The following is a 57,671-nucleotide window of genomic DNA, read 5'->3' as shown; positions in this document are numbered from 1 at the left end:
GTACAACACTTTCACTTTGCACGGTTCCGACAATTGTTCCTCGGTCTTCATGCTTCAATTCAGAAATCGTTTTTGGTCGATAATCTTCATAACGAAATGGAAAATATTCAAGCAAATCTTTTATTGTATATATACCAAGGTCCTGCAAATCTTTCGCTTTCTCTTCTCCAATTCCTTTTACCATTGTAGTTGGATTATTTAACATATTATTTTTGGCTAAACCCAAAGATTTTCGCTTCTAGCGCTCTCCCTGTTGGAGTAGCCGCTAAACCTCCCCCGGCAGTTTCTTTTAAATCACTTGACATCGATTGACCGATTTTATACATCGCATCAATTACTTCATCACATGGAATTCTGCTTTCAATACCGGCTAGAGCCATATCTGCAGCTACAATTGCATTAGAAGCTCCCATTGCATTTCGCTTCACACAAGGTACTTCCACAAGCCCTGCAACTGGATCACAAACCAACCCTAGAACATTTTTTAATGCAATAGCCATCGCATGAGCGGATTGCTTTGGAGTACCTCCCATCAATTCAACAATTGCTGCTGCTGCCATTCCGGTAGCAGAACCCACTTCAGCTTGACAGCCACCAGCTGCTCCAGAAATTGAAGCATTATTTGCAACTACAAGACCAAACGCCCCGCTAGTAAACAAGTATCGAACCATCTGTTCTCTAGTTGGATTTACTTTGTTTTTTAATGCAAAGAGTGTCCCAGGTACAACCCCAGCAGAACCAGCAGTTGGCGTTGCACAAATTGTTCCCATTGCTGCATTCACCTCATTAGTAGCAACTGCTTTACTTACAGCATCAAGTAAAAACTCACCTGCTAATGACTTTCCAGTTTTCAAGTAATTTTGCAACAACACCGCGTCTCCACCAGTTAATCCGGAAACAGACCTTACTCCTTCTCTAATCCCTCTTTCAATTGCTTCTTCCATAACGACTAAATTTTGGTCCATTTGCGCAAATATTTCATCAAAACTTCTTTCTGTAACTTCCATTTCCTGTCTTATCATAATATCAGAGATTTTGATGTTTTCCTTCTCTGCTAATTCTACTAACTCTGCAACATTCCGAAACATTTTATGACCTCCGTTTTGTCATGTAGAATGCAAAATGTATAGTGTAGAATGGTTTGTTGTGCATTCTTTCTGTAGTATTACAAATTTACTCTACACCAGATGTAAGACTGCATTCAATTGATGTTATACTATCCATGCGTTACTCACATTAAATCAACATTCGCATTCAACATGTTACATTTTTAATCGTGAATTTTGGTTACTTTAACGATATTTGGTAAGGATGCTATCTCTTCTAAGAGCTGGTCAGCAACATTTTGGTCGACTTCAATAACCATTAGCGCCTCTTTCCCTTTTTCTTTTCGAGAAACCTCCATATGTCCAATGTTTATTTCATGTTTCGCCAAGACATTGGAAACGGCTGCAATTACCCCGAATCGGTCATCATGAACAACTAAAATTGCTGGGTGGTTTCCAGATAACTTCAACTGAAAACTATTAAGCTCGACGATTTCTATTTTGCCCCCACCAATGGAAATACCCACAAGCTCGAGTGCATCTTGTTCACTTGTCCCAAGCCTTATTTTTGCCGTATTCGGGTGGTCAGTTACCGCTTCTTCAACAGCTAGCTTTATCTCGATACCTAAATCTTTAGCAATTTGTAAAGAGCTTTTAATACGCTGATCAAAAGTATCAAAATCTAATATTCCACCGACAATTGCCACATCTGTCCCATGACCTTTGTAGGTTTTTGCAAATGAACCGTAAAAGGAAATTTCTGCAAACGTAGGTTGTCTACCTAACAAAGTTCTTGCAACCCTGCCAATTCTTGCTGCACCTGCCGTGTGTGAACTTGAAGGACCAATCATAATCGGACCAATAATATCAAAAACCGTTCTAAACTTCATCGTAAAAACCCCCAACAGCATTTTATTTCTAACATTTCTATAGGTAATTTTATTATAATCGAATATTTCCTTTTTGTTATCAAAAAGATATTTTTATGTAATACTACTTCTCTTAAATATTGTTATTTAATTGAATGAGAAGCTAAACAATGATCCGTTTTTTTACTAACTTAATTAAAAAGCAACAATCAAAAATAAAAGCGCTATCCTTCCAATAGACAACAACTTACATTTGTTGTACTTAGTGAATGGATAGCGCCTTTAATTTTATTCCTTAGCTTGAGAAACTGAAATAGCAATAGTTCCAGGACCAACATGAGCACCAATGACAGGACCGATATCGGTAATGATTTCTGTGCTAACATTAAAACGGCTTTTCAGCTCTGTCATTATTTCTAGAGCATTTTCATGGGCATTCGCTTGAGAAATACCAATATGAATTGCTTGTGTTCCAAAATCTCTCTCAATAAATTCATAAATTTTAGCTAAAGCTTTCTTCTGCCCGCGGACCTTGTCGTAAGGATAAACCTCTCCATCTTCGTTTAAAGAAAGGATTGGTTTAATTTTAATAACGAACCAAATAGAGCGGATGCTTTGCCAATACGACCATTTCTTTGTAAAAATTCTAACGTATCTACCATAAAGTAAATAACTGATGTACTCAATAATTCATTTAACCTAGTTAAACATTGCTCCTTGGTCGCCCCCGCTTTCGCTAATTTGGCAACTTCGACTACGATTTGACCGATTGCAATAGAAGCTCGTTTAGAGTCAATAACAGTAACATCTATTTGGTCTTTAACTACATCTCTAGCAATATAAGCCGATTGATATGTCCCACTTAACTTCGAAGATAAGTGGATAGAAATGATTTGGGTGTCTTCTTCTCTGGCAGCTTCTTGATAAACCTCTTCAAATTGATATGGTGTTGGTTGAGAAGTTGTTGGACTGACTGGAGATGACGCTAACTTTTCATAGAATTCTGACGCGGTAATGTCAATACCGTCCTCAAAAGTGTCTTCACCGAATAAAACTTTTAAAGGAACAACTGTTATGTCTAATTCTTCAGCAATCGTTTTGGGAATATCAGCAGTACTATCAGTAATAATTTTTACTTTGGCCATATGCATCCTCCTTAGTCTTATTCAACAGAAAAAATGTAGGAATACAGTGGTTGATTGCCTTCATAAACCTCAACCTCTACATCCGCATAATGCGTTTCAACAAAAGCGACAAGTTGTTCTACTTCATCTTCTGTTGTATCTTCACCACGGATGATTGTTAAAATCTCCGAGTCCTCATCAAGTAAATTGTTTAATAATTCTTCGGTAACAGTTTGGCGATCTGGGCCAGAAGAGACAATTTTCTTTTCTGCAATTCCCATAAAATCATCTTTTTTAATCTCAACACCGTCTAAACTAGTATCGCGGACAGCAAATGTTACTTGTCCAGTTTTGACAGCTGCTAGCGCTTCTCTCATATCTTCTGCATTCGTTTCAAGATCAGATCCTGGATTAAATGCCAACAGTGCAGCAAGTCCTTGTGGAACTGTTTTCGAATGAATAACAACAACTTCTTCTGCAACAACTGAAGCTGCCTGCTCTGCCGCCATAATAATATTACTATTATTCGGTAAGATGATAATCTTCTTGGCATGAACATCAGAAATGGCTTTTACAAAGTCTTCAGTACTTGGATTCATGGTTTGTCCACCTTCAATGACAACTCCAGCCCCCAAGCTCTTAAACATTTTTGCAATACCGTCCCCCATAGCCACGGTGATGATACCAAATTCAGCAAGTACCTTCTTCGGTTCTGGTTTCTCCTCGTAAACGGCTTTTGTTTCTTCTAACAGATGAGTATGTTGTTCACGCATGTTTTCAATCTTGACATTAATTAAACTACCGTATTTTTGGGCATGAGTAATTACGTCACCAGGTTGTTCAGCATGAATATGTATCTTTAATAAGTCCTCATCTGACACCACTAGAAGTGAATCACCATGGTTATCGAGTAAATTTCGGAAAGCTTGCTCATCAAAAGGATTTTGTTCAAGCTTGTCTTGCTCAAATTTAACCATTACTTCTGTACAATACCCGAATTCGATATCTTCAGTGGCCATATGACTTTGAGCATTGTGATGTTGTACTTTTACTAGATCATCCATTGAAGCTGTTTCTTGGACCAGATTAATGATCTTTTCACCTTTCATTATTGCTAAAAAGCCTTCATAAATAATTACTAGGCCTTTACCTCCAGAATCAACAACACCTACTTCTTTTAATACTGGTAATAGATCTGGTGTGCGTTCTAACGAAGCTCTTGCTTCCTGAAGGGTAGCTTCCATGATTGTAATAAGATCATCAGAACGTTTGGCAGCATCCTGCGCTTTTCTTGCTGCATCTTTTGCAACAGTTAAGATCGTTCCTTCCACAGGTTTCATAACTGCTTTATAGGCCATATCAACACCAGCTCCAAAAGCATCAGCAAATTGCTTTCCATTTAACGTAGCTTTGCCTTCAACAGACTTGGAAAACCCTCTAAAAAGCTGAGATAAAATTACACCTGAATTACCTCTTGCTCCCATCAGTAGACCCTTCGCAAAAGCGCCTGCTACTTTGCCAACGTGTTCTGGAACTTGTTTTTGTACTTCCTTTACGCCAGATGTAATCGATAAATTCATGTTCGTCCCTGTATCACCATCTGGAACTGGGAAAACATTTAACGAATCAACAAGCTTTACATTCTTCGTTAAATTATTTGCACCTTCTATAAACATTTGGGCTAATTTTTCAGCCTCTAAACTCTTCAGTGTCACTCATGTTCCTCCTTAACATATACTAGTAGAGGACGCTCAAAAGTTCGGTAACGTAGCTCTAGATTTTTTTCTAGCCTTTCGTTGTCCTCATTTTGAACATGCCCTATAGGTTTGTAACCTTAACTCCTTGAACGAAAATGTTAACTGAATCTACAGTTAAACCTAGCATTTGCTCCAACTGATATTTCACTTTTGTTTGAACCATATGCGCTACTTCAGAGATTTTTGTTCCATAGCTAACGATAATATACATATCAATATGGATTTCATCCTCTTCTTCACGAATAACTACACCTCTAGTAAAGTTTTCTTTACCTAAAAGCTCGTTAAGTCCATCTTTCAGTTGTTTCTGTGAGGCCATACCTACTATTCCATAACAGTCAATTGCAGCACCACCAGCAATAACGGCTACAACCTCTTTTGCAACATCAATTACACCTAATTGTGTTTTCATTTTAATTGACACGATCGATATCCCCCTTTATTTAGAGTGTACTTCATGGCTAATCACATTTTACTATAATTACCCACAATTTAAAAGAAAACTGTTATTAAAATGCGTATTTGTCATCTGCTACTTTTTCCACGTTGACATTTTTGTCCTATTCTAAGGTTTTCCTATTCCTAATAAATCATTTACTTTTATGAGTATATCTTTTTCGATATAGCTGTCAAGTATCTTCCCTTGATATTTATTTTAAAACCCCTTGCAATCTTTTTTTTACTATGCTAATATTATCAAGTATTTATAAGATGAATTTGAGTGTCATCTCATGGTTTACAAGGAGGTGCAATCATGGCACGTAAATGTGTAATTACTGGAAGACAAGCTCGTACAGGAAACAAACGTTCTCACGCATTGAACAAAACAAAGCGTAAGTGGGGCGTAAACGTACAAAAAGTACGTATTATGGTAGATGGAAAGCCAAAGCGTGTATACGTTTCTGCTAGAGCTTTAAAATCTGGCAAAGTTGAACGCGTATAATTTGAAAAACGGCTTGTAGTCAATTTTATTGGCGAAGGCCTTCGTTTTTCTTATACTTAAAACTTAAATTTTACCCGGGTAAAATTTATTATTTCCATAGCGCAAACAAAAAAGCACCTACGTGGTGCTTTTTTGTTAACCTTTTTTAAATGAATTCAAAATCACCCTTACAAATCCACCCAAAAATTTAGGTAGCTTAATCGTATAAAATTTCATAAATTTCCCTCCTCGACATGAGTTTGTCGTCTACGGCACTACAAATGAATAAAGTATTAAAAGTCCTCAGTTATTAATAAGTATATTCAGCATTTCTGAAATAGTACCTATTTTTTTACTAAGTTGAGTGAATTTCATAATTACCTTAACTGAGCTATATCAACTAGATAGCGAAAATATTGAATTATGAAATTCATAAAGTTACAAGTACTTCTAAATTTATTCATTCCTCACTTCTCGCTAGACTTAAGCCTATTTTTATACAATTCATTTTATAACCTTGATAGTTTGTCTAATCGCAACTTTCTACCACTATTAATATGCCTGAGGAAAACGAATAAGTACCGATATCCAAAATTAATTCATTACTAATACATAGACTTGAACCACATTCTAATGTTGCAAGAGTTAAAGGGTATTTAAACCCTTGTAAGGTTAATCCTTCAATTTTTTCAAAAAACGAAAGAAATGACACGTACTTGTATTCACTTTTATTTATCGAGTACATACCTGGTTTTTTTAAAGTGATTTTATTTTTATTATCGATCATAAATACTGTAGTGGAACGATCAATGCTTCTTAATAACAACTGCAAATTAACTAGTCCATGGTCTAATCTACCACCAGTTGCACCAAAAACATTAATAATATCCGGCTTCTCCTTTAATGCATAGGATATAGCTAGCTCAAGGTCTGTTTCATCCTTTTGGGCAGGAAATTGTTTAAAACGTTGTTGTCTTATCTTATTCATTAATTTAGGTGACACCGAATCAAAATCACCTAGGACATAATCAGGTTCGATGTCGTAGCGCAATAGATGTTCTAATCCACGATCAACAGCTATCCAAATTTCATTTGAGTCGAGACGTAAAACAGGGAGACTTGAAAAAGGTCCCCCTGCCACAATGTTAATGTTCTTCATTATTTTTGATTTCCTTGAAGTAGTCTTGGTTCTGTATTAGACAACAGAACTAAAACAGCGGCACATAGTAAAAATGCAGGTAGCATATATGATGTATTATATATGATGGAATACCAGACAACGTTCATTCCTTCTGGAGCAAAACTACCAAACCAAACTACACCTGAGATAAAATGAACAATAAAACGAAGGAAAGAACCTAGGAAAACTCCTCCAACAATGACGAAAATACGTTTTGTTGACGACATCGTCGATGAAAAGCTGAATATTCCTGCAAAACCAACAACAGTATAAGCAAGCGCATAGTCTAAAAATATTTGCACTGGATGGAAGTAATATCCATAAAACATTTGGATAGCCCCAACTATAAAACCGGTAACTAAACCTGCCGATAATCCACGACGATATGCCATGAGTAATATTGGTACCATCGCTAGTGAGACAGAGCCACCATAACCCCAAAATCCTTTAATTGAAGCAAAATCTAAAATAATTGCTAATGCTGCCATCATGGCAATTTCAGTAAGATGTAAAACTGGCCTTTTCATATAACACCTCTTCTTTGAATGTAATTAATACCAAGTAGTTTTTTTCTTAATAAAAATTGAAACTCTATCATCATTCATTCTACTACTAGCTCAAACTATTGATCAAAAAAATAACTCAAGTAATAAGTGCTCCCCTTACTGGTCTAAAATCCCACGGCAAATTACGATTAGTTTCAACGTATTGGTAGGATTGTATACTTTTGAGGAAATACACTCTTTACTTGAGTTAACTTATATAACCTCCACTCCCTACGCAAGCACTAACTTACAGGTTCAATGGGTCAGAACGGCACTACGTTCCCTCTCAGTCCTTCTTAAGACTCCCCTTGTGGTTAAACTTTATTATTACCCTCTAATTGCTCTTATTGCTGCTGCTCGGTCCACTTCATTGTAAATAGCAGAACCAGCAACTAATACATTGGCCCCAGCCTCAACGCAAAGCTTTGCTGTCTCAACATTGACTCCACCATCTACCTCAATATCTATTGATAATCCTTTTGACTTAGCCATTTCACTGACCGCATAAATTTTCGGAAGTACTTGCTTGATAAACTTCTGTCCTCCAAAACCTGGATTCACTGTCATTAGCAACACCATATCCACATCATCAATAATATGTTGAAGGGTATCAACTGGAGTAGCTGGATTAAGAACAACGCCAGCTTTTACTCCCTGTTCTTTGATTAATTGAACTGTCCGATGCAAATGTGTACATGCCTCTACATGAACCGTAATAATATCCGCCCCTGCTTTCGCGAATTGTGGAATATATAAATCAGGGTTTTCAATCATTAAGTGAACGTCTAATGGCAATGTTGTTATTGGCCGAATCGCCTCGACAATCAGTGGACCAATGGTTATGTTTGGGACAAAGTGGCCATCCATGACATCAACATGAATATAATCCGCTCCTCCTCTTTCAACATCTTTGATTTCCTCTCCCAGTTTTGCAAAATCTGCAGATAGGATTGACGGTGCAATCTTAATCATCTTAGTACCTCCGTTTTTGTTGTTTTATCTCATCTAAAAAGCTTAAATAATCCTGGTATCGATAGGTGGTAATTTCCCCTGCTTCAACAGCTTGACGGACTTCACATTTAGGCTCGGATGAATGGGTACAGCCTCGAAACTTACAAAACTGCGCTCTTTCCCTCATCTCCGGAAAACAGTCAGACAGTTCTTCTGCTTCAATATCAGCAAATTCTAAAGAGCTAAAACCAGGTGTATCGGCAACTAAACCCGTACCAATTTGGATCAGTTCGACATGCCTTGTCGTATGCTTACCTCTTCCTAAGTGGGAAGAAATTTCATTTGTTTCAATTTCCAACTCAGGTTTCAACGAATTTAGTAAAGAAGATTTACCGACACCTGATTGCCCTGCAAAAACGCTCGTCTTACCATCTAGCCATGGTCTAACTTCTTCAATTAGCTCTTCCATGTATATTGACGTTGTAATACAGTGTAACCTAGGTTTTTGTAGTCGGTAATAAATTGATTTATTTCATCACGATGTTCAGGCTTCAATAAATCAATTTTGCTGACACAAATGATGGCTTCAATATTATTTGATTCTATATGAACCAAAAAGCGATTTAATAAAAGAGTACTAAACTTTGGTTCCATGGCTGAAAAAACTAAAATTGCCTGTTCTACATTCGCAATAGGGGGACGGATTAATTCATTGAACCGATCCTTTAACCCTAAAATATAACCGTCTGTTTTATTTTCAGCCTCAAAATTAACTATATCCCCCACTAAAGGAGTCAGCTTTTTTTTGCGAAAATTTCCTCTCGCACGACATTGATATATTTCTCCATGACTTTCCACATAATAAAATCCACTCAGCGCTTTAATTATCTTTCCTTCAGGCATTGCATCCTCCTTAATTACTTTCATGAATCGAAACGAAAACAGGCGACTTTATCCTTATTGATTTGCTAAAGCCTCTTCATAGGTTAGGATAATCGGATCACCGTATTGCTCACCAGCAATATACCTGATTACTTCAGCTTTATCTCCGGGGTTAATGGTCACAGGAACACGAAATTCTGTTAGTTTGCTGATGTTTCTTTCGACAAAAAGAGTATGCTCGCTTACATTAGAATCCCGATAGGTAATAATAACTGGGTATTCTATTCCAGCCATTTCATCTTCTGGAGATAATGGCACCGGAGCTACAATTACTGTATTTATAGGCTCTGGTGGCGGTTCAGGTTCTGGCCCAAGTGACACAATCACTGTCACAGTCGTTCCTTTTTGTACAATAGTTTCTCTAGCTGGCTTCTGATCAATGACATGATCTTCCGGAATTCGATCCGAGTACTCTTCTTTAACATCGATGTTTAATCCTAGGTTATTTAAACGTTCAATTGCTTCTAGACGAGTGAGACCATGTAAATTTTCCAAGCTGAATTTCATAGGAATACTATAGGTTAAGATGACAACCGTTTCCTCTGGAACAATTTTTTCTCCAGGTAATGGTAGTTGTTCGATAATTAAATTTTCTATGGAATCTGACTCTTTAGGGACTTCCTCAATATTTTCTTCTTTAAACCCAAGTCTAATTAACGTTCTACGAGCTTGTTCCTTATCTGTTTCTGTAACTTCTACCATTTCTATTTTTTCTTTACCTTCACTTACGTATACTGTGATGATTGAGTTAACTTTTACAGTACGCCCCCCTTCAGGATTCGTCCTAACAACATGGTCCTCCGGGATTTCTTCGTGGAGCATTGTTTCTTTTTCAACAGTTAGACCTAGTGCAGTTAATGCTTCATACACTTCGCTGTACTCCATACCTGCTAAGTCCTCAGGAATGAGAACTTCATCAACGTGAAGGAGTTTTGGAACAATCACAAAAGCTGCACCGATTGATATTAGTAAAAGAAAAAATGTAAGGAACATTGCAAAGACCCACTTTTTCTTTTTCTTCTTTGGTGGTTCTTTTTCTAGTGGGGGACTACTCGTACCACTAGGTTTGATTACTTTCGTTTGCTCTAAGTCACTATCGACTGGATGGTTTTCTTAATAATTGGTATTGCTTTAGTTACATCTTCGTTATCATGTGGGACTAAATATTTCTCTTCGTGCATCCTATTAGGGTTTAAAGCCGTATGTAAGTCATCTTCTAGTTCCCTAACATTCGCATACCGGTAAAAAGGGTCTTTCGCTGTAGCTTTTAAAATAATATTTTCAATACTTTGCGGCAATGTCGGATTAAACTTTCTTGGTGAAGGAACTTCTGTTTGTAAATGCTTAATTGCAATAGAAACAGCTGTATCTCCTGAAAATGGGACTTTACCAGTCACCATCTCATATAAGACAATTCCTAAGGAATATATATCAGACTTTTCATTTACCAACCCACCACGAGCTTGCTCGGGAGACAGGTAATGAACAGAACCCATGACTGAATTCGTGTGTGTAATTGTAGCAGATGTCATTGCTCTTGCAATTCCAAAGTCAGTTACTTTCGCTTCACCATTCTCACTTATTAAGATGTTGTGAGGCTTAATGTCACGATGGACAATATGATTTTCGTGGGCATGAGCAATAGCAGACGAAATCTGCATTATGATATTAACGGTTTCTTGAATCGGCAATGAGCCTCTTTGTTGGATTAATTGTTTTAAGGTTAAACCAGCCACATATTCCATAACGATATAATAAATATCTGCTTCTTCGCCAACATCATAAATACTAACTACATTTGGGTGTGATAGGCTAGTTGCTGCTTGAGCTTCTCTCCTAAATCTACGAATAAACTCATCATCATCTGAAAATTGTGGACGTAGTACTTTTACAGCTACATGGCGGTTCAATATAGCATCATGTGCTTTATACACATTTGCCATTCCACCCCCACCAATTGTTTCTAATATCTGATAGCGACCACTTATTCTTTTACCTATCATCGCCATCACCACGATTTTCTTGGTCACTATTAAAAACAAGTGCTACCGAGATATTGTCCTCGCCACCTCGTTCATTTGCATCATTTATTAGATCTACCACCTTTTCTTCAAGGCTTGTATCTTTTTTTAAGACTTCGAACATTTCTTCATCTTTTATTTTATTTGATAGCCCATCAGAACAAAGCAAAATAAAGCTTCCTTCGTCCCACTCAATTGTCTTAATATCAACTTTTATAGTTCTTTCTGTTCCTAGTGCACGTAAGATCACATTGCGTCGTGGGTGATTCTCAGCCTCTAATAGAGTTATTTGTCCTGATCGAACCAATTCGTTTACCAAGGTGTGATCCTCGGTCTTTTGTTCAAAGACGTTTCCATTAAGTAAATATGCCCGACTATCCCCTATATGAGCATATGTAACAAATTGGCTAGTACAAACTACTGCAACTAATGTCGTCCCCATACCTTGACATTGCGGGTGTTTTAAGGAATGTTCAAACAAATGGGCATTTATTTCAGTTATGGATTGTTCCAACCATAATTCAATACTCGTTGGAGTCGTAACTCCTTTTGCTTCTTGCCATTTTGACGATAATAATTCAATCGTCATTTTACTTGCTACGTCACCTGCCTGGTGCCCCCCCATACCATCAGCAACGACCGCTAATAAGATGCCATCTTTATTATGAGTAAAGCCTCCGTTATCTTCATTATGAGACCTAACTTGTCCTACATCCGATTTAAATGCCACTTTCATCGATTATCCCCTCGTTTCTTCTTTACGTTCCTTCGCTCTTAATTGGCCGCAGGCTGCGTCAATATCATGTCCCTGTTCACGGCGAATCGTAACATTAACTCCATGTGCTTTTAATATTTTTTCAAACTTAAAAATTTGCTCTCTTGGCGTTCGTACGAAATTTCTTTCAACAACATCATTTACAGGAATTAAATTCACATGACACTTTATCCCTTTAAGTAATTTTGCTAACATTTCTGCATGCTCAGCTTGATCATTGACTCCACCAAATAGCCCATATTCAAATGTCACTCTTCGTCCAGTTTTGTCTATATAGTAACGAACAGCATCCATCAGTTTCTCCAATGAATAGGCTTTATTTATTGGCATAAGCCCCGTTCTAATTTCGGTTGTTGGTGCATGGAGTGAGATCGCAAAATTGATTTGCAGCTTTTCATTGGCAAAATCATAAATCTTTGGAATAATTCCACTTGTCGAAACCGTGATGTGCCTTGCTCCAATATTCAAGCCTTTTTCATTGTTAATTGTTTTCAAAAAACTAACCAAAGCATCATAATTGTCAAATGGTTCACCAATCCCCATTACAACGACAGAACTTACTCGTTCATCAACTTCATCTAGAGACCGCTGCGATTGAAGTACTTGCGCAACGATTTCTCCCGCTTCTAAATTTCGTTTTAAGCCACCTAGTGTAGAGGCACAAAAGGTACAGCCAATCCGACAACCTACTTGTGTCGTAACACAAACGCTATTGCCATAGTCATGACGCATCACAACAGTTTCAATTGAATAGCCATCCTGAAGCTCAAACAAAAATTTTATCGTACCATCTTTTGACTCCTGTTTCGTCAAAGTTTTTAACGTTGTTAAATTAAAATCATTCGCCAACTTATCTCGTAAATCCTTTGATAAATTTGTCATTTCTTCAAAAGATGTCACTCTTTTTTTATAAAGCCAATCAAAAATTTGCCCTGCACGGAATTTTGGCTCTTTATTGTCTTTTAACCATGATTCTAAAGTTTCAAATTCCAAGCTAAAAATTGATGGTTTTATACGCTCTATTTCAATCATCCTTATTTTACACACCTTTTTTTAGAGGCGTTCAACAAACTGAACTTCCTCGATTATTGTTTTTTTATCATACTAGAAATAAAGAAGCCATCTGTATCAAAATCAGATGGTAGCAGTTGTACCATTCCACTATGACAGTATGATTTTACATTTTCTGGTAATCGTTCTTTTAACGTCTCGTCTGCTTGAAAATTACTATGCTTAGCCAAAAAATCTTTGACAACTTGTTCATTTTCAAGCGCATCAATCGTACATGTACTGTAGACCAGTCTACCACCTTTTTTTAAGAGAGGAGCAACCGAAGCTAAAATATCCTTTTGAATTGTCGTTATTTTCTCGATATCGTCACTTTTCTTTTGCCATTTGATATCAGGTTTCCGACGAATGACTCCAAGTCCAGTACAGGGAGCATCTACTAAAATATAATCAAAGCTCTCTCGTTCAAACTCGTCGCCTGCTTTTCGACTATCAGTTGCTTTTGTCTTAATAATTGACAGTTTTAGCCTACTGGCTTGTTCATCAATTAACTTTACTTTATGCTCATGAAGATCCAAAGCGTAGATTTCGCCCTCATTATTCATAAGTTCTGCCATATGTGTCGTTTTCCCACCTGGTGCAGCACAGCTATCTAACACTCTCATGCCTGGTTTTGGGCTTAATGCTCTTGCGACGAGCATTGAACTTTCATCTTGAATCGTTAGGAAGCCTTTTTTAAATAATTTCGTATTTGGTAATGTTCCTTTTACTACTTTTACTGCGTCTACTGACAAGTCTCCTAATTCAGCTTCGATTCCTTCTTCTGCTAGCAAGTTGATCAGTTCATTTCGATCCTTCACTAATACTTGATTGACCCTGGCTGAGACGGAAGGTGGTTGTAAATTTATTTTACACATAGCCTCTGTTTTCTCCAAACCAAATTGTTCGATCCACCTATCTACAAGCCATCTAGGGTGGCTCCATTGTAAGGCAAATTTTTCATGAGGTTCACTTATACCATCAAGAGAAGGAATTCCTTCTCTCAAGAATGAACGTAACGTCCCATTGACCATCGCTGATATACCTTTGTGACCTTTTTTCTTGGCAATTTCAACTGCTTCGTGGACAACTGCTCGCTCAGGGACCCGATCTAAAAAGACAATTTGGTATAAAGAAAGACGAAGCAGAACAAGAACCCATTGATCAAGCTTCTTAAGGCCACCTTTTACAAACGATTGTAAATAGTAGTCCAAGGTGTTTTTTCTTTGAAGCGTTCCATATACAATCTCGGTAAGCAATCCTACATCTTTGTCATTTAAGTTTTCTCGTTTAATTGACTGATTTAATAGAAGGTTTGAATACGCTTGGCTTTTTTCAATCTGAAGTAAAATATCTAATGCTACCTCGCGAACATTTTTTTTAGACATGATTATTCTCCTAACCTAATCCCTACTGTTAAATCTCCTCCAGCTCCTCTTAGAAACTGTTCAGCAGTCATCCGTTTTTTTCCTGAAGGCTGAAGATCAGTGATTTTAATAGATGTTTCATCTCCGGTACTAACAATAAATCCATCTTTTTCTATAGAGACAATTGTACCTGGTAGACCATCAGTTTGTTTCACTACTTTCTCAGCCCACCAAATCTTTAATGGCTGTTCTTGAAACAAAGTATAAGCGACTGGCCATGGGTGAAGACCACGAATTTGGTTATAGATCGATACGCCACCATTGTTCCAATTGATTTTTTCTTTTTCACGACTAATATTCGGAGCGAAAGTAACCTTCTCATCATCTTGTTTTATTGGTGTAATTTTTCCAGCAACAAGATTTGGAATTGTATGTGATAATAATTCTGCGCCAATTACACTTAATTTATTATGTAATGTACCAACATGGTCCTCTTCTACTATATCTACCTTAGCTTGTGTTAAAATATCTCCTGCATCTAATTTTTCGACCATGTACATAATCGTAATTCCTGTTTCTGCTTTTCCGTCAATGATCGCTTGGTGAATTGGAGCCCCACCACGATATTCCGGCAATAATGAAGCATGTACATTAATACATCCGTATTTTGGAGTATCTAAAAGTTGTTTCGGTAGAATTTGACCAAATGCAGCCGTAACTACAAGGTCTGGCTGTAAATCTAACACTTGCTGAAGATCTTCCGTACGTTTTAGCTTTTCTGGCTGGATGATTTCAAGCCCATGTTTTAATGCTTCTACTTTGACAGGGGGTGGTGTTAATTCTTTTTTTCTCCCTTTAGGACGGTCTGGTTGTGTGACGACACCAACAATCTCATAGCCATCTTCAATTAAACGCTTCAAAACAGGAACTGAAAAATCAGGAGTTCCCATAAATACAACTCGCATCAAAAAACACCTCATTAATTTAGTTTAGAGTTTTGAGTAAGGAGTTTTGAGTTAGTTAAGTCAATGCTTCGAAGGATTACAAACATTAACTCTACACTCAAAACTCAAACCTACATTAGGACAAAAGGATTCATATCAATGGAAACTTGTAAGGGTCCCCGGTTCATCTCTTGTTTATAATTTTCGAGTACTTCTTTTAGAATAGAAACCAAGCTAGGTTCATTTTTGTATTTTATCATGCATTGATATCGATATCTATCTTTGATCCTCGGTATCGAACAGGCAACAGGGCCTAATACAATGGACTTTTCCGATAAGGATCTCTTTACAAATGCAGCAATTTTGTCGGTAATCTCGATGACCTTTGTGATTTCAGGATGTGACACTTGAATAACTGTGATAAAGTAATATGGAGGATAACTTTGAAGCTTCCTGATGCCCATCTCTCTTTCAAAGAACGCAATAAAATCATGATTTTTTACAAGGTCAATACTATAATGTTCGGGAGTATAGGTTTGAATAACGACCTCTCCAGGAAGTTGATGACGTCCAGCTCGACCACTAACTTGAGTTAAAAGCTGAAATGTTCGTTCACTTGCTCGAAAATCAGGAAGGTGAAGCATAGAGTCTGCAGCTAGAACACCCACTAACGTAATATTAGGAAAGTCTAGTCCCTTTGCGATCATTTGTGTCCCTAAAAGAATGTCTGCTTTACCTTCGCCAAACTGGGTTAGCAGTCTCTCGTGGGCACCTTTTTTCCTTGTCGTATCTACGTCCATTCTTATTACCCTAGCACCTGGAAATACTTTTGCTATTTCCTCTTCTACCTTTTGGGTACCAGAACCAAAAAAACGTATATGCTCACTATTACAGCTTCCACAGGTTTTAGGCATTATTTCTTGATGACCACAGTAATGACATTTTAATGAACGACTTGTTTGGTGATAAGTCAAAGATATATCACAATGAGGACACTCGGCCACATACCCACAGTCTCGACACATTATAAACGTTGAATACCCACGCCTATTTAAAAATAATACACTTTGCTCCCCTCGGCTAAGCCGCTCTGAAAGCTTTTCGTAAAGCCTATTAGAAAACATGGAACGATTGCCCGCTTTTAATTCTTCACGCATATCAATAATATCTACAGTTGGCAATTTAACCTCATTTACCCGTTCTAACATTTCCAATAAATGGTAAACGTTCTTTTTTGCTCTAGCATATGTTTCAAGTGATGGAGTGGCACTTCCTAATAGTAAAGGGCAGTTGTAGAAGCTTGCACGTTGTATGGCTACATCTCTGGCATGATAGCGGGGGTTTTCTTCCTGTTTATATGTTGCTTCATGTTCCTCATCAATGATAATAATGCCGATATTCTTAAAGGGAGCAAATATGGCTGACCTCGCGCCAACAACAACCTTTACTTGATCATTATGAATTTTTCGCCATTCATCATATTTTTCACCAGTAGAGAGCCCACTATGAAGAACAGCAACAAGTGAGCCAAACCGCTCCTTAAACCGTTGCACCATTTGCGGTGTTAGGGAAATTTCGGGTACTAGTACTATTGCTTCCTTGCCTTGTTCTAGAACCTTAGCAATCGATTGTAGGTAAACTTCCGTCTTACCGCTCCCTGTTACACCATGAATTAAAAACGTCTTGTGCTGTTGATCGGCTATTGTTTTGTAGATAGGTTCAATAACTGATTGTTGAGTTTTCGTTAATTGCATAGGGACGGTTTTCTTGAAGGTCCGATTAGCATAAGGATCCCGTGATACTTCTACTTCTCTTTCAGATAAAATAACCTTATCTACTAAAGATTTGATCGTGCTTCTCGTTGTGCCCGTTCGCTCAATAAGTTCTGTTATTGTAATTGAATTGGGCTGCTTCAAAAAAAACTCAATGACTTGTTTTTGCTTTTGGGCTCGATTATCCAATTCCTCAAGGTTCTGTTCCAAACTCTCATATGAGACGGGGGAAACAACTTTCATTATCTTTTGTGTTACTTTATCATTCACTTGATAAATAATTTCCAAATAACCAGCCTTAACCGCCGTTTTAATTGAAGAAAGTAATTGCTTGTCACCAGTTGCTAGGAATTCTTCCCATATGACAACTTCTCGATATTCAAACCACTTTCTCAAATCGGAAGGAAGTTGAGGCAATAAATTCGAATCACTAATCCTCACTTCTTTTTTATATTTAGCTTTTAAAGCTGCAGGCAGCATCGCTTGAAATGCAGTAATTTTAAAACATAGGGCACTTGTAGTCAGCCAATCGCCTAAAGCAAGGAGCTCTGGTGTTAAAACCGGCGTAACATCAAGTACTTCTTCAATTTCCTTTAGCTTAGCAACATTGGTTTCATTTCCAATTGAAATGACGAATCCCTGAACCTTTCTAGGTCCAAAAGGAATAACTACTCTCATACCACTTTCAATAATTTCTTCTAAATGGGGAGGTACTTTATAGTCGAATAGACGATCAGTTCCACCAGTGGGAACATCAACGACAACTTTTACAATCATTTCTCATTTTCCTTTAACAAACTTTCTACTTCATTCATTATCTTACTTGCAACTTCCTTTTTACTCATTAATGGAAGCGAAACGTTTGAACCGTCTTTTTTGATGAGTGTCACAATATTAGTGTCACCTTGAAAACCCGCCCCTTCTTGAACAATACTATTTGCAACAATCATATCTAAATTTTTTCGTGTTAATTTGTCTTTAGCATAAAGCTCAAGTTGTTCACTTTCTGCTGCAAATCCTATAAGAAGTTGATGAGCTTTTTGTTCTCCTAACGTATTTAATATATCAATTGTTCGTTCCATTTCAACGGCCCAGTCATTTGGCTGTTTTTTTATTTTTTGTCCTGACACTTGTTTTGGACGGTAATCTGCAACGGCAGCGGATTTAATAACTATATCAACCTCTTTATAGTAGAACATTACTTTATCAAACATTTCTTGAGCACTTGTGACAGAAATGAATTGTACATTTGGAGGAGGTTGTATGTTCGTCGGTCCAGAAACTAAGATAACGTTGGCCCCACGTTTTGCGGCTTCTTCCGCAATCGCGTATCCCATTTTTCCTGATGATCGGTTCGTGAAGTAACGGACCGGATCAAGTTTTTCTTGTGTAGGCCCAGCAGTTACTAATATTGCTTTTCGAGCCAATAATGATGTTTTGGTTTCAAAGTACGTTTCAAGATACGTTAAAATCGCCTCGGGTTCCATCAGTCTTCCCTTACCTACATAACCACAAGCTAGATACCCTTCACTTGGCTCTAAAAATTGATAACCAAAAGATTTTAGCTTATGAATGTTTGCTTTTACCGCCGGATGATCATACATATGTACATTCATTGCAGGTGCTATTAGAACAGGTGCAGTTGTCGCAAGTATCATCGTCGAGATAAGGTCATCTGCTATCCCATTAGCAATTTTCCCAATTATATTTGCTGTCGCAGGCGCTATTAAAACAACATCTGCCCAATCCGCTACATCTATGTGAGTAATTTTTGTTGGATCTTGTTCTTCAAATGTATCGACATAAACCGGTTCCCTAGAAAGTGCTTGAAAAGTAAGTGGGGTTACAAACTTTGTCGCTCCTTCAGTCATAACAACTTTTACAGTGGCACCTGCTTGCGTGAGCTTACTAGTGAGAGCACAAGCTTTATAAACAGCTATGCCACCAGACACACATAATAAAACCTTTTTCCCCTTTAACATAAGATCTCCTCCATAAGCATCGATAAGTTAATTTTAATTTTTATAAACTTAAATAGTCCGACATTTACGTATTTAAAATAGTAACTGAGAATATATGTACATACTTTACTAAAACCATAATAAAAAGAGGTGACCCTTAGTTATGGTTTAACCACTCCCTATTATATATTATTTAGTGAAAAACCTTTAATAAAAAGGTACATTCTCTAAGTAATATTATAGGGGGGCTGTTACCCTTTTGAGTCATCCCCTTTTGCTATTTATTCTTCTTCTCTACGTTTAAAAGATAATTGTCCTGAAGAAATTTCCTCAAGTGCTTTGCCGACTTGTTTATATGACTTAGGTTTCACTACCATTAAGTCTCTCTCATTGGACTCTTTTAGGTAGCGTGCTCGTTTTGACGAAACTGTTACCAACGTATACTTTGAGTCTAGTTTCGTTAATAGATTATCGATTGATGGATATAACATTTACTCAGCCTCCACTAATTGTTGATATTTTTGTATTAACCGATCTTTGCGGCAATGCTCAGCTATAACGATAGCTTTAATTCTTTCGACTGCAAGATGAACTTCATCATTTTCAACAACATAGTCGTATTTGTCCATCATCTCTATTTCATCTTTAGCTACTGTCATACGGTTGTTAATCAGATCTTCGGTTTCAGTACCACGGTTAACAATCCGATTTCGTAATTCAGCAAGGCTAGGCGGCATTAAAAATATAAACACGCCTTCGGCAAATTTTTCCCGAACTTTTAGTGCACCTTGCACCTCAATTTCAAGAATAATATCTTTGCCTTCGCTTAATGTTTTTTCTACGTAATCAACAGGGGTCCCGTAGAAGTTGCCAACATACTCCGCCCATTCTAAAAGCTGATCATGTTTAATCATTTCTTCAAACTGTTCTCGCGTTTTAAAGAAATAGTTCACCCCATCAATTTCCCCTTCTCGAGGAGTACGGGTTGTTGCCGAAACAGAGTATAAAATATCAGTGTCTTGTTTTCGAAGGGCTCCACAAACTGTACCCTTCCCTACACCAGACGGACCAGAAAGAACTATTAGTAAACCTCTTTCTTTTTTCATCATTACCTCCAAATCCATTTCTACAAGAAAAGCGCAAGCGCTCTAGGAAAAAGTGTAGTGGCTTTTTCCCTACCTAGCCACCAAAAGTAAATGCTCTGACAGAAAAACTTTTAAACAATTTCCTGCAGATCATTTTCCAGATGAATCGTGCTGAAGCTAGACATTTTTCCAAGTTTTGAAAAATTTTACTTTTTTAGTGTTTTACGATTTATCCAAGAAGATACCTCTATTTGTATAATGACACTCATTTTGAATAGTATTATAAAACTCCAGCTAATGAAGCATTAGCGGGAATAGAAGTTGTTACCTCATTCAGTTTAGTCTTCAGAAACATCGTCTTTATTAGATAGTCGTTGTGCTACTGTTTCCGGTTGAACAGCAGATAAAATGACATGATCACTATCAGCAATAATCACAGCTCTCGTTCTTCTTCCATATGTAGCATCGATTAACATGTTTCGTTCTCTAGCTTCTTGGATAATACGTTAATTGGTGCTGATTTCTGGACTTACAATAGAAATGATTTCGATTTGCTGAAACAATATTGCCAAAGCCAATATTAATAAGTTTAATATTCATTGTTTTCCCCTGCCCATCTTTATATTATAACCAGATTTCTAACCACTTTAACACCTTTTTTATCTTAAGAATTTCATAAATCTTATTTTTTATCACTAGGATACTATATTTAGTCGAGAAAAATCATTCTCAACTAAATGTTGTTTATTTGTATGAATCATGAAATTCAATCAGACACAGCTCTATAAAATGATTATTATTCAACATTTTGAACCTGTTCTTTTTATTTTCTCTAATTCTGCTTTTAACTCTACTACTTGTTTGTTGATATGTATATCATTTGATTTTGAACCAATGGTATTTACTTCCCTATTCATTTCTTGTACTAGAAAATCAAGTTTTCTGCCGACCGGAAGATTAGACGCACTTTTTGATAATACCTAAAAATTGCTCAAAGTGACTATTTAACCTCGTCAATTCCTCATCAATATTCGCTTTTATCTGCAAAAATTGCTACCTCGGTGAGCAATCGACCTTCTTCGATTTCTATTTTACCATCCAAAAATTCAACCACTCGTTTCACTAACCGATTGTGGTAGGCCTCTACTACTTTAGGTGCTTGTTGTGAAATATCCAAAGCTAAAGACCTTACCTTACTCAATCTTTGTTTAAAATCAAGCGCAAGAGCAGATCCTTCTTTTTGACGCATCTGTAGCAATTCAATTGCTGCCTTTTCAGTAGTTGCTAATATATCTGTGGCAAGATTTTCGGATTGAATTTCTTTTTCTAATATTGTAGCCACATCGGGATGAAGGAGCAACCTATCTAAAGAAAGTGGTTGAGTAACTTGAAGCCGCTTTTGAGCTTCAGCATGCCTCTGATAAAATTCCTCTAATAAGGTCCAATCAACCTGCAGAGTTCTTTGTACTAATCCTTCCCCCTCTACAGTTAAAAAGATATCAACCTTGCCACGCTGTATGTAACGGCTCACTTGTTTTTTGAGTTTATCTTCTAAAAATAAAAATTGACGAGGCATTCGAATCGTAATTTCTGAAATCGATGATTAATGGATTTAATCTCAACATTAATTTTGAAGTTTTCATTTTCTATTACCCGCTTGACCATATCCAGTCATACTAACTAACATAACATCACATCCACATATCTATTCTAACCAATTTTACCATTATCAACAAGTAGAGGAAATAGAAACACCGTATGCATTTAAATTTTAACTAATTTATAAATCTAACAGATAACATACCTAGATGCAAACAAATGAAAAGCTAACATGGGTATGCCCTCTAAATGAAGGATCCAAGTTAGCTTTTCGTTTTGTTATGATCTTTTAAATATGTGAAAGCCTGCAAGGGCAATTGTTGGAATAGAAGCCATACCAAGGACTAATAACCATTCACGGAGATTTAAACCTACCGTATGGAACACAGGTTGTAACGGTGGGAAATACATAACAACTAGCATTAATGCAGTTGAAGAAAGTACTGCTAATACTAAGTAGATATTTTGAAATGGATTTCGATGGAATACTGAATGTTCACTACGACAATCAAATACATGAATAAGCTGTGCCATAACTAATGTTGCAAAAGCAACGGATTGTGCTCTCATTAAATCATCTGGATGTTGAGAGAGAGTTAACCAAAAGGCTATTAAAGTAACTACCCCTATCATAAAACCACGACTAACTATTTTCCAAGCTAGCCCCCTAGCAAATACACTTTCCTGAGGGTGTCGTGGATTTCGCCTCATAACATCACTTTCAGCCTGGTCAAGGCCAAGCGCCATCGCTGGTAAGCCGTCTGTTACGAGATTAATCCATAGGATTTGAATAGCAACTAGTGGGAGGGGCATGCCAAGCATCATTGCAAATAACATGACTAGTATCTCACCAACGTTTGAAGCGAGCATATATCGAATAAACTTACGGATATTGTCGTAAATGTTTCTTCCTTCCTTAATAGCAGCTTTAATGGTCGCAAAGTTATCATCACTCAAAACAAGTGACGAGGCTTCTTTAGCTACATCTGTACCGGTAATCCCCATGGCGACCCCGATGTTAGCGGCTTTAATGGCTGGTGCGTCATTTACTCCATCCCCAGTCATAGCTACAATATGTCCCTTTGCCTGTAGAGCCTTAACAATTTTTAACTTATGCTCAGGTGAAACACGTGCATAAACATAAATATCATCGACAACTGCCTCTAAGTCTGAAACACTCATTTTCGCTAACGTATTACCATCCATTATTTTTCCGTGGATTGGTAGGATGTTTAACTGTTTGGCAATTGCTTGAGCAGTGATAATATGATCTCCGGTAATCATAATTGTTTTAATACCGGCTTCGCTACATTCAAGTATCGAGGCTTTCACTTCAGGTCTTGGTGGATCGATCATTCCTTGCAGACCAATAAATGTTAAGTTATTTTCTACCGAAGCTTCAGAAGAAATATTGGCATCTCGATTAATCTCCTTGAATGCAATCGCAATTGTTCGTAGCGCTTGAGAAGCAAGGTTCTCAATAGAAGATATAACAGCAGATTCTCTTTGAGGCGATAACGGCTGAAGCCGATCTTCCCACAATATTTGACTACTTCTACTCAACAAGACATCAGGTGCCCCTTTCGTAACAACGAAGCGCTTCCCATCTTTTTTTCGTTCTACGATCACACTCATCATTTTTCTTGTTGATTCAAATGGAAATTCTTCAACAAGAATGTAGTCACTTTGCAAATCTTGCCTAGAAATACCTGCTTTAGCAGCTGAAACAATTAAAGCTCCTTCTGTAGGATCTCCATCAATTGAATATTCTGCCTTTGATTTTCCAAAAATGCCTTCTTTAACATCATTCGAAATTATTTTTGCGTTGTTACATAGGGCTCCAAAAGTTAAGAGTTGTTGTAAACTTTTTTCTAAATGTAAACTAACTTTTTTTCCATTTGTATAAAAATCACCGTTTGGCGTATAACCAGTTCCTGAGACTTCCCATGTGTTTCCCCCAGACCAAAGATTGGTGACTGTCATTTTATTTTGAGTCAACGTTCCCGTTTTATCTGAGCAAATAACAGATGCGCAGCCTAACGTTTCTACTGCTGGTAACTTTCTTACGATTGCCTTTCGCTTAATCATTCTTTGAACACCTAGTGCTAAGGCTACTGTTACAATTGCCGGTAAGCCTTCAGGTATAGCAGCAACTGCTAATGAAACCCCTGCTAAAAACATGATATAGGCATCATGACCTTGATAAACACCAATTAAAACAACTAGTGCTGTAAGAAACAGTGCAACCATGATCAAAATTTTCCCTAATTGTTCAAGTTTGTGTTGCAAAGGGGTTATCATTGTTTCTGCTGACTGTAGCAGATGAGCAATTTTCCCCATTTCGGTCTTCATTCCGGTAGCAACGATAACACCAATTCCGCTTCCTTGGGTAACCATTGTCCCCATAAAGGCCATATTTTCTTGGTCGCCAATTGAAAGATCTTCACCTGACAAGACAGCTTCTGTTTTTTGAACTGGTACTGATTCTCCCGTTAGCGCACTTTCTTCTATTCTCAGACCTTTTGATTCAATGATACGAATATCCGCTCCGACTCGATCTCCACTTGTAAATTTTACAATATCGCCGACAACTACTTCGCTTGATGGTACCTTTATCCACTCACCAGCTCGAAGGACGGTCATTTGCGGTGCTGACAATTCCTTTAAAGCAGCTAATGATTTTTCCGCCTTACGTTCTTGAATAAAACCTAAAATTCCATTTAATAAAATAATGAGCATAATCGTGATTGCATCAATATATTCGCCTAACAAACCAGAAATTAACGTTGCCACTAATAATACAATGACCATAAAGTCTTTAAATTGTGCTATAAATAAGAAAAATGCAGAAACCGTTTCTCCCTCATCTAATTTGTTGTAACCAAACTGTTTTAATCTTTTACTAGCCTCTTCATCAGTTAATCCATTAGAAAAATGCGAACGTGTTATTTCTTCAACATCTTTTATCTCTCGTTCATACCATTTCATTTCTACACCCCACATCTGTATCATTTAGAGTCCTGCCTTGTCCTTTACAAACTATCTTTATTCAGGCAAGTCCAAAAAAATGCTATACTGTTTAGTGAAATAGAAAATCTTGAGAAAAAATATTTTTCTTGAAGAGTGTCTTTCATCATTACCTTAATTGGCTATAGCAAACTACATATAGTCCATATTAGCGGAAATAATGAATGATGAAATTCATTGAAAGAAAACTATATAATCATTAGCATACTAACTTCCTAATGGTAACCAAAAGTAATGGAGTGAAAAAAATGTCCTTTGACGGTACAGTTTTAAAAGCAGTGGTGACGGAACTTAAGCAGACGCTACTTTCTGGAAGAATCACAAAAATATACCAACCTTATAAAACAGAACTTATCTTTACAGTTCGAGCAAACGGAATGAATCATCAACTTCTTCTATCAGCAAATCCTAGCTTTGCAAGATTACATTTAACAGATGAAAAAATAGGAAATCCTTCTGAACCGCCAATGTTTTGTATGCTTCTGAGGAAACATCTTGAGGGAGGAATCATTGAGGAAATCGAACAATTAGAATTAGAACGGATCGTTACCATACTTATTAAAGGGAGAAACGAACTAGGTGATGTTAGCTATAAAAATTAATGGTTGAAATTATGGGACGTCATAGTAATATCGTTTTACTCGACAAGAAAGACGACAAAATTCTAGATAGTATTAAACACCTGTCACCTGGGATCAATAGCTACCGAACTATCTTGCCAGGACAAACGTATAAGCTGCCACCTGAACAAGAAAAACTAAACCCTTTAACAATCGATGAAACTACATTTATAAAAAAAATCGATTTTAATTCCGGTAAACTTGATAGTCAAATCGTCAACCAATTTTCTGGGCTATCCCCACAACTTGCAAAGGAAATTCTTTATCGGGCAAAGCTCCCAAACCGTGATACATTAACAACAGCCTTTTTTGAAGTGGTTGAACAAGTCAAAAGGTTGAGTTTTGACCCACAATTACAGTCACAGATAAAAAAGAATATTTTTCTGTTATCTCACTAAATCATTTAAAAGGAACTGCTCAAACCTTTTTGTCTGCTAGCGAAATGCTCACTCGTTTTTATTTCGGAAAAGCAGAAAGGGATCGTGTTCATCAACAAGCAAGTGACTTAGAAAAGTTCTTAAAGAATGAACACCAAAAAATAAAACAAAAGTCAAAAAGCTCGAGCAGACCCTAATAGATGCAGAAGCCTCAGCAAAGTATCGGAAGCTTGGTGAGCTAATTACAGCTTATTTACACCAAATTAAAAAAGGACAAAAAGAGATTGAAGTAATTGACTTCTATGATGAACAAGGTCGTTCAATTGTTATCTCACTTGATCCAATGAAATCACCTTCTGAAAACGCTCAAAGTTATTTCAAAAAGTATAACAAGGCAAAAAATTCATTAGAAATCGTCAAAGAGCAACTTGAAAAAACAAAACTAGAACTTCATTATTTAGAAGGAATCCTCGGACAAATGGAATCAGCTGCTCCTAAAGACATTGCTGAAATTAGAGAAGAATTAATGGAAGGCGGTTATATTCGAACTCGTAACAAAAAACAGACCAAAAAGAAAAAGGAAACAAAGCCAATTCTAGAAGAGTATATGTCTTCTACAGGCCTTGAAATTTTGATTGGGAAAAACAATAAGCAAAATGAGTATTTAACTAATCGCCTGGCTAGACAGTATGAAACATGGCTACATACCAAAGATATACCAGGCTCACATGTAGTCATTAAAAGTACAGACGTTGATGAAACTACCTTAAAAGAAGCAGCAACATTAGCTGCATACTTTAGTAAAGCTAGACAATCAAGCTCTGTACCTGTTGATTACACCCTAATTAAGCATGTCAAAAAACCAAGCGGGGCAAAACCTGGCTACGTGATTTACGACAACCAAACAACCCTCTATGTAACACCGGATGAGGAACTTGTGAGGAAGCTTAAGAAGTAGTTTTGAGTTTTGAGGTTTGAGGTTTGAGGTTTGAGGTTTGAGGTTTGAGGTTTGAGGTTTGAGTTTTGAGTTTTGAGGTTTGAGTTTTGAGTTTTGAGTTTTGAGTAACAAAAAAGGAGTGGCTTATGCCATTCCTTTTTTGCTACTTTATTGTTTCTCTACGAAGCTTCACTAAAAATAACTCTTAACTCAAAACTCTCAACTCTAACCTGCATTCAACACCTTAAACTGGGCTTTAACAAGGTTATAGTATTCTCCTTGTTGAGCCATTAACTCGTCGTGGTTTCCGGTTTCAAGAATGTTTCCATGTTCTAGAACGATAATATTGTCAGCTTCACGAATGGTTGAAAGACGATGTGCGATCATGATTGATGTGCGATCTTTTAGTAGCGTTCGCAATGCTTCTTGGATCACTTGTTCGGTTTCCGTATCAATACTCGCGGTCGCTTCGTCTAAAATTAAGATTTGCGGGTCAGCAAGTAATGCTCGTGCAAATGATAATAACTGGCGTTCTCCAACTGAAAGTATATTTCCACGTTCTTCTACTTCGGTATGGTAGCCCTTCTTTAATTGTTCAATAAAACGATGTGCCCCTACAGTTTCACAGGCTTTTATTACCTCAGCATCAGATGCCTCAGGCTTACCGAAACGGACATTATCCATAATCGTTCCCGAGAAAATAAATGTTTCCTGTAAAACTGTGCTGACACGCTGCCTTAAACTATCAAGCTTGATTTCTTTTAAATCGTGACCGTCGACTTTAACAGTTCCACTTGAGGGATCGTAAAATCTAGCAATCAAGTTTACAATTGTTGTTTTCCCTGAACCTGTATGCCCAACTAAGGCAACGGTTTGACCTGCTTCAACTTCAAAATTAATTTTATTTAAAGCTTTTCGTTTATCGTCATAAGAGAATTCAACGTCTTCAAATTGGATTTGACCTTTCATCTCTGGTAAGGAAATTGCAGTCTTACTTTCTTTTACGGCAGGTTTTTCATCTAAGAACTCGAAAATACGTTCAGATGATGCCATACCTACTAAAAGTTGATTATATACTTGACCAAGGCGAGAAATTGGCTCCCAGAACATCCCTAAATAAAATGCAAACGATACAAATGTACCAATATCAATCGTATTTCCTTGGATAAGTGAGACACCATACCAAATTAGTATTGCAGTACCAATTGCGTTAGACATTTCGACAAACGGACGAAACATCGCATTTTTTTGGGTTGCATCTCGCCAAGCTTGATAGTTTTCTTCATTCATATTTTCAAAGAAACTGATATTCTCTTTTTCTTGAGTATACGATTGAGTGACACGAATGCCTTGAATGCTTTCATTTAAATGGGAGTTAATTTGTGATTGCTTTAACCGAACTAACTGCCATGAACGTCTGATTTTTCTTCGTAACCCTGTTGAGATGAAAAACATTAAAGGTAAAATAACCATTACTGCTAATGTCAATTGTGGACTTAAGAAAAATAAAATAACAATAATTCCACCTAGCATTAACAAGTCCATTAAGAGATTGATAACTCCATTGGTAAATAAATCTTGTAGGGAATTTACATCATTTGTTATCCTTACTAAAATTGATCCTGCTGATCTTTTATCGAAGAACTTATGTGATAAGCGTTGAATGTGTTTAAATAAACTTTGTCGTAAATCAAAGATGACATATTGGCCTAGCTTATTCATCCAACGAATTCTCCAGGTATTCGCAAGCCAAGAGATGATATAAAGTACAGTTATCAAAATTACAACATTTCGTAATGCTTCTCCATCACGGTTGTAGATAACATTATTTAGCGCTACAACACCGATTAATATTGGGGTGATTAAGCGTATCGCTGTTGACACAATCATTGCTACGATCGCTAAAGGCAGTAAATTCTTAGAATATGGCTTCATATAGTTAAACAATCTGAGCATTTGCTTCCAATTAAATGGTTTTTCAATTACTGAGTCAATGGCATAATGAAACCGATTTTTCCCATGTTGCTGCTTTTTAATCATATACTCACCTTCTTACTTTCAGCTTCGGCAATTGTCTGGTGATCTTTAAATTGAATATTGTAAATCCGACGATAAATTCCTAATTCATTAGCTAGTAATTCTTCATGCTTTCCTCGCTCTCGAACTTCCCCATCTTCTAAAACAAGGATTTCATCAGCATGCATTAACGAGGAAATTCGATGGGCAATAATAAATGTTGTTCTTCCTTTCATTACTTCCTGGAAGGCTGCTTGAATTTTTGCTTCTGTTTCCATATCTACTGCACTAGTGGCATCGTCGAAAATGAGAATACTAGGATCAATGAGGATTGATCTCGCAATTGCAATCCGTTGCTTCTGACCACCAGAAAGACCCATGCCACGTTCACCAAGAACGGTATCATAGCCATCAGGAAGTTCCATAATAAATTCATGGGCATCGGCACGTTAGCAGCGTCTTGAATTTGTTCAAGTGTTGCCTCTGGTGCACCGTATGAGATGTTATCCCTAATAGAACATGAGAATAAGAACGATTCTTGTAAAACGACGCCAATATTTTTTCGTAATGATTGGATGGAATATTCATTTATGTTTTTTCCATCAATTAATATTTCGCCTTGATCTGCCTCATAAAAACGTGAAATTAGTTGGGTAATCGTGGTCTTTCCAGCACCTGTAGCTCCGATTAAACCAATAACCTTTCCAACAGGAGCATCAAAACTAACATTCTTTAGTACCATTCCTTCTTCGTCATTATAGCTATGGTATACTTCCTTGAATTGGACATGGCCTTCTAAACGTTCAATTTGAATAGCTCTATCCGCATCTTTAATATCTTCTTGTTCATCAAGAACCTCTACAAGACGCTCACCAGAAGCCTTAGATTGCGAGAACGTATTAATGATAAATCCTAAATTCATTAGTGGGCCAATAATGTACCAAACTAAACTAAAAAAAGCGACTAACTCTCCTGGTTGGAGTTGGTTATTAATAACCATAAAACCACCAAAACCTAAAAGCATAACAACGCAAATTTGCCCGATTAGTTCCATGAGTGGGAAGTATTTTGCCCATATGTTTGATGTTTGGATGTATTGATCTTTATAATCCCCGTTATTATCAACAAATTTATTAATCTCATAATCTTCTCTTGAAAGAGATTTAACTGTATTCATCCCACTGATATTTTCCTGAACCTTCGTTGTTAGTCTTGCAAAGGATTTTCGAATTCCTTTAAAAGCAGGATGAACTTCTTTATCAAAACGGTAAACTACCACAATTAAAAATGGCATTGCTGCTAGTGTTAGTAATGCTAATGGAACACTAAAATAAAGCATGATAGCTAAACTTAACCCCACTAGTAAAAGTAGGTTTAAAGCTTGTGCAAAGCCAAAAGATAAAAAGAAACGGAAACCCTCCACATCAGCAGTTAATCGTGACATGAGATCCCCCGTTTTGGCATTATCGTAATAACGAAATGGTAAGTATTGTAGTTTCTTATAAAGGGCGTTTCTCAGTTCATAAACGGTCTTAATACCAAATAAATCGCCAAAAAACTGATGATAGTAAGTTGCAATTCCCTTAATTATCATAATTCCAATAAACCCAAGTGCCACATAAGGAACAAGATGATAGTTGCCACTTAGGACGACATCATCAATCGTGAATTTTAAAATGATCGGATAAACAACAGTGATAGCAGTGACAAAGAATAAAAATAAAATTGATCCTAAAAAATACTTTTGATAAGGCCAATAAAACTGTTTAAGCCTAAGAAATGTTTTCATGATAAACCTCCAATGTAGAATGAACCTCTAAGAATTGTAAGAAAATTTACGAAAGTGAAAAAATCTAATGGGTAATCTATAATATATCGGTTTCCGAAACATTTTTCTACTCTTATATTTTCTTATTTATTGCCTTAACAACGTGAATACCGTGGAATTTCTAACTTTATCTCTCGAATAGTAATGATTCCTCACTTTTTAGCTCAAATGAAAAAATAACTAGCTCCCTCTCTTGGAACTAGTTACAGTGAATCGTTTAAAATTTTGCAATCGTAATAATTGCTAACCCATCTAACACTTTAAGATTATCTACTTCCCTAGCACCTTTCCCCTTTAAGAAGTCAATTAACTGTTGTGTTGAAAACGTATGTCTCGAGGTTGAGATTTTTGACCATTGCATGAGTGTTCTTTCTTCAAAACCTGTAAGCCCTTTGAGTTTACAGTATTGAGCAGCTTTTGCTTGATTCATTTTTAAGGACGGATTTAACATCGCAATTGTTCCATTTTTATTTATAACCCTAATCATTTCATCCATAGCAATTTCAGGCTCGGGAAGTAAAAATAAAACACATGTTGAAACGGCAATATCGAATTCACGATCCTCAAATGGCAAATGATAAGCATCTCCAACGACAAAGGTTGCTTTGTCAGCTAGATCTTGGTCTAGGAATATTTGATTACTTGCTTTTATCATTTCTGACGACAAATCGATTCCAGTAACATGATTTGCTTCGTTGGCTCCCCTTAACAAAAAGCGCCCCGTTCCACAACCAACATCTAAGACTCTCTTTTCTTTCCAACCTCCAGTAGCCTCTTTTAACTGTTCGTGGACAGAACTTAGCCAATTTGTTGTAGCCATTCCATCGAAAAAACGAACAAGGTGGTCAAAGTCTTCGCCTTCCATCTTTTTCATCTTTTTTACCTCCTATAGGGAACCACAATTTTTAGGCGTATTCCCTACAAAAGACTTGGTAAATTATGAAAGCCAGTCTAATGAAGCTGGGTTATCACGCCATTTTTTCAATTTAGCTAAATCTTCTTGATTAATTAGCTGTTTTTCTTTTGCTACATCAATCAGCGTTAAGTAATCAGTAATTGTATAATAGCTTAAACCTGCATCACTCAGCTGTTTTGTTCCTTTTTCTAAGCCATAAGTAAAAATGGCAACAACTCCAAGAACATTAGCACCAGCTTCTTCTAACGCTTCGGCTGTTGTAATGACACTTCCACCTGTTGAGATTAAATCTTCGACAATGACAACGTTTTGTCCTGCTTTAATTAAACCTTCAATTTGATTTCCTTTGCCATGTTCTTTTGCTTTTCCACGGACATAAACCATCGGTAAATTTAAGTTATCACTTACCCATGCTGCATGGGGAATTCCAGCAGTAGCCGTTCCGGCAATTACGTCAACTTCCGGATAGTATGTTTGTATTAATTCTTCTAACCCAATTGCAATTTTTCGACGAACTAAAGGAAATGAAAGGGTTAAGCGGTTATCGCAGTAGATCGGTGATTTAATTCCAGACGTCCAAGTAAATGGATCGTTGGGCTTCAAGTGAACTGCTCCAATTTCTAATAAATGATTGGCTAATTGTTGTTTCATACGCCTTCACTCCATTCAGTTATTATCGTTTGTAATGCTTGCTTTGGATTTGAACTCGCTGTAATACTTCTACCAACAACGATAAAATCACTACCGAGGCTATGTGCTTGTTTTGGTGTTGTAATTCGTTGTTGATCATCTTTCGCATCACCTAATAATCTGATCCCAGGTGTCACCGTGAGAAAAGATGCTCCACAAGCTTCCTTTACTAATGGAACTTCTAATGGAGAAGAAACAACGCCATCAAGACCACTGTCTTTGGCAAGCTTTGCATAATGAACAACAACCTCCTCAATTTTGCCGGTAATTCTTAGCTGTTCTTGCATGACTTGTTCACTAGTACTCGTTAATTGGGTAACAGCGATACATTTAGGTCTATCTTTGCCAACGGCTGTTCCTTTGTCTAACCCCTCTAAAGCACGTTCCATCATCAACTTTCCACCTGCAGCATGTACGTTAATAATGTCGACATCAAGACGAGCTAGTGACTGCATGGCACGCCCCACTGTATTAGGGATATCGTGTAGTTTTAAATCTAGGAAAATATGATGTCCTTTATCTTTCAATTTGCTTAAAAGCGCATTTCCACAGCTATAATAAAGTTCCATTCCTACTTTTACAAATAACTTTTCATGACCAAATTGATTTAATAAATCCCAGACCGGAGCTTCTTCTGAATAGTCTAGGGCTATAATGATTGGACTCACACTCATTTCCAGCTACCCCCTATTAATTCAGAAATGTGGTCAACTCCTAGTTCGTCAAGGACACGTGGGAGATCTTCAATAATTGTTGGGCAAACAAATGGATCTACAAAGTTTGCTGTTCCTACTGCTACACAACTAGCGCCAGCTAAGAAAAATTCAATCACATCCTCGGCTGTACTAACCCCACCCATGCCGATAATTGGAATTGATACTGCTTGACTTACTTGATGGATCATTCTGATGGCAACAGGCTTTATTGCTGGGCCTGACAATCCACCGAAACCATTGGCTAAAACTGGTCTTCGTTTTTTTATGTCAATTCGCATCCCAAGTAGCGTATTAATCATCGATAAGCCGTCTGCTCCAGCTTCTTCAACTGCGACAGCCATTTCAACAATATCCGTTACATTAGGTGAGAGCTTTACATAAACAGGAACACTCGATACTTCTTTTACTAATCTCGTTAGATCACGAGCAATTTTAGGATTTGTCCCAAACGTAATTCCACCTTCTTTGACATTAGGACAAGATATATTCAATTCAATGGCATGAACATTCTTTGCCTTTGAGATTTTTTCGGCAACCTCTATATAATCCTCTGTTTTTGTACCGGCAATATTGGCGATAATTGGCACTTCATACTGCTCAAGCCAGACAAGTTCATTTTCAAGAATGCTTTCTAATCCTGGGTTTTGTAACCCGATCGCATTAAGCATTCCACTTGAGGTCTCAGCAACTCGCGGTGTTGGATTTCCAAATCTCGTCTCAACAGTTGCTGCTTTAATCGCAATGGCACCTAGTTTTTCTAAATCGTAAAACTTTGCATATTCTTTTCCGAAGCCAAAGCAGCCTGATGCTGGCATGATCGGATTTCTCATTGAGAGTCCTGGTAACTCCATGTTTAATCTGCTCATAGTTCCACCTCTCCAATCGCAAATACCGGTCCATCTGTGCATATTTTCTTATAAGCTGTTTTCGTTGGGTCATCTTTCACATGACAAACACAAGCAAAACAAGCACCAATTCCACAACCCATCCGCTCTTCTAAGGAAAGGAAACCTTTTTTATCTTGAAATGCTGTTTCAATTGCCTTTAACATAGGTGTCGGTCCACATGAATAAATCGTATCAAAAAGGAGTTGTTTGTTATGAATAATATCGATGACGGTTCCTTTTTCCCCATGGGAGCCGTCCATAGTGGCAACATACGTTTCCCCAAGTTCCATAAACTTTTCTTCATAAAACACATCGCTACTTCCAGCAAAGCCAAGGACATGAACGACCTTTACACCACGTTTAACAAGTTGAAGCGATAGTTCATATAGTGGGGGAACACCGATCCCACCCCCAATTAATAAGGCTACTGCTCCCTTACTAGTTTCCTCTAAAGAAAATCCATTTCCTAATGGTCCTAAAACAGACACCACTTCACCTTTTTGCTTTAGTGCTAACATGTTTGTGCCTCGGCCACCTGCTCGATAGATAACTGTAAGTTCACCCTTGTCTTGATCAATTTTCGCAATACTGATCGGACGGCGAAGTAGAGGATCAGTTCCTTCACTCACTTTTACATGTAGAAATTGACCTTGGCTAGCAAGGTTTACGAGCTCTTGTCCTTTAAGGACAAGCTCGTAAACATTACTTGCAATTTGGTGTTGCTGACAAATCTCCATATTTTGTAGGATCATTTAGCTGTCACCACCACTTTTTCTTCCTTGAACGAAGGCATTGGTTCAGAAGCAAATGTAATTAATTCTAAAACTCGTAACAAGGCTTCTGCTGTATCCATACTCGTTAAACAAACGACTCCATTTTCAACTGACTCACGTCGAATTCTAAAGCCATCTCTGGCAGGCTGTTTCCCTTTTGAGAATGTGTTTATGACAAATTGAGCATGTCCTTGACGAATAACATCTAACATATTAGGTTTTTCGTCACCTATTTTATTCACGACAGTTACAGGAATATTTTCCTCTTTAACTTGTTTTGCAGTTCCTTCTGTCGCTAAAATATGGTAGCCAATACGGTGGAAGCGACGAATTAATTCAAGAGCTTCTTCTTTATCTTTGTCAGCGATTGTAAATAATACTGAACCGTGAGTAGGGATTTTCATTCCTGACGCTACTAAACCTTTATAGAGGGCTTTGGCTAATGAATAATCGCGACCCATTACTTCACCCGTTGATTTCATCTCTGGCCCTAACGTAATATCTACATCACGTAATTTCGCAAAAGAGAATACTGGTACTTTAACTGAAACTTCCTTGCCTTCCTTCACATATCCTGTTTCGTAGCCAAGTGTATTTAGTTTAATACCAAGAATTGCTTTTGTTGCTAAGTTAGCCATTGGTACTCCCGTAATCTTACTTAAAAACGGCACTGTACGACTTGAACGTGGATTTACTTCTAGAACATAAACTTCATCTTCATGAAGAACAAACTGAATATTTAACAAGCCAACAATATTTAAACCTCTTGCTAACTTAATTGTGCGCTCGATAATTTTTTCTTTTGTTTCTTCTGTTAAGCTTTGAGGTGGATAGACTGCAATCGAGTCACCAGAGTGAACTCCAGCTCTTTCAATATGCTCCATAATTCCAGGAATAACTACTGTCTCACCGTCACAGATTGCATCGACTTCAATTTCTTTACCGATTAGATAGCGGTCAATTAAAACCGGGTGCTTTGGGTTAACTCTTGCTGCATTTTCCATATATCTTAATAACTCTTCTTCAAAATAAACAATCTCCATCGCACGTCCACCTAATACATAAGAAGGACGAACTAACACTGGATAACCAATTTTGCTAGCAATTTCTACCGCTTGGGCAACACTAGTTGCAGTTCTTCCAAGTGGTTGTGGGACTTGAAGCTGTTGTAATTTCTGTTCGAATTTATCACGATTTTCTGCTTGATCCATTGCTTCTAGCGATGTTCCTAAAATCTTAACTCCTCTTGCTTCTAACTCGTCAGCTAAGTTTATCGCTGTTTGCCCACCAAATTGAACAATAACACCAAGAGGCTGTTCGTGATTAACGATATGCATGACATCTTCAACTGCTAATGGCTCAAAATATAATTTATCCGAAATACTGAAATCAGTGGATACTGTTTCAGGGTTGTTATTAACAATAATCGCTTCATACCCTGCTTCTTTAATTGCAAGCACCGTGTGAACGGTTGCGTAATCAAACTCAATTCCTTGACCGATTCGAATTGGACCTGAACCTAAAACAACAATACTTTCTTTTTTTGTAATGATCGACTCACACTCGTCTTCATACGTTCCATAAAAATAAGGTGTCGCTGACTCAAATTCTGCTGCACATGTATCAACCATTTTATATACAGGGACAATTCCTTTTTCATAGCGGTAATCAAACACGTCTCGCTCTGTTTTATCCCAAAAACTTGCAATTGCATCATCGGAGAACCCGAGTTGTTTTGCTTCTTTAAGAATTTCTTCATTAAAAGGTGAATTCCTTAATGTTTCTTCAAATTGAATAATCCCTTGAATTTTATTTAAGAAGAAACGATCAATTTTTGTTAATCCCCATAATTGTTCAATTGTGTATCCACGACGAAACGCCTCAGCTAAAATAAATAAGCGCTCATCATCCGCTTTTTGCAAACGGTAGTCCATTTCTTCCTGTGTAAGGTTTTGAAGTTTATCCATTTGTAGGTGAACCACATTTGCTTCTAATGACCTAACAGCCTTTAATAGTGATTCCTCTAAACTTCTACCGATGGCCATTACTTCACCAGTAGCCTTCATTTGTGTTCCTAACGTACGGTTTGCAGCTTCAAATTTATCGAACGGCCAACGTGGAATTTTCGAAACGACATAATCCAATGCCGGCTCAAAACTTGCATACGTTGTTTTTGTAATTGGGTTCATAATTTCATCCAAAGCATAACCAACAGCAATTTTAGCTGCAATTTTTGCAATCGGATAGCCAGTAGCTTTAGAAGCTAAAGCCGAAGAGCGACTTACACGAGGGTTTACCTCAATAATATAATATTGATAGCTATCTGGGTCTAAGGCAAACTGAACGTTACAACCACCTTCAATTCCTAAAGCACGGATAATCTTCAACGAAGAATTACGTAGCATTTGGTACTCTCTGTCTGATAACGTTTGGCTCGGTGCGACAACAATCGAGTCACCAGTATGAATGCCTACAGGATCGATATTTTCCATGTTACAAACGACGATGGCTTGATCTTTACCATCACGCATCACTTCATATTCTACTTCTTTGAAGCCGGCAATGCTTTTTTCTACTAAGCACTGTGTCACTGGGCTGTATTTTAATCCACTCGTAACGATTTCAATTAAATCTTCCTCGTTATAAACAAGACCTCCACCAGTTCCTCCTAGTGTGTAGGCTGGACGAACAATAATTGGATAACCAATTTCCTCTACAAACTGGTACGCTTCTTCGAGAGTATGAATAATTGCACTAGAAGGAACTGGTTCATTTAAGTCATTCATTAATGTTCTAAATAAATCACGATCTTCTGCTTGTTCTATAGAATGGAGTTTCGTACCTAAAAGTTCAATATTAAATTCCTTTAATATTCCTGATCTCTCAAGTTCTACTGCCATATTTAAACCTGTTTGTCCACCTAATGTAGGTAATAACCCATCTGGCTTTTCTTGTCTAATAATTCGGCTAACGAATTCATACGTAATTGGTTCGATATACACTTTATCAGCCATAGATGTGTCCGTCATAATTGTAGCTGGGTTTGAATTTATTAAAATGACCTCATAACCTTCTTCTTTTAAAGCTTGACATGCTTGTGTACCCGCATAATCAAACTCTGCAGCTTGCCCTATTACAATTGGCCCTGAACCAATGACTAAAATTTTCTTGATATCCTCGCGCTTTGCCATGTTGTTACCCCCTAGCTACAGATTTTAATTCGATTTTATTTTTCATTAAGTCCACAAAGCGTTCAAATAAATCATTTGCATCTTCCGGTCCTGGTGATGCTTCAGGATGGTATTGAACACTAAAAGCTGGATAATCTAAATGTTCCATACCTTCAACTGTTCCGTCATTAACAGCTACGTGAGTAATGGCTAATCTTGTATTTTTAACTGTTTCCGGTTCTACTGTGTAGCCGTGATTTTGAGCAGTAATTGCAATTTTCCCAGTGCACAATTCTTTTACTGGATGATTAGAACCACGATGGCCAAACTTAAGCTTAGTCGTTTTCGCTCCGCAAGCTAAAGCTAAAAGTTGGTGCCCTAAACAAATTCCGAAAATCGGTACTTTTCCTAAAAGTTCGTTAATCGTAACGATCGCTTCTGGAACATCGACAGGATCTCCAGGCCCATTACTTAGCATAATTCCATCTGGATTTAAACGAAGAATTTCTTCACTTGTTGCATTATAAGGAACAACAACCACATCACAATCACGATTATTTAATTCTCTTAAAATTCCCTTTTTCATTCCATAATCAACTAAAACTACTCGATAGCCTCTTCCAGGGCTTGCGTATGATGCTTTTGTAGAAACTTTTGAAACTTGATCTTTTGGTAATGTTAACTCTTTTAACTCGTTAACAACTGTTTCAACATCGGCGTCCATCCCACAAAGTCTGCCACGTAGAGTTCCAACATTACGGATCATTCTTGTAAGTTTTCTTGTATCAATTCCTTCTAGTCCTGGAATATCTAACGCCTTTAACAAATCATCAATTGACTCTTCGTTGCGCCAATTGCTAGGAAATTTTGCTGCCTCTTTAACAATTAAACCATTAATAGAAGGTTTAATTGATTCAAAATCATCGCGGTTAATTCCGTAATTACCGATTAGGGGATAAGTTAATGTAACAATTTGTGCACAGTAAGAAGGGTCAGATAAGATTTCTTGATAGCCTGTCATACCTGTATTAAACACTACTTCTCCAGACATTTCTCGTTCGCTTCCGAATGCTTTTCCAACGAATACTGTTCCATTTTCTAAGATTAATTGGCGTTTCATTTTATACTTCCTCCCTTTTCCAAGCCACGTAACCGTCTACGATGGTGAGTACTGGCCAACCCTTACATTCCCAATCTGTAAAAGGTGTATTTTTCCCTTTTGATAAAAAGTTAGTAGGGTCTATCTTTTCGCTAAGTTCTAAATCTACAACCGTTAAATCAGCTTTCTCTCCAACTTTTAATTTGCCATATGGTAAATTAAAAGTCTCACATGGTTTTGTAGTTAAGTTAGCGACCAAATCATTTAAAGTCATTATGCCCGTTTCTACAAGATGCGTGTAGAGTAGGGGAAATGCCGTTTCTAAACCAACAATTCCAAATGGTGCTAAAGCCATTGACTCACTTTTTTCTTGTGCAGAATGTGGCGCATGGTCTGTAGCGATAAAATCAATTGTGCCATCTAATAACCCATCAATTAACGCCTGTTTATCGTCTAACCCTCTTAAAGGCGGGTTCATTTTGTAATTTGAGTCTAAGCCTGGAATGTCCTGCTCAGAAAGTAATAGGTGATGTGGTGTTACTTCAGCAGTCACACGAATACCAGCGCGCTTGGCATCTCTAACGACTCTCACTGATTCTTTTGAACTAATATGACATACATGATAGTGAACACCAGCTGCTTCTGCTAAAAGTACATCTCTAGCAATATGTACAGCTTCGCATACAGAAGGTATTCCGTTTAAATTCATTTTCGCTGAAAACTGACCTTCATGTACTGAGCCTTTATTGATTAATGTTTCTTCCTCACAATGTGCAACAATTGCTTTATTCAGCTTTGCCGCTTCTTTCATGGCATTAAGCATCATGCTTGCATCTTGAACGCCAACACCATCATCTGTAAAAGCAAAAGCACCAGCTTCTGTTAGTTCCGCAAAATTAGTCATCTCTTTTCCTAATTCGCGAACGGTTATTGAAGCATATGGTAACACTCTTACAACAGCCGTTTCTGCAATCCGCTTGTTTAACCACTCCATTTGCTCTTTACAATCGGGAACAGGGCGAGTGTTTGGCATTGGAGCAATGGTTGTAAAACCACCACGAGCTGCAGCCATTGTACCTGTAGCAATTGTTTCCTTGTATTCTCCACCTGGCTCACGTAAATGTACGTGAAGATCTACAAAACCAGGAAAGATTGCTTTACCTTCTAAATCAATGACTTCATGATCCGCTTCTGAAATGTTGTTAATAATTTCTTTAATCAAATCATTTTCAATCAGAATATCTATCTTTCTTAACGATCCGTCTTCACCTAGAATTTTTCCGTTTTTCAATAACTTAGCCAATGTAAACAACCTCCCCTTTATGTTGTAACGCACGTTTTAAAACTGCCTGTCTTACTGCCACACCATTCGTCATTTGTTTAAAAATTCGTGAACGCTCGCACTCAACTAATGGACTTGCAATCTCGACATCACGGTTAATCGGTGCTGGGTGCATAATAATACTACTCTTTTTCATCATTGCTTCTCTTTCTGTCGTTAAACCAAAAAGTTCATGATACTCTTCTTTAGATGAAATCATTTTAAACGCATGACGTTCGTGTTGGATCCGAAGCATCATCATCACATCAGCAATCTTTACCGCCTCATCCATCGGTAGATAATTACCATTTACCATCGTATCGTCCATCCATTGTTCCGGTCCTGAGAAATAAACATTTGCACCAAGTCGTTTAAGAACATCGGCATTAGATCTAGCTACACGACTATGACGGATATCGCCAACGATTACAACATTTAGTCCTTGAAATATTACAAACTCCTGTTGAATTGTCAGCAAATCTAGTAAACACTGAGTCGGATGATGCCCACAGCCATCACCACCATTAATAATCGGAATGGAAATCCCCCCAACAAGTTCATCAAAATAATGGTCTTGTGGATGGCGTATCACTACCGCATTAGCTCCAATTGCTTCTAATGTTTTTACCGTGTCATACAATGTCTCACCTTTTTGTACACTAGATGATTGACTCTCAAAGTTTAAAACATGAAGACAAAGTTTCTTCTCCGCAACTTCAAAAGAAAATTTCGTTCTAGTACTTGGTTCAAAAAAAAGGTTTGCCACAAATTTATCTGGAGAAGGAGTCCACATTTTCCCTTCTGAGAATTGTTGTGCTTCATGTAGTATTTCTAAGATTTCCTCGTTATGGAGTTCCGTGATCGTTAATAAATGTTTCATTTCCAGTTCCCCTTTCAATGCAGGTTTTGGCAGTGTCTCTTGTCTAGAATGCTTAAATGACTCCAAACTAAACCATTGTTTCAAAAAAAAAACACCCTTCTGATTATTCATAAGGGTGCATCAAAGAGTGGGGATATCATTCCCCATACTCCTTGAAATTAACACCCTTCTAAGTCTCTCGTACTTATTTAAAGGGATATACTATATTAAGCTGCTGATTTTTCCACTTCTTCTAGTTCTTCTTCAAACATTGCATTTAAATCAACTTTTTCTCTTCCAGGTAATACTAAATTTAGAACAATCCCAATGATTGTTGCTAAAGCCATACCAGCAATTTGAACATGGTCAGAGACCTGTATAAAGGCTCCACCGATACCAATAACCAAAATTACTGAAGATATAATTAGATTACGCTTGTTTCCTAAATCGATTTTATTATCGATTAACATTCTTAAACCACTTGATGCGATGATACCGAATAACAGGATTGAAACTCCACCCATTACTGCAGTAGGGATCGTTGAGATTAATGCTGAGATTTTTCCTACAAAGCCGAACATCACTGCTAAACATGCTGCTCCACCGATAACAAACACACTATATACTCTCGTTAACGCGATAACACCAATGTTTTCTCCATAAGTCGTGTTTGGTGGACCACCTAGAACTGATGCAATCATCGTTGCTACCCCGTCTCCAAGTAAAGAGCGATGTAAGCCAGGAGTCTTAATAAAGTTTTTCCCAACTACTTTACTTAAAACCATTTGGTCACCGATATGTTCAGCAATTGTTACTACTGCAATTGGAACCATAATAGCGATAATTTGCCAAGAAAAAGCTGGTGTATAAGTTACGAATGGAATGATAAAATCTGGTGCTTGGATCCATGCAGCTTCCTTAACTGGTGTCATATCAATGATCCCTTGGAAGTAAGCAAACGAATATCCACCAACAATACCTATAAGAATTGGAATAAGTCCGAAAAAGCCTTTAAAGAACATCGACGCTATTACTGTAATTCCTAACGTTACTAATGCCACTGTAAACAATGTACCATCATAATCATTTGTACCAGGAACATTCATTGCCATACTTACCGCAACTCCCGCTAACCCTAATCCGATAACCATTATGACTGGTCCAACTACGATTGGCGGTAAAATGTTCATTAACCAGTTAACTCCACTTGTCTTAATAAACAATGCTACTACTCCGTAAATTAAACCGGCTACAAAGCTTCCTACCATCGCCCCTTCTGGTCCACCTAGTGTTGTTGCTGCGATAATTGGTGCGATAAAAGCAAATGATGAACCTAAGTATGCTGGTACTTGACCTCTAGTGATAAGTAAATATGCTAAAGTCCCTAATCCACTTGATACCAATGCAACCGCAGGGCTTAACCCTACAAGATATGGAACTAAGATTGTTGCCCCAAACATTGCAAATAGATGTTGCAAGCTTAATACTAACCATTTGTCTGCTTTTGGTATTTCGCGAATTCCTACATCTTTTTGTGTATTCATAATTAATACTCCTCCTCAAAATTAACTTTTTATACAAAAAACCTCTTTGTCATTATCCAAAGAGGTACGGTCTTCTACTCAAAATTAACCCAAAAGAGTTATCTTAAGTAAGAGGAGTATACCCCTTGTCAGCCTCTCAGGACTGTTTTAAAGGGAGGTTTTTTGTTCAATTGTTACTTCATCTAACTGATCTACTTCTTTTAACTTTGCAACGATCATTTCAGTTTTGGATGTTGGTACGTTTTTACCGATATAATCCGGTCTAATTGGTAATTCTCGATGTCCGCGGTCAATCAATACCGCTAATTGAATCTGCGATGGTCGACCAATATCCATAATTGCATCTAATGCTGCTCGAACAGTTCTACCAGTATAAAGAACATCATCAACTAATATCACTTTCTTATCATTAATATCAACAGGAACTGATGTGCCTTTTAATAATGGCTCCATATTTTCAGTTTTATGAGAAAGATCATCACGATATAAAGTAATATCAACTTCACCAACAGTTATTTTAGTGCCTTCAATTTCCTCAATACGCTCTGCTAACCGATTGGCAATATAGATACCTCTAGTTTTAATTCCAACTAGTACACAGTCTTCAATTCCCTTATTCCGTTCAATTATTTCATGGGCAATTCTCGTCAATGCCCTTCTAACTGCTTGTTCATCTAAGATAACAGTTGCCTTAGACATATTTGCACCACCCTTCTATAGAGATATTTGAATTCAAGATCTTTTCCCCAACGAAAAAGCCTCTCACCGTAATAAGGATGAGAGGCTTTTGAGTTTACGCTAATAACAGACATAGGCACAGTAAGCTCCTATCTGTAACGTTTCTCTAATTCCTTCTCAGTCTCACGGGACTGTAGTTAAAGGGAAGATATCTTCTTGTCTATTGTATTATGACAAATTTCATCATAACTGTCAATGAGAACTTTTGCGAATTTCTTCAAGTAAATGAAGAAAGTCTTCAGGGACATCTCTTTCAAAGGTTAATCTCTCTCCTGAAACAGGATGAGTAAAACCAAGAACAGCTGCATGAAGGGCTTGACCCTGAATAGGTAGCTTCAATGTCCGAGGTGGTCCATACTTCGGGTCTCCTGCTAATGGGTGACCAATGTACTTTAGATGAACCCTAATTTGATGAGTACGACCAGTTTCCAAACGACATTCAATGAGCGTAAAATCTTTTAATCGTTCTAACACAGTAAAATGAGTAACTGCATCCCGACTGTTGTCATCTGTAACTGTCATGCTTTGGCGGTCTTGTTTATCCCTACCTATTGGAGCATCAATTGTACCATGATCGTGAGCAATGACCCCATGGGCGATTCCTTTATAGATACGCGTTGTAGTTTTATCTTTTAATTGGTTTACTAACGATTCATGAGCCTTATCATTTTTGGCAACCATTAACAAACCTGAAGTGTCTTTATCGATACGATGTACGATTCCTGGGCGTAAAACTCCATTAATTCCAGATAAATCTTTACAGTGGGCCATTAGACCATTTACCAATGTACCAGTTAAGTGACCTGGAGCGGGGTGAACAACCATACCACGGGGCTTATTAACAACTAGCACGTGTTCATCTTCATAGACAATATCAAGGTTCATTTCCTCCGGTTCCACATCAAGCAACTGTGGTTCTGGAACAACCAAGTTTATCTTATCACCGATTTGACATTTATAATTACTTTTCACATGATTCCCATTTACAGTTAGGTTACCTTCCTTCATCCAAAGCTGCACCTGAGTACGGGACCAATCATTTTCTTGTGCGGAAAGCCATTTATCTAAACGTTCGTTTTTTTCGCTTTCCTCTATCGTCCATTCATATATTTCCATTATTTATTCTCCCTTGTTTTTCCTTCTTCTAAAAAGATTTGAAGCATTAATATTCCGACACCAATGACTAAGGCCATATCTGCGACATTAAAAATAGCAAAATCGTAAGTGAAAATATAAACATCAATAAAGTCAACAACCTCACCGCGGAAAAGTCGATCAATAAAGTTACCGATGGCTCCTCCTAGAACTAAGCCTAATGAAATGCCTAATAACTTACTTTCTTTCGCGTGCTTATAAATATAATAAACAACAAAAGTCACGACTATGGTTGTGACAATAAAGAATAGCCACATTTGCCCTTGTAAGATCCCAAACGCAGCACCTTTATTTCGATGGGATGTAATATAAAGAACGTTTTCGATAATTGCAATTTGTTCGTGTAACGCCATTTTTGTTACGATAAGCCATTTTGTTGCTTGATCTAATAAAAGTATGATAATTGCTAGTATGTAATATCTCATCTATGCTCCTCCGCTCTCCTAGTATGTTTCATATCTCTTAGCATTTTAGCATAGCTAAGGGATTTGAACAATCTTGGGAGCAGCAGTTTAGAGTGCAAAGTTTAGAGTTTAGAGTTTTTTATGGGCATCTCCTTTGAGCTTTTAAGTAAAAAGAGGGAGAAACACCTCTTTTTACCTTAATAAAAGGCTCTTTTGTAAACTTTGTTGCTTTTAGGTCGTCTTTTGAGAATAAATAACCTTTTGGGGCAAATTTATTTGTCCCAATGGCTTATTTATTCTGCGTGAAGAACCCTTTGTTACGACCTAAAAGCTAATAACAACAATCTTTTTGAAAAGAGCGTAATAAAAAAACAAAAATCTAAGCTAACCTTATTAAATGTCATCTCCAGCTTCTAAACGATCTAGTTGGTCCATATAGTGATCATAATGAACATTTCTTTGAATAGAAATATTTTCATCACCTTTATACCCTTCAATATCTGTAGAAACAAACGCTTCAATTTCTTCGACATATCCTATGAGTTCCTCACCGTTATTTAAACTTGAGTCTTCAAATACCATGGAATTGTCATTAAATTTCGCCACAGATTGCCAGGCATCTTCAGCGTCAAACTCGGTTTCATTATCATTATTATCAAAGTTAAACTCATCAAATGATTTTAGTACATCTTCTTCAACCGGGCGCTCTCGAGCAATTACATTTTCCTTACTATACTCGATTGTAGTTCTTGCTGTGGGTAATGCCTGTAAACGCTCATAAGGTATTTCTTTTCCCGAGACTTCGCATATTCCATACGATCCATTTTCCATTCTCTCTAGTGCAGCTATTACATCTTCATACTCCTGGTTTATATGCTCAAATAAGGCAATATCCTTACCTCTCTCATACGTATCAGTCGCAGTATCAGCAGGATGGTTATCATACTGTGATAATTCTCCAGTAGAAAAGGACATTGATTTATTCAAGTCATAATGATCAAGTTCCTTAATTCTTTCTTCTAAACGTTCTTTTTCAGCTAACAATTCCCGTTTTATGTTATCATATTTGCCCATCTCACTAGCCTCCTTTTGGATAAGATGGTTTCAAACATAGTTTATCCTTACAATGAAACATTAGCCGAAACAAGATTTACTAAATTTGTTTGTAATAACTGTAAATTGTTGTTAGTACGAAAAAAAAGAAAAGCAAAACAATGGCTAAGCCATGTTTTGCTTCAGGCGTTTTAGTAATGATTTTTTACAATGTTTGCGCAGCTTGAGCAAAGAGTTGGATGAGCATCATCTTCGCTAACTGTTTCAGAAACGACCCAACAGCGTTCACATGTCTCTCCTGCTGCTTTTTCAACAACGATTGCAATTGTATCAAAATGCTGTGCCTCATTTGGTGCAGACGTTTTATTTCCTGCAACAACTGCCTTGGAAACGATAAATAGTTTTTCTAAATCAGTAATCGTTGAAAGCAATTCTTTTACTGTTTCATTTGGATATAAAGCAATTGCTGCTGTTAATGACTTACCGATCTTCTTTTCGTTTCTAGCTGTCTCTAGAGCCTTTAATACATCATCACGTAATTCTAGTACTTGATCCCATTTCTTTTCAATTAATTCATCATAGACAGTTGAATTTTCTTCAGGCATGTCTGTTAACTGAACACTTTCAGTATTGACCCCAGGAATAAACGGCCACACCTCATCAGCTGTATGAGGAAGAATTGGTGCCACAAGCTTAGTTAGAGCCACTAAGACGTCATACATTACTGTCTGAATGGCACGTCGGCTTTGATCGTTTTGGTGTTGGATATATAATGTATCCTTAGCAATATCCATATAGAAAGAACTTAGTTCAATTGAACAGAAATTATGAATTTTATTATAAACACCAGCAAACTGATAATGATCGTAATTTGCTTTAACCTCTTTCACAAGCTTGTTTAGTTTAATTAAAACGTAACGGTCTAGCTGTGGTAACTTGGTTAATGCTACACGATCTGTTTCAGGATTAAAATCGTGCAAATTCCCCAATAAGAAACGGAACGTGTTACGGATTTTGCGGTAAACTTCTGCCACTTGTTTTAAAATGTCATCTGATACACGAACATCAGCTTGATAATCGACAGAAGCTACCCATAAACGTAGGATATCAGCACCTAGTTGCTTCATTACATTATTCGGGACAACTACGTTACCAATTGATTTACTCATCTTTCTGCCTTCACCATCTAAAACAAATCCATGACTTAGTACACCTTTATAAGGAGCTTTTCCTGAAACTGCTACAGACGTGGATAAAGAAGAATTAAACCAACCACGGTATTGATCCGACCCTTCTAAATAAAGATCAGCAGGTCGTTGTAGATCGTCTCGTTCAACTAATACTGCCTGGTGAGATGAACCTGAATCAAACCAAACATCCATAATATCTGTTTCCTTTGTAAACGTGCCATTAGGGCTTTGTGGCCAAGTAAACCCTTCAGGTAGTAATTCACTAGCTTCCCACTCAAACCAAATATTTGAACCATGTTGTCTAAATAAATTTGATACATGATTGATTGTTTCATCAGTAATAACTGGTTCGTTATCTTCTCCATAGAAGACAGGGATTGGAACACCCCATGCACGCTGTCTTGAAATACACCAATCGCCACGGTCGCGAACCATGTTAAACAAGCGTGTTTCACCCCAAGCTGGAACCCACTCAACTTCTTTAATTGACGTTAAGAGTTGTTCACGGAAATCTTTTATTGAGGCAAACCATTGAGCAGTTGCTCGGAAGATTACCGGTTTTTTTGTTCTCCAGTCATGTGGGTAGGAGTGTGTCATAAATGAAAGCTTTAATAAAGCTCCGGCCTCTTTTAATTTTTCAGTAATCGGTTTATTGGCTTCATCGTAAAATAACCCTTCAAAACCGGGCGCTTCATTCGTAAAGCATCCTCTATCATCTACAGGACATAGAACATCAAGATTATACTTTTGTCCTACGATAAAATCATCTTCCCCATGTCCAGGAGCAGTGTGAACACAGCCTGTTCCAGCGTCTAATGTTACATGGTCCCCAAGGATGACTATTGAGTCGCGATCATAAAGTGGGTGACGAGCCTTAACGTGCTCTAGCTCAGCACCTTTTACTTTCTTAATTACTTCATAAGATTCCCATTCAAAAACACTAATTAGGTTCTCAAGTAGGCCAGAAGCAACAACATATTTCTCTTCATCTACTTGTACAACTGAGTATTCTAATTCTGGGTGTAAACAAATGGCCAGGTTAGCTGGAATAGTCCAAGGGGTAGTTGTCCAGATCACGATTTTTTCGTCACCTGCTAAAACATCTCTACCATCTTTTACACTAAATGCTACATAAATAGATGGAGAGCGCTTATCTTGGTATTCAATTTCTGCTTCAGCCAGCGCCGACTCAGATGAAGGAGACCAATATACAGGTTTTTTCCCCTTGTAGATGTAACCCTTTTTCGCCATATCTCCAAATACTTTAATTTGTTGTGCTTCATATTCTTTGTTTAGGGTAATGTAAGGATTTTCCCAATCTCCACGAACACCTAGACGTTTAAACTGTTCACGTTGACGATCTACTTGTTCTAGTGCATAGTCTTCACATAGCTTACGAAATTCAGCAACTGTCATTTCTTTGCGGTTTACTTTACCGTTTTTTGTAAGCGCCGTTTCAATTGGTAATCCATGAGTGTCCCAACCCGGAACATAAGGTGCTTGGAACCCAGCCATCGATTTATAACGAACAATAAAATCTTTTAAGATTTTGTTTAGGGCATGACCGATATGAATATCACCATTAGCATATGGTGGTCCATCATGTAAAACATATAATGGTAGCCCCTTTGTTCTTTCTTGAACCTTTTGATAAATATTTAATTGATTCCATTTTTCCTGAATTTGCGGCTCTCGGCTTGGTAAATTCCCACGCATTGGGAATTCAGTCTTTGGCATTAATAATGTGTCTTTATATTCCATTTCTAGTTCCTCCATGTATTTTATTGTTTTGCTTCGAGGTAAATTGAAACTTCCTTTAGAAAGTACAAAAAAACCTTCTCATCCCTATGTAGGGACGAGAAGGTTTACCCGCGGTACCACCCTGTTAAACAGCATTTGCACTGCTCACTTGAAATTCGTAACGTGAATGATTCGTCACAGCCTACTCAAAGTTCGGTGTGAAGCTCATGGGTGATTTTCCTCTTTACAGCTCTATACCAGGCTTACACCAACCCTGATTCGCTACAATATGCTTATAAAAAGTACTGTCCCAATCGAAGCAGTCTCTCCATTTAATTAATAAAGGTATTATATGAAAAAAAAATACCAACGTCAAGAAAAGCTTTAAACTTCTCTTACTAATTCATTCCTGTCATCACTAGCCTTACTAAAATCCTCCCAATCATCACTACCAAGCATTTCAAGTTGTGCTTCAATTAGCATTTTAAATCTCATTTTGTAGACTGAGGCTTGCTTTTTCAACTCTTCAATTTCCAAAGCGATTTTCCTAGATTTTGACAAAGAGTCATTAATAATACGATCGGCATTTTTTTCGGCTTCTTTAATAATTAACTGAGCTTCTTTTTGTGCATTTCTCTTCACTTCTTCGGCAGTCTCCTGAGCAATCAAAATAGACTTATTCAGTGTAGATTCTATATTAGCAAAATGGGCTAATCTCTCGTCAAGATCTGCAACTTTATCTGCAAGCTCTTTTTTTTCACGAAGAACAATTTCATAATCCTTAATAACTTGATCCAAAAATTCGTTTACTTCATCTTCATCATAACCACGAAAACCTCTGTTAAATTCTTTGTTATGGATGTCTAATGGTGTTAAGGGCATTTTGCCACCTCCAAATGTATTCACAAACTCTAAATAAGTTAAATTATTATAGTTAATTCGACATTATAAGAAAAATTCCTGCAAAAAACTACGGCTATTTTCGCATTCCTATTTCTATTCTGTACTTATCCTTTTTCGTTTTACCATGTACCGCAATAAGTTTACTTCTTCCTAAACCCCGAACCGATAAATAATCCCCACTTTGAAGTTGAAAAGCTGGTTGCTCTATAATTCTCCAGTTGACTTTTACCCTTTTTGATTCTATAAACGGAACAATTTTGGATCTTGATAATTGATAGATTTCTGAAAGAATTACATCTAATCGCAATGAGCTCGCAGTAATCATTTTTTCATTCCATTCTTCTTCTTCAATTATCAACTTGTCCAGTGAAATTGACTCTAAACGAATTTGGGCTCGTCCAATATTTTGAAGGTTTGCCTCAACATAACTACTTATTTCAGAGGCAACAACAATTTGAATGTCTTCATTCTGTATATATATGTCACCAAATTTTTCTCTTTTTAAACCTAAAGCCATCATCGAACCTAACAAGTCACGGTGCGATAATTGAACAAATTTATGTGGATAGTGAACTTTATATGCTGATAGTTGATAATCGTCATTTGAAGGTTCTAAGTAAGGCGGAAACAAGAAAGCTCGTTTTCGCTCTGTCTTTTCAGTTCCACCAAAAAAGGAAAAGCGAACTTCCTGGTCTTGCCCAATGATCGCTGTTACTATTTGTTGTTCACGAGGATCTAAAAAATCGGATAACTTATGTACAAAACGACCTTTAACAATTTCTTTCCATTCAACAACCTGATCAACAAAAGGACGTTCTTCTTTTCGAAAGTGATCGTACATACTCATCGTATTAGTGACCCTGCCTTAAAACATCGAGAAAATCGCATTTACTCCATTTGTAGCTAAGCGCAATGCAATGATTGCAACAATAGGAGAAATATCAATCATTCCTAGAGGAGGAATGATTTTTCTAAACGGAGCTAAATACGGTTCAACAATCGACGCTATAAATTGTCCTATTGAAGATTCTCTTGCATTTGGAAACCACGACATTAAAATGTACGCAATAACAACATACGAATACAAAAATAATAATTGATTAATAATACTTTGAATTGTAGCCATACTTTTAATCACCCACTTTAAATATTTATTCAGATAGGAAATCTGAAATTGACCCTGTAACATCAACGTTATCAGGAGTACAAAGGAAAATGTTAGCCCCTAGCTTTTGAATGTCTCCTCCTATAGCATACACTGTTCCACTCAAAAAATCGACAATTCGTTTAGCTTGTTCATGACTAATTCGTTGTAAATTAATTACTACTGCTTTACGATTTTTTAAGTGATCAGCAATATCTTGGACCTCGTCATAGGTTCTGGGCTCAATTAACATAACTTTTGCAGCTTTCTGTACACTTTGAATACTGACCACATTTTTCCGATCATTTTTTTTATCTTGACTACGTGTAATATATTCTTCGTCAATTTCTTGATATTGATTTTGAGTTATTTGTGAATCATTATGGTCTTCTTCTAGCTCAAAAAAACTCTTAAATTTCGCTTTTAAGCTCATTACGCTCTCTCCCTTTTATTTATGTAGAATGTAGAATGTAAAAAGATTGAAAGCCATACTTCGATGAACAGTCCTAGACATTCTATGTTCTGCATTATAGATTTACATTACCTACCCAACTAAAGATGTACCTAATCTAACAAATGTTGCTCCTTCTTCAATAGCAATATGAAAATCATTAGACATTCCCATTGACAATTCATTGCAGGGTGCATGCGGAAGCTGTAGAGCATGTACTTGTTCTTGAAGTACTTTAAGTTCACGAAAAATTGGCCTCGTAGCTTCTGGATTTTCTTCGTTAGGAGCCATTGTCATTAAACCAACAATTTTTATTAGCGAATACCGCTCTAATTCCTTAACAAATGAAAGTAGGTCTGTTGGAGGAATGCCAGCTTTGGACGTTTCCCCCGAAACATTTACTTGTATAAAACAGTTAACCGGCTTTGTGGCTCTTTTTTGAAGCTCTTTTGCTAAACTAAGTCGGTCAAGAGAGTGTATATAATCAAAAACATCAATAATTTCTTTAACTTTTCGTGATTGTAGTGTTCCAATAAAATGCCAGGTGCCTTTACCATTAAGCGCGTTCCATTTTCGAACAGCTTCTTCTGCCCTATTTTCACCAATATTAGTTACACCTGCCTCTAATACTTCTAGTGCTCGTTCATCACTAACATATTTTGTAACTGCAATAATTGTAACGCTATTTCGTTCTCTCCCGACTCGTTCACAGGCACTCTTAATTTCCTGCTGGATTCGGGCTAAGTTTTGCCTGACTGCCAACGCCAATTCCTCCTTAAACCATACCAATAAAACTCATCATTCGTCCCGTTTTTTGTTCGCGACGATAAGAAAAAAATAATTCTGTTTCTTTATAGGTACAATAATTAGAAACGAAGATTTGCTCTTCCTTAATTCCTGTATTAAGCAATAATTGTTTATTTAACTCCTTTAAATTTAGTAAGTATTTGTTTGGTTTAATTTCCTCGTAAGGTAGTTTGTTTGCAGTAACCTTTTTTACCTGGTTAATAACATGATCATCAACTTCATAACATGGCATTGAAATTGACGGACCTATTGCAACGTAGATAGCTTCTAGAGGGACTTGTTCTTCCTCTGTCCAACGTTTAACCATATTAGCACCAATTTGCCCTACAGTTCCTTTCCAGCCTGCATGCGCGAGGCCGACAATGTTATAGGTTGGGGCGTAAAAATATAACGGTACGCAATCAGCATAGAGACTAGCCAACAAAACATGCTTATCCTTCGTATATAACCCATCTGTATCTCTAATTGCTGTAGAAACTTCTAGAGCCCCTGCACCACAATCTTCTTTCGAAACCTTTTTAATTAGATTGCCATGCACTTGCTCTGAAAACACCCACTTCTCTAAAGGAATCTGTATCGTATCGGCTAACTTTTTACGATTACTAATCACATGTTGACTATCATCATCAACATGGAGACCTAGATTGAAAGAATGGTATGGGTTCATACTATACCCATTTTTTCTTGTTGAAAACCCAACAATTAGTCTCTCATTAAGCTTTTTAAAGGGCTCCACTGATAAATTATCGAGTTTATTCAAAACAAAAGTCTCATTTATCAAGAATGACACTCCTCCTGTACTAAATGCTTTTTTCTATTCTAACATATTTTTCTATTTACAAATAGCCATACCTTTAATAAACAGCAATGTAGGCTGTATTTTTAGCGTAATTCAGTGGAAAAGTGATTGTTGCTATCAATTTCATTGGGGCGTAGCAACCTTTTGAGAATAGACTGAGCCGTAGATACAAATGAAATTGTATCTACGGCTCATATCTAAAGGCGAACTAAGAAAAGTGAAAGAAGTTTTCAAAAAAAGAGCAATAATAAATCCAATTAACCAAAAATACACTTTTAATCCCCTAAACGAACTAAGATAACATCAGAACCAATTTTCACAATATTTTCCCAAGGGATAACAATCTCTGCTTCTTTTCCTCCTAAAAATGTTAGCATTCTTCCGGTGCCGCCAATAATAATCGATTTAACGGTACCCTCATCTAAATTAATATCTAAGTCACCTATATGGCCTAATACTTTACCATCAGAAATATTGACAATGTCCTTCGATTGTATTTCCGAAATTTTTAACATCTAATAGCCCCCATCCATAATAATCTTTGTTTCATTTATATGTTCAAGTCGGTAATTATATTTACAATTCTTGATAAGAAAAGTGCACGCCCCATTTTAGCCCCGACAAGCAAATGTCCTTCGAGAAAAAAAGTGTGCTCTTTCATTTTTATTCTAGGAAAAAGGAAGTTCACTTTTTCTCTCGAAGGTTATTTGACCTCGAGGGGCTGGGCGGTGGAGCTAGACAGTTATTACGTTGAAATATTATACATTACCTTTTAAAAAAGAGGTAACCCTTAGGTTACCTCAAGCTTTTGCATGCTTATTCATTTGTTGGATGGCAGCTTTCTCAAGTCTAGAAACTTGCGCCTGGGAAATGCCAATTTCATCTGCCACTTCCATTTGTGTTTTCCCTTGATAAAAGCGCATATTTAAAATCATTTTCTCTCTTTCACTTAAACGAACCATTGCCTCTTTCAACGCAATTTCTTCAACCCATTGAATATCCTTTTGTTTATCATCACTTATTTGGTCCATTACATAAATCGGGTCGCCCCCATCATTGTATATTGGCTCAAATAATGAGACAGGATCTTGGATCGCATCAAGGGCAAAAACAATATCCTCTTTTGGTACGTTTAACACTTTTGCGATTTCCTGAATAGTTGGCTCACGATCACGACTTTTCTCACTCATTAGCGAATCCCTTACTTGCAACGCCTTATAAGCAATATCCCGCAGTGATCTGGAAACTCTGATTGGGTTGTTGTCACGTAAATAGCGACGAATTTCCCCAATAATCATTGGTACTGCGTACGTTGAAAATTTAACATTTTGACTTAAGTCAAAGTTGTCAATTGATTTCATTAAACCAATACAACCGACTTGGAATAAGTCATCAACATACTCTCCCCTGTTGTTAAAGCGTTGAATAACACTTAACACTAACCTTAGATTTCCGTTTATTAGCTTTTCTCTTGCTGAGATATCACCGCTTTGCAGTTCTTCGAATAGTTGACGCATTTCTTTGTTTGTTAGAACTGGCAATTTTGCGGTATCAACACCACATATTTCTACTTTATTACGTGTCAATTCTTTCCCTCCTTACAGGAGTTGATGTACATGAGTAAGTATCTCCTCAGGTGGGAAAATTATGCACTACATCAGAAACGTGGAAACGGATAAATCAGGTAGAACATTGATACACAAGGGACTTATCAAAAAAAAAAAATTTATGGTATAAGTAATTGTTTTTTTCTAAATATTTATACCATTTTATTAAATTCTTTTCTTAATCTTTTTATGATTCGCTTTTCTAGCCTAGAAATATAGGATTGAGAAATCCCTAATAAATCTGCTACATCTTTTTGAGTTTTTTCTTCCCCACCAGCTAGTCCAAAACGAAGTTCCATTATTTGTTTTTCTCGGGCATTGAGTGTATGAAGCGCGTTCACAAGTAGCTTCCGATCGACTTTTTCCTCAATTCCTTTCGTAATGATATCTTCTTCAGTTCCCAAAACATCAGAGAGGAGAAGTTCATTCCCATCCCAATCAATATTTAAAGGTTCATCAAAGGAGACTTCTGAACGAATTTTATTATTTCTTCTTAAATACATTAAAATCTCGTTTTCAATACACCTTGAGGCGTATGTTGCTAATTTAATTTTCTTTTCTGGATTAAATGTATTTACAGCTTTAATAAGGCCAATTGTTCCAATACTAATTAAGTCCTCAATATTAATTCCTGTGTTCTCAAATTTTCTAGCAATGTATACCACTAAGCGTAAGTTTCGTTCTATTAACATTGAACGTACTGCTTTGTCTCCAGTAGGAAGTTTACTTAATAAATGTTCTTCCTCATCTTTTGAAAGTGGTGGCGGCAACGCTTCACTACCACCAATATAATAAATTTCATCAGCTTTTAATCCTAACTTCATTAAAAGTTTGTACCACACTAATGTCAATTTCAGTTTAAGTTTTACCATGTATGTACCCTACCTCCTAAGTTACAGTTACGATATTTCCCTAAGCTAAACGTTTTTTTCCTTGAATAAGCATCTGGGGATGTAGAATACAATCAAAGTCTCCTTCAGATGATAAATTTGTAAAATTCAATCCTACAATAACATTACTGCATTCTAGCTCCTCACCATGATCCAATGTAACAATTACTTATTTGGTCTTAGACCAATAATAAATTGATTTACTTGACCAATCCCTCGATATGGAATTATACAAAGCCTTTCTTCCCATTCCTGTTCAAGTTGAAGTGTTGGTTCTCCAATCCTTTCGGGTTCTTTAGCTTGCTGGACAATAGTTTTAGGGAATTTATTTTGTAGTTCGTTCATATCTATTATCATAACTGGCTTTTTGGTTAAAGGATCTTGCAGTTGATTACCACTATCAATTAACCCTTTTAGCTGTATATGACGGTCCAATATAAAAAGATCTACATTAACTATTTCTTCGTACTTTACTTTCCTTACCTCGATTTGTTCAAATCTTTTTTTAGAAAAAAGCCAAATGGCAGGAAATCCAATAAGGATTAATAGCCAACTAATAGGCGTCCCTAAGCCTGTCGATTTCGTTGTTACTACCCCATTCAAAATAACCATTTCGTTATTGAAGAAATAATGTAATGCAATCAACCCACCCCCACATATGAAGCTAACGAAATAGAATGTAACTAGATTTTGAATAAAGTATGAGAACCTTTTAAATCCGAAAGTAGTAACAACGATGCAAGTGGAAAAAGCTAATTTAAACATTGGATGATAGTATAAAGAGCTGTACGGTGTAATAACTAAAATAGTACACTTGATGCTACTAGAGCTCCCATTATAAGGCGCCATTTTACGATGTTTCGTTTTAATACTATTGCTGTTAATAACAGCAATAGTAAATCGATACAAAAGTTTAGAAACCATATGACATCCAAATATACGGCCATATCGGCTCCTTTCCTAATCTTTAAAGATTAATTCATTTTCCACTTTTTGAACAACCTCTTAAAGAATTTGAAACTAGTATATATCACTTCTTGTTTATAAGTCTGTCAGTTTATGCCGATAGAATCGCAGAAATTTTAGGTTTTTTTCACTTAAATTGTCGTCTTCGCTCTAAACCGATTTTTAGATATAATAAGAAAATGTCAAGTTTTTTGCTTGAAAATATTTATCCTCTTGCTTAAATGCTAACTTTCACCATCATAGATGTAAATATATTTTGCACTAGCTGTTTTTAATACGCTCTTAAGATTGTTGCTATTAGCTTTTAGGTCGTAACCAAGCAAATGCTTGGTTCTTCGCCCTTTGCGTGAAGCTTTTGAGAATAAATAAGCCATTGGGACAAATAAATTTGTCCCAAAAAGCTTATTTATTCTCAACAGACGACCTAAAAGCCACAAAGTTTACGAAAAGAGCTTTTTAATAAGAGAAAGTCAACTTTCGAAGTTCAACTATTTACATGGTAAAAACACAAAGGACATTTCTTATCCTTTGTCCATTCTGAATGGACAACTCAAAAGATCTATTTGAAAACATCCTAATAAAAAAGACTAGGCTAAGGTACAATGTTGTACCTTGGCCTAGTCTTTTTATTTTAACGATTTCGACGATTTCTTAAAATGTTGGGATATCCAAGGTATCAGCAGATTCTTGCTGCCCCTGTCCATGTGGTTGTCTTTCTGTGTATAAACTTTCTTCCTGATGTTGTTGAACAACTGGTTTTTTTGCGCCAACTGTCTTAGTTGAATTTTGCGGTCTTGAAACACTTATGTTGTTTTCTTGGTCATTAAAACCTGTTGCAATAACTGTAACGACAATTTCATCTTTCAAGTTCTCGTTAATTACAGAACCAAAATCATATTTACTTCTTGATCCGATGCAGAAGATACGATTTCTGCTGCCTCATGGACTTCATAAAGGCTTAGGTTTGTACCACCAGTAATGTTCATCAGTACGCCTTGGGCGCCATCAATAGAAGTTTCTAATAAAGGACTTGAAATTGCCTTTTTAGCTGCTTCTGTTGCACGGTTTTCACCTGTAGCCACCCCAATTCCCATTAATGCAGATCCTTTATCGCTCATGATTGTTTTCACATCAGCA

General features: G+C 37.0%; 47 protein-coding genes, 10 pseudogenes, 1 riboswitch and 1 other annotated feature (1 of these 59 running past the window's edge). Of the genes and pseudogenes, 4 read left to right on the top strand and 53 right to left on the bottom strand.

All coding sequences use genetic code 11. The annotated features are described in order from the left end of the window. The 6 genes and pseudogenes from recG to H1D32_RS20380 all read right to left on the bottom strand — a co-directional run. A pseudogene (gene recG / locus H1D32_RS20405) lies at window positions 1-205 on the bottom strand (ATP-dependent DNA helicase RecG); it reaches 1,830 nt to the left of the window's first position. Between the two features lies 1 nt (window position 206). Then, entirely contained in the window at window positions 207-1,088 is an 882-nt protein-coding gene (gene sdaAA / locus H1D32_RS20400; protein ID WP_261180062.1) for an L-serine ammonia-lyase, iron-sulfur-dependent, subunit alpha, read from the bottom strand. Window positions 1,089-1,270: 182 nt separating this feature from the next. Beyond that, complete coding sequence (gene sdaAB, locus H1D32_RS20395; RefSeq protein WP_261180061.1) at window positions 1,271-1,936, bottom strand: L-serine ammonia-lyase, iron-sulfur-dependent subunit beta; 666 nt, start codon at window positions 1,934-1,936, stop codon at window positions 1,271-1,273. 267 nt (window positions 1,937-2,203) lie between these two features. Continuing rightward, a pseudogene (locus H1D32_RS20390) lies at window positions 2,204-3,060 on the bottom strand (DegV family protein). A gap of 17 nt (window positions 3,061-3,077) precedes the next feature. Further along, on the bottom strand, window positions 3,078-4,754 hold the full coding sequence (locus tag H1D32_RS20385; protein WP_261180060.1) for a DAK2 domain-containing protein: 1,677 nt from the start codon (window positions 4,752-4,754) through the stop codon (window positions 3,078-3,080). Window positions 4,755-4,857: 103 nt separating this feature from the next. Next, on the bottom strand, window positions 4,858-5,220 hold the full coding sequence (locus H1D32_RS20380) for an Asp23/Gls24 family envelope stress response protein (RefSeq protein WP_261180059.1): 363 nt from the start codon (window positions 5,218-5,220) through the stop codon (window positions 4,858-4,860). A 330-nt stretch (window positions 5,221-5,550) separates the two neighbouring features. On the opposite strand from H1D32_RS20380, the gene rpmB reads away from it, so the two are divergent. Further along, window positions 5,551-5,739, top strand: a complete 189-nt coding sequence (gene rpmB, locus H1D32_RS20375) for a 50S ribosomal protein L28 (RefSeq protein ID WP_261180058.1) — start codon at window positions 5,551-5,553, stop codon at window positions 5,737-5,739. Between the two features lie 135 nt (window positions 5,740-5,874). Here rpmB and spoVM read toward each other — a convergent pair whose 3' ends face one another. The 19 genes and pseudogenes from spoVM to H1D32_RS20275 form a co-directional block, all read right to left on the bottom strand. Continuing rightward, window positions 5,875-5,955 carry a stage V sporulation protein SpoVM gene (spoVM, locus tag H1D32_RS20370; protein ID WP_071390873.1) on the bottom strand — a complete coding sequence of 27 codons (81 nt, stop codon included), beginning with the start codon at window positions 5,953-5,955 and terminating at the stop codon, window positions 5,875-5,877. Between the two features lie 292 nt (window positions 5,956-6,247). Beyond that, entirely contained in the window at window positions 6,248-6,877 is a 630-nt protein-coding gene (locus H1D32_RS20365) for a thiamine diphosphokinase (RefSeq protein WP_261180057.1), read from the bottom strand. After that, on the bottom strand, window positions 6,877-7,425 hold the full coding sequence (gene thiT, locus H1D32_RS20360; protein WP_261180056.1) for an energy-coupled thiamine transporter ThiT: 549 nt from the start codon (window positions 7,423-7,425) through the stop codon (window positions 6,877-6,879). The genes H1D32_RS20365 and thiT overlap by 1 nt, the downstream gene beginning before the upstream one ends. 228 nt (window positions 7,426-7,653) lie before the next feature. Then, window positions 7,654-7,762: riboswitch (TPP riboswitch) on the bottom strand. A gap of 8 nt (window positions 7,763-7,770) precedes the next feature. Further along, on the bottom strand, window positions 7,771-8,415 hold the full coding sequence (gene rpe, locus H1D32_RS20355) for a ribulose-phosphate 3-epimerase (protein ID WP_261180055.1): 645 nt from the start codon (window positions 8,413-8,415) through the stop codon (window positions 7,771-7,773). A 1-nt stretch (window position 8,416) separates the two neighbouring features. Further along, a pseudogene (gene rsgA / locus H1D32_RS20350) lies at window positions 8,417-9,297 on the bottom strand (ribosome small subunit-dependent GTPase A). A 54-nt stretch (window positions 9,298-9,351) separates the two neighbouring features. Next, window positions 9,352-10,329 carry a PASTA domain-containing protein gene (locus tag H1D32_RS20345; RefSeq protein ID WP_261180054.1) on the bottom strand — a complete coding sequence of 326 codons (978 nt, stop codon included), beginning with the start codon at window positions 10,327-10,329 and terminating at the stop codon, window positions 9,352-9,354. 92 nt (window positions 10,330-10,421) lie between these two features. Continuing rightward, window positions 10,422-11,339 (bottom strand): Stk1 family PASTA domain-containing Ser/Thr kinase, encoded by a 918-nt coding sequence (gene pknB, locus H1D32_RS20340; protein WP_261180053.1) that lies wholly within the window; start codon window positions 11,337-11,339, stop codon window positions 10,422-10,424. Further along, window positions 11,329-12,093 (bottom strand): Stp1/IreP family PP2C-type Ser/Thr phosphatase, encoded by a 765-nt coding sequence (locus tag H1D32_RS20335; protein ID WP_261180052.1) that lies wholly within the window; start codon window positions 12,091-12,093, stop codon window positions 11,329-11,331. Before H1D32_RS20335 ends, pknB begins: the two co-directional genes overlap by 11 nt. Window positions 12,094-12,096: 3 nt before the next feature. Further along, the gene (rlmN, locus tag H1D32_RS20330) at window positions 12,097-13,164 is read right to left on the bottom strand and encodes a dual-specificity RNA methyltransferase RlmN (protein WP_261180051.1); all 1,068 of its coding nucleotides are present in this window, start codon (window positions 13,162-13,164) and stop codon (window positions 12,097-12,099) included. 53 nt (window positions 13,165-13,217) lie between these two features. Then, window positions 13,218-14,567 carry a 16S rRNA (cytosine(967)-C(5))-methyltransferase RsmB gene (rsmB, locus tag H1D32_RS20325; protein WP_261180050.1) on the bottom strand — a complete coding sequence of 450 codons (1,350 nt, stop codon included), beginning with the start codon at window positions 14,565-14,567 and terminating at the stop codon, window positions 13,218-13,220. 2 nt (window positions 14,568-14,569) lie between these two features. After that, window positions 14,570-15,514: a methionyl-tRNA formyltransferase gene (fmt, locus tag H1D32_RS20320; protein WP_261180049.1), complete on the bottom strand. Its 945-nt coding sequence runs from the start codon at window positions 15,512-15,514 to the stop codon at window positions 14,570-14,572. Window positions 15,515-15,621: 107 nt separating this feature from the next. Beyond that, complete coding sequence (gene priA / locus H1D32_RS20315; protein WP_261180048.1) at window positions 15,622-18,039, bottom strand: primosomal protein N'; 2,418 nt, start codon at window positions 18,037-18,039, stop codon at window positions 15,622-15,624. Further along, on the bottom strand, window positions 18,036-19,244 hold the full coding sequence (gene coaBC, locus H1D32_RS20310) for a bifunctional phosphopantothenoylcysteine decarboxylase/phosphopantothenate--cysteine ligase CoaBC (RefSeq protein ID WP_261180047.1): 1,209 nt from the start codon (window positions 19,242-19,244) through the stop codon (window positions 18,036-18,038). Before coaBC ends, priA begins: the two co-directional genes overlap by 4 nt. A gap of 260 nt (window positions 19,245-19,504) precedes the next feature. Beyond that, entirely contained in the window at window positions 19,505-19,714 is a 210-nt protein-coding gene (rpoZ, locus tag H1D32_RS20305; RefSeq protein WP_261180046.1) for a DNA-directed RNA polymerase subunit omega, read from the bottom strand. Further along, the gene (gene gmk, locus H1D32_RS20300) at window positions 19,715-20,329 is read right to left on the bottom strand and encodes a guanylate kinase (RefSeq protein ID WP_261180244.1); all 615 of its coding nucleotides are present in this window, start codon (window positions 20,327-20,329) and stop codon (window positions 19,715-19,717) included. Between the two features lie 317 nt (window positions 20,330-20,646). Next, window positions 20,647-20,908 (bottom strand): annotated as a pseudogene (gene remA / locus H1D32_RS20295) (extracellular matrix/biofilm regulator RemA). Between the two features lie 200 nt (window positions 20,909-21,108). Continuing rightward, on the bottom strand, window positions 21,109-21,225 hold the full coding sequence (locus tag H1D32_RS20290) for a DUF1732 domain-containing protein (protein WP_261180045.1): 117 nt from the start codon (window positions 21,223-21,225) through the stop codon (window positions 21,109-21,111). Between the two features lie 107 nt (window positions 21,226-21,332). Continuing rightward, window positions 21,333-21,890: a YicC/YloC family endoribonuclease gene (locus tag H1D32_RS20280; protein WP_261180242.1), complete on the bottom strand. Its 558-nt coding sequence runs from the start codon at window positions 21,888-21,890 to the stop codon at window positions 21,333-21,335. A 296-nt stretch (window positions 21,891-22,186) separates the two neighbouring features. After that, entirely contained in the window at window positions 22,187-24,895 is a 2,709-nt protein-coding gene (locus H1D32_RS20275; protein ID WP_261180241.1) for a calcium-translocating P-type ATPase, SERCA-type, read from the bottom strand. A gap of 257 nt (window positions 24,896-25,152) precedes the next feature. Between H1D32_RS20275 and H1D32_RS25535 the strand changes: the two are divergent. The 3 genes and pseudogenes from H1D32_RS25535 to H1D32_RS25525 all read left to right on the top strand — a co-directional run bounded on the left by H1D32_RS25535 (window position 25,153) and on the right by H1D32_RS25525 (window position 26,889). Further along, window positions 25,153-25,952 (top strand): annotated as a pseudogene (locus H1D32_RS25535) (Rqc2 family fibronectin-binding protein). Window positions 25,953-25,981: 29 nt separating this feature from the next. Continuing rightward, window positions 25,982-26,451: pseudogene (locus H1D32_RS25530) on the top strand (NFACT family protein); the annotation flags it as partial. A 6-nt stretch (window positions 26,452-26,457) separates the two neighbouring features. Further along, window positions 26,458-26,889: an NFACT RNA binding domain-containing protein gene (locus H1D32_RS25525; protein ID WP_396126274.1), complete on the top strand. Its 432-nt coding sequence runs from the start codon at window positions 26,458-26,460 to the stop codon at window positions 26,887-26,889. Between the two features lie 204 nt (window positions 26,890-27,093). Here H1D32_RS25525 and H1D32_RS20265 read toward each other — a convergent pair whose 3' ends face one another. The 28 genes and pseudogenes from H1D32_RS20265 to H1D32_RS20130 form a co-directional block, all read right to left on the bottom strand. Beyond that, the gene (locus H1D32_RS20265) at window positions 27,094-28,908 is read right to left on the bottom strand and encodes an ABC transporter ATP-binding protein (protein WP_261180044.1); all 1,815 of its coding nucleotides are present in this window, start codon (window positions 28,906-28,908) and stop codon (window positions 27,094-27,096) included. Beyond that, window positions 28,905-30,673, bottom strand: a pseudogene (locus H1D32_RS20260) (ABC transporter ATP-binding protein). The gene H1D32_RS20265 and the pseudogene H1D32_RS20260 overlap by 4 nt, the downstream one beginning before the upstream one ends. Before the next feature lie 256 nt (window positions 30,674-30,929). Then, window positions 30,930-31,586: a class I SAM-dependent methyltransferase gene (locus H1D32_RS20255; RefSeq protein WP_261180043.1), complete on the bottom strand. Its 657-nt coding sequence runs from the start codon at window positions 31,584-31,586 to the stop codon at window positions 30,930-30,932. Between the two features lie 63 nt (window positions 31,587-31,649). Beyond that, complete coding sequence (gene pyrE, locus H1D32_RS20250; protein WP_261180042.1) at window positions 31,650-32,279, bottom strand: orotate phosphoribosyltransferase; 630 nt, start codon at window positions 32,277-32,279, stop codon at window positions 31,650-31,652. Then, entirely contained in the window at window positions 32,276-32,992 is a 717-nt protein-coding gene (gene pyrF, locus H1D32_RS20245) for an orotidine-5'-phosphate decarboxylase (RefSeq protein WP_261180041.1), read from the bottom strand. Before pyrF ends, pyrE begins: the two co-directional genes overlap by 4 nt. Beyond that, window positions 32,989-33,900, bottom strand: a complete 912-nt coding sequence (locus tag H1D32_RS20240) for a dihydroorotate dehydrogenase (protein ID WP_261180040.1) — start codon at window positions 33,898-33,900, stop codon at window positions 32,989-32,991. The genes pyrF and H1D32_RS20240 overlap by 4 nt, the downstream gene beginning before the upstream one ends. After that, window positions 33,897-34,673: a dihydroorotate dehydrogenase electron transfer subunit gene (locus tag H1D32_RS20235; protein ID WP_261180039.1), complete on the bottom strand. Its 777-nt coding sequence runs from the start codon at window positions 34,671-34,673 to the stop codon at window positions 33,897-33,899. The genes H1D32_RS20240 and H1D32_RS20235 overlap by 4 nt, the downstream gene beginning before the upstream one ends. After that, window positions 34,670-37,885 carry a carbamoyl-phosphate synthase large subunit gene (gene carB, locus H1D32_RS20230; protein WP_261180038.1) on the bottom strand — a complete coding sequence of 1,072 codons (3,216 nt, stop codon included), beginning with the start codon at window positions 37,883-37,885 and terminating at the stop codon, window positions 34,670-34,672. Before carB ends, H1D32_RS20235 begins: the two co-directional genes overlap by 4 nt. Before the next feature lie 4 nt (window positions 37,886-37,889). Beyond that, the gene (locus H1D32_RS20225; protein WP_261180037.1) at window positions 37,890-38,984 is read right to left on the bottom strand and encodes a carbamoyl phosphate synthase small subunit; all 1,095 of its coding nucleotides are present in this window, start codon (window positions 38,982-38,984) and stop codon (window positions 37,890-37,892) included. Between the two features lies 1 nt (window position 38,985). Next, window positions 38,986-40,266: a dihydroorotase gene (locus H1D32_RS20220; RefSeq protein ID WP_261180036.1), complete on the bottom strand. Its 1,281-nt coding sequence runs from the start codon at window positions 40,264-40,266 to the stop codon at window positions 38,986-38,988. Further along, on the bottom strand, window positions 40,259-41,164 hold the full coding sequence (locus tag H1D32_RS20215; RefSeq protein WP_261180035.1) for an aspartate carbamoyltransferase catalytic subunit: 906 nt from the start codon (window positions 41,162-41,164) through the stop codon (window positions 40,259-40,261). Before H1D32_RS20215 ends, H1D32_RS20220 begins: the two co-directional genes overlap by 8 nt. A gap of 206 nt (window positions 41,165-41,370) precedes the next feature. Further along, window positions 41,371-42,687, bottom strand: a complete 1,317-nt coding sequence (locus H1D32_RS20210) for a solute carrier family 23 protein (protein ID WP_261180034.1) — start codon at window positions 42,685-42,687, stop codon at window positions 41,371-41,373. Between the two features lie 147 nt (window positions 42,688-42,834). Then, window positions 42,835-43,386 carry a bifunctional pyr operon transcriptional regulator/uracil phosphoribosyltransferase PyrR gene (pyrR, locus tag H1D32_RS20205; RefSeq protein WP_261180033.1) on the bottom strand — a complete coding sequence of 184 codons (552 nt, stop codon included), beginning with the start codon at window positions 43,384-43,386 and terminating at the stop codon, window positions 42,835-42,837. A gap of 231 nt (window positions 43,387-43,617) precedes the next feature. Further along, entirely contained in the window at window positions 43,618-44,541 is a 924-nt protein-coding gene (locus H1D32_RS20200; protein WP_261180032.1) for an RluA family pseudouridine synthase, read from the bottom strand. Continuing rightward, complete coding sequence (gene lspA, locus H1D32_RS20195) at window positions 44,541-45,005, bottom strand: signal peptidase II (RefSeq protein ID WP_261180031.1); 465 nt, start codon at window positions 45,003-45,005, stop codon at window positions 44,541-44,543. Before lspA ends, H1D32_RS20200 begins: the two co-directional genes overlap by 1 nt. A 372-nt stretch (window positions 45,006-45,377) precedes the next feature. Continuing rightward, on the bottom strand, window positions 45,378-46,058 hold the full coding sequence (locus H1D32_RS20190; protein ID WP_261180030.1) for a TraR/DksA C4-type zinc finger protein: 681 nt from the start codon (window positions 46,056-46,058) through the stop codon (window positions 45,378-45,380). A gap of 170 nt (window positions 46,059-46,228) precedes the next feature. Further along, window positions 46,229-48,988 carry an isoleucine--tRNA ligase gene (gene ileS / locus H1D32_RS20185; RefSeq protein ID WP_261180029.1) on the bottom strand — a complete coding sequence of 920 codons (2,760 nt, stop codon included), beginning with the start codon at window positions 48,986-48,988 and terminating at the stop codon, window positions 46,229-46,231. A gap of 87 nt (window positions 48,989-49,075) precedes the next feature. Beyond that, window positions 49,076-49,294 (bottom strand) — a binding site (T-box leader). A gap of 57 nt (window positions 49,295-49,351) precedes the next feature. Continuing rightward, entirely contained in the window at window positions 49,352-49,849 is a 498-nt protein-coding gene (locus H1D32_RS20180) for a DivIVA domain-containing protein (RefSeq protein WP_261180028.1), read from the bottom strand. Between the two features lie 94 nt (window positions 49,850-49,943). Further along, window positions 49,944-50,717, bottom strand: a complete 774-nt coding sequence (locus H1D32_RS20175; RefSeq protein WP_261180027.1) for a YlmH family RNA-binding protein — start codon at window positions 50,715-50,717, stop codon at window positions 49,944-49,946. A gap of 18 nt (window positions 50,718-50,735) precedes the next feature. Next, the gene (locus H1D32_RS20170; protein WP_261180026.1) at window positions 50,736-50,996 is read right to left on the bottom strand and encodes a YggT family protein; all 261 of its coding nucleotides are present in this window, start codon (window positions 50,994-50,996) and stop codon (window positions 50,736-50,738) included. A 25-nt stretch (window positions 50,997-51,021) separates the two neighbouring features. Beyond that, window positions 51,022-51,312: pseudogene (locus H1D32_RS20165) on the bottom strand (cell division protein SepF); the annotation flags it as partial. 246 nt (window positions 51,313-51,558) lie between these two features. Beyond that, window positions 51,559-52,227 carry a YggS family pyridoxal phosphate-dependent enzyme gene (locus H1D32_RS20160; RefSeq protein WP_261180024.1) on the bottom strand — a complete coding sequence of 223 codons (669 nt, stop codon included), beginning with the start codon at window positions 52,225-52,227 and terminating at the stop codon, window positions 51,559-51,561. A 13-nt stretch (window positions 52,228-52,240) separates the two neighbouring features. Continuing rightward, window positions 52,241-53,053, bottom strand: coding sequence for a peptidoglycan editing factor PgeF (gene pgeF / locus H1D32_RS20155; RefSeq protein WP_261180023.1), 813 nt, complete (start codon window positions 53,051-53,053; stop codon window positions 52,241-52,243). 293 nt (window positions 53,054-53,346) lie between these two features. Then, window positions 53,347-53,586: a YlmC/YmxH family sporulation protein gene (locus tag H1D32_RS20150; protein WP_261180022.1), complete on the bottom strand. Its 240-nt coding sequence runs from the start codon at window positions 53,584-53,586 to the stop codon at window positions 53,347-53,349. Window positions 53,587-53,871: 285 nt separating this feature from the next. Further along, window positions 53,872-54,657, bottom strand: a complete 786-nt coding sequence (gene sigG, locus H1D32_RS20145; RefSeq protein ID WP_261180021.1) for an RNA polymerase sporulation sigma factor SigG — start codon at window positions 54,655-54,657, stop codon at window positions 53,872-53,874. A 173-nt stretch (window positions 54,658-54,830) separates the two neighbouring features. Beyond that, window positions 54,831-55,550 (bottom strand): RNA polymerase sporulation sigma factor SigE, encoded by a 720-nt coding sequence (gene sigE, locus H1D32_RS20140; protein WP_261180020.1) that lies wholly within the window; start codon window positions 55,548-55,550, stop codon window positions 54,831-54,833. Window positions 55,551-55,733: 183 nt separating this feature from the next. Further along, a pseudogene (gene spoIIGA, locus H1D32_RS20135) lies at window positions 55,734-56,515 on the bottom strand (sigma-E processing peptidase SpoIIGA). 670 nt (window positions 56,516-57,185) lie between these two features. Then, window positions 57,186-57,671, bottom strand: a pseudogene (locus tag H1D32_RS20130) (cell division protein FtsZ); the annotation flags it as partial.

The organism is Anaerobacillus sp. CMMVII (genome assembly GCF_025377685.1).
GTDB lineage: Bacteria > Bacillota > Bacilli > Bacillales > Anaerobacillaceae > Anaerobacillus.
This window is presented reverse-complemented; position numbering and strand designations above follow the sequence as displayed.

What these genes read in the sequence shown, in the direction of transcription:
- H1D32_RS20180 (WP_261180028.1), bottom strand. Translation starts at nt 49,849, where the DNA reads ATGCCCTTAACACCATTAGACATCCATAACAAAGAATTTAACAGAGGT.
- H1D32_RS20345 (WP_261180054.1), bottom strand. Translation starts at nt 10,329, where the DNA reads ATGTTCCTTACATTTTTTCTTTTACTAATATCAATCGGTGCAGCTTTT.
- H1D32_RS20235 (WP_261180039.1), bottom strand. Translation starts at nt 34,673, where the DNA reads ATGATCCTACAAAATATGGAGATTTGTCAGCAACACCAAATTGCAAGT.
- H1D32_RS20170 (WP_261180026.1), bottom strand. Translation starts at nt 50,996, where the DNA reads ATGGCTACAATTCAAAGTATTATTAATCAATTATTATTTTTGTATTCG.
- H1D32_RS20200 (WP_261180032.1), bottom strand. Translation starts at nt 44,541, where the DNA reads ATGGAAATATATGAATGGACGATAGAGGAAAGCGAAAAAAACGAACGT.
- rsmB (WP_261180050.1), bottom strand. Translation starts at nt 14,567, where the DNA reads ATGTCTAAAAAAAATGTTCGCGAGGTAGCATTAGATATTTTACTTCAG.
- sdaAB (WP_261180061.1), bottom strand. Translation starts at nt 1,936, where the DNA reads ATGAAGTTTAGAACGGTTTTTGATATTATTGGTCCGATTATGATTGGT.
- pyrR (WP_261180033.1), bottom strand. Translation starts at nt 43,386, where the DNA reads ATGTCTAAGGCAACTGTTATCTTAGATGAACAAGCAGTTAGAAGGGCA.
- H1D32_RS20215 (WP_261180035.1), bottom strand. Translation starts at nt 41,164, where the DNA reads ATGAAACATTTATTAACGATCACGGAACTCCATAACGAGGAAATCTTA.
- spoVM (WP_071390873.1), bottom strand. Translation starts at nt 5,955, where the DNA reads ATGAAATTTTATACGATTAAGCTACCTAAATTTTTGGGTGGATTTGTA.
- H1D32_RS20275 (WP_261180241.1), bottom strand. Translation starts at nt 24,895, where the DNA reads ATGAAATGGTATGAACGAGAGATAAAAGATGTTGAAGAAATAACACGT.
- H1D32_RS20175 (WP_261180027.1), bottom strand. Translation starts at nt 50,717, where the DNA reads ATGAGTATGTACGATCACTTTCGAAAAGAAGAACGTCCTTTTGTTGAT.
- rpoZ (WP_261180046.1), bottom strand. Translation starts at nt 19,714, where the DNA reads ATGTTATATCCATCAATCGATAATCTATTAACGAAACTAGACTCAAAG.
- pknB (WP_261180053.1), bottom strand. Translation starts at nt 11,339, where the DNA reads ATGATAGGTAAAAGAATAAGTGGTCGCTATCAGATATTAGAAACAATT.
- thiT (WP_261180056.1), bottom strand. Translation starts at nt 7,425, where the DNA reads ATGAAAAGGCCAGTTTTACATCTTACTGAAATTGCCATGATGGCAGCA.
- H1D32_RS20255 (WP_261180043.1), bottom strand. Translation starts at nt 31,586, where the DNA reads ATGAAAAAGATGGAAGGCGAAGACTTTGACCACCTTGTTCGTTTTTTC.
- H1D32_RS20190 (WP_261180030.1), bottom strand. Translation starts at nt 46,058, where the DNA reads ATGGGCAAATATGATAACATAAAACGGGAATTGTTAGCTGAAAAAGAA.
- carB (WP_261180038.1), bottom strand. Translation starts at nt 37,885, where the DNA reads ATGGCAAAGCGCGAGGATATCAAGAAAATTTTAGTCATTGGTTCAGGG.
- H1D32_RS20290 (WP_261180045.1), bottom strand. Translation starts at nt 21,225, where the DNA reads ATGAATAGGGAAGTAAATACCATTGGTTCAAAATCAAATGATATACAT.
- rpe (WP_261180055.1), bottom strand. Translation starts at nt 8,415, where the DNA reads ATGATTAAGATTGCACCGTCAATCCTATCTGCAGATTTTGCAAAACTG.
- H1D32_RS20365 (WP_261180057.1), bottom strand. Translation starts at nt 6,877, where the DNA reads ATGAAGAACATTAACATTGTGGCAGGGGGACCTTTTTCAAGTCTCCCT.
- pyrE (WP_261180042.1), bottom strand. Translation starts at nt 32,279, where the DNA reads ATGAAACAACAATTAGCCAATCATTTATTAGAAATTGGAGCAGTTCAC.
- H1D32_RS20335 (WP_261180052.1), bottom strand. Translation starts at nt 12,093, where the DNA reads ATGAAAGTGGCATTTAAATCGGATGTAGGACAAGTTAGGTCTCATAAT.
- priA (WP_261180048.1), bottom strand. Translation starts at nt 18,039, where the DNA reads ATGATTGTAAAAGTTGTCGTTGATGTTCCCACTGGTGGAACTGATCGT.
- gmk (WP_261180244.1), bottom strand. Translation starts at nt 20,329, where the DNA reads ATGAAAAAAGAAAGAGGTTTACTAATAGTTCTTTCTGGTCCGTCTGGT.
- rpmB (WP_261180058.1), top strand. Translation starts at nt 5,551, where the DNA reads ATGGCACGTAAATGTGTAATTACTGGAAGACAAGCTCGTACAGGAAAC.
- H1D32_RS20150 (WP_261180022.1), bottom strand. Translation starts at nt 53,586, where the DNA reads ATGTTAAAAATTTCGGAAATACAATCGAAGGACATTGTCAATATTTCT.
- H1D32_RS20210 (WP_261180034.1), bottom strand. Translation starts at nt 42,687, where the DNA reads ATGAATACACAAAAAGATGTAGGAATTCGCGAAATACCAAAAGCAGAC.
- rlmN (WP_261180051.1), bottom strand. Translation starts at nt 13,164, where the DNA reads ATGATTGAAATAGAGCGTATAAAACCATCAATTTTTAGCTTGGAATTT.
- sdaAA (WP_261180062.1), bottom strand. Translation starts at nt 1,088, where the DNA reads ATGTTTCGGAATGTTGCAGAGTTAGTAGAATTAGCAGAGAAGGAAAAC.
- lspA (WP_261180031.1), bottom strand. Translation starts at nt 45,005, where the DNA reads ATGAGATATTACATACTAGCAATTATCATACTTTTATTAGATCAAGCA.
- pyrF (WP_261180041.1), bottom strand. Translation starts at nt 32,992, where the DNA reads ATGAGTGTGAGTCCAATCATTATAGCCCTAGACTATTCAGAAGAAGCT.
- H1D32_RS20265 (WP_261180044.1), bottom strand. Translation starts at nt 28,908, where the DNA reads ATGATTAAAAAGCAGCAACATGGGAAAAATCGGTTTCATTATGCCATT.
- sigE (WP_261180020.1), bottom strand. Translation starts at nt 55,550, where the DNA reads ATGGTAAAACTTAAACTGAAATTGACATTAGTGTGGTACAAACTTTTA.
- coaBC (WP_261180047.1), bottom strand. Translation starts at nt 19,244, where the DNA reads ATGTTAAAGGGGAAAAAGGTTTTATTATGTGTGTCTGGTGGCATAGCT.
- H1D32_RS25525 (WP_396126274.1), top strand. Translation starts at nt 26,458, where the DNA reads ATGGAAGGCGGTTATATTCGAACTCGTAACAAAAAACAGACCAAAAAG.
- ileS (WP_261180029.1), bottom strand. Translation starts at nt 48,988, where the DNA reads ATGGAATATAAAGACACATTATTAATGCCAAAGACTGAATTCCCAATG.
- H1D32_RS20240 (WP_261180040.1), bottom strand. Translation starts at nt 33,900, where the DNA reads ATGAGCAGATTAAACATGGAGTTACCAGGACTCTCAATGAGAAATCCG.
- H1D32_RS20225 (WP_261180037.1), bottom strand. Translation starts at nt 38,984, where the DNA reads ATGAAACGCCAATTAATCTTAGAAAATGGAACAGTATTCGTTGGAAAA.